The sequence below is a fragment of the Cupriavidus sp. 05N38 genome, from assembly GCF_056397345.1.
Genome location: NZ_JBFTNF010000039.1, coordinates 1 through 56,343 on the forward strand (window position 1 = coordinate 1; position 56,343 = coordinate 56,343).

Below are 56,343 nucleotides of genomic sequence, written 5' to 3' on the forward strand. Positions count from 1 at the left end.
CCACCGCGCCGGCGGCCGGCGCGCCCGCGGCCCCTGCCGCGGCGGCACCCAAGGCGCTGGTGATCGGGCATCGCGGCGCCAGTGCCCTGCGCCCCGAGCACACGCTGGCCTCCTACGCGCGCGCCATCGAGGATGGCGCCGACGTGGTCGAGCCCGACCTGGTGATGACGCGCGACGGCGTGCTGGTGGCCCGCCATGAGAACGAGATCGGCACCACCACCAATGTCGCCGCGCTGCCGCAGTTTGCCGCTCGCAAGCGCATCAAGGTCATCGACGGCGAGCGTCTCGACGGCTGGTTCACCGAAGACTTCACGCTGGCCGAACTCAAGACGCTGCGCGCGCGCGAGCGCATCCCCCAGCTGCGCCGCGCCAATACGCAGTACAACGACCAGTTCGAGATCCCGACGTTCGACGAGATCATCGAGCTGGTGGCCACTGCCTCGCAGCGTAGCGGGCGCGTGATCGGCCTGTATCCGGAAACCAAGCATCCGAGCTATTTCCGCGGCATCGGCCTGCCGCTGGAAGAAAAGCTGGTGGCCACGCTGCGCGCGCACGCCTATACGCGCAGCGCCCCGGTCTATGTGCAGTCGTTCGAGACCGGCAACCTGCGCGAGCTGCGCCAGCGCCTGGGCAGCGGCATGCCCAACGTGAAGCTGGTGCAATTGATGGGCAGCGCGAAGGGGCGCCCCGCCGACTGGCGCCTGGCCGGCGACACCCGCACCTACGCCGACATGATGACGCCGGTCGGACTGCGCGAGGTGGCCAGCTACGCCAACGGCATCGGGCCGGAGAAATCCAGCGTGGTGCCGCGCGACGCGAACGGCGACCTCGGCACGCCTTCGGCGCTGGTGCGCAACGCGCATGCCGCCGGGCTGCTGGTGCATCCCTACACCTTCCGCCCCGAGAACAGCTTCCTGCCGCGCAACCTGCGCACGGGCGGCGACGATGGCACCCGCAGCCCGGGTGGCATGGTGCGCGAGGTACAGGCTTTCCTGGCGGCAGGCGTGGACGGCTTCTTCACCGACGACCCGGCGCTGGGCCGCCAGGCCGTCGATACCCCGGGACGCTAGCCGGCGGCTCGGCTACACTGGCGCCCACTTTCGCTTCGCTGCAGACACCACACACCATGATCGGACGCATCGCCGGCACCCTCATCGAGAAGAATCCCCCGCATCTGCTGGTCGACTGCCACGGCGTCGGCTACGAGATCGACGTGCCGATGAGCACCTTCTACAACCTGCCCGCGGTGGGCCATCCGGTCACGCTCCTGACGCAGCAGATCGTGCGCGAGGACGCGCACCTGCTGTACGGCTTCGGCACCGCCACCGAACGCAATACCTTCCGCGAACTGATCAAGATCACCGGCATCGGCGCGCGCATGGCGCTGGCCGTGCTGTCGGGCATGTCGGTCACAGAACTGGCGCAGGCGATCACGCTGCAGGAGGCCGGGCGCCTGACACGCGTGCCGGGCATCGGCAAGAAGACCGCCGAGCGCCTGCTGCTCGAACTCAAGGGCAAGCTCGGCGCGGAACTCGGCCATGCGCCAGGCAGCACGCCGGTGCACGACAATGCCGTCGACATCCTCAACGCGCTGCTGGCGCTGGGCTACTCCGAGAAGGAAGCGGCGCTGGCGATCAAGCAGGTACCGGCCGGCACCGGCGTCTCGGACGGCATCAAGCTGGCGCTGAAGTCCCTCTCGAAGGGCTGAGCGGGGCCGCCCGAGCGCGGGTAGCCTGGCCCGGACGGGCTACAATCGAGCCACTTTGCCCGTAGCACATCCATGATCGAAACCGACAAGCTGGTCCCCGACCGCGGGGGCGACCGCGTGATCGCCCCCACCACCGCCTCTCCCAACGAGGAGGCCTTCGAGCGGGCGCTTCGCCCCAAGCTGCTCGACGAATACGTCGGCCAGGAGAAGGTGCGCGGCCAGCTCGACATCTTCATGCACGCCGCGCGCAACCGCCGCGAGGCACTCGATCACGTACTGCTGTTCGGGCCGCCGGGCCTGGGCAAGACCACGCTGGCGCACATCATCGCGCGCGAGATGGGCGTGAACCTGCGCCAGACTTCCGGCCCGGTGCTGGAGCGCCCCGGCGACCTGGCCGCGCTGCTGACCAACCTGGAAGCCAACGACGTCCTCTTCATCGACGAGATCCACCGCCTGTCTCCGGTGGTGGAGGAAATCCTGTACCCGGCGCTGGAGGACTACCAGATCGACATCATGATCGGCGAGGGGCCCGCCGCGCGCTCGGTCAAGCTGGACCTCCAGCCGTTCACGCTGGTGGGCGCCACCACGCGCGCCGGCATGCTGACCAACCCGCTGCGCGACCGCTTCGGCATCGTCGCGCGGCTGGAGTTCTACACCGCGGAGGAACTGGGACGCATCGTCACCCGCTCGGCACAGCTGCTGGGGGCGCGCATCGATCCGCTCGGCGCGCTGGAAATCGCCCGGCGCGCGCGCGGCACGCCGCGTATCGCCAACCGGCTGTTGCGGCGCGTGCGTGACTTTGCCGAGGTCAAAAGCGATGGCACCATCACACGCGCTACCGCCGACGCGGCGCTGGCCATGCTGGATGTGGATGTGGTCGGCTTCGACCTCATGGACCGCAAGCTGCTCGAAGCCATCCTGCACAAGTTCGGCGGCGGGCCGGTCGGCGTGGACAACCTGGCCGCGGCGATCGGCGAGGAGCGCGACACCATCGAGGACGTGCTGGAGCCCTACCTGATCCAGCAAGGCTACCTGCAGCGCACACCCCGCGGCCGCATGGCCACCGCCGCCGCCTACCTGCATTTCGGGCTGTCCGCGCCCGGCGGCGACGCCGAACCCGCTGCATAGCGGCAATTCCCCGCCGCGCGGCCGCCACCGGCGGCCATTTCCGGCCGCCCGGCGCCGGCGCCGGCCATGCTGCGGTGCCGCGCACCCCGCATTAAATACTTTCGTGCACCGCAGACAATTCTTTTGTCGCGCATTGCTGGCGGCTGCCTCCTTGTCCACAATGACTTAGTCCCGGCCGCCGCGGCATGGCGCCGGCCTATTTCTTCCCTGTCAGGAGAGAGCACATGAATCGACGCCARTTTGTCACCCGGATGGCGGGCTCGGGCCTGCTCGTGGCCACCGCCTTCACCGCGGGCTGCACCACCACCGGCACCAATGCGCCAACCGATGCGGCGGCCAAGAAACAGGAAATCGACGCAGGTGCGGACGGCGCGCTCAACCGCCTGTTCACCACCGCCGGCAGTGCGCGCGACCTGGCCTCGCGTGCGCAGGGGATCCTGATCTTCCCGCGCGTGTTGTCCGCAGGTCTCGTGATCGGGGGCGAGTACGGCGAAGGCGTGCTGCGCTCCCACGGCGCCGCGGTGGGCTACTACCGCACCACCTCGGCCTCGTTCGGACTCACCGCCGGCGGGCAATCCAAGTCCGTCATCATCATGTTCATGACGCCGGACGCCTACAGCAAGTTCGTCAACAGCAGCGGCTGGACTGTCGGCGCGGATGCCAGCGTGGCGGTCGCGAAGATTGGCGCCAACGGCTCGATCGATACCGTCACCGGGCAGCAACCGGTGATCGGCTTCGTGCAGACCAACGCCGGGCTGATGTTCGATATCTCGCTGGACGGCGCCAAGGTCGGCAAGCTGAACCTGTAGGGCTGTGGGGCTGTGGGGCCGTGGGCTTGCAGGCAGCTTGCGGGGGGGCTGAAGGCGGCGGGCGCGGCGGCGGCGTGGCTGGCATAATCGCCGCACTGCCGCCCCTCCGGAACCGCCATGACCATGTCGACCGCCACGCCCGGCTACACCGGGCGCGTCTACCGTTACTACGACCTTGTGATGGTGGCGTTCGTCACGGTCCTGCTGTGCTCCAACCTGATCGGCGCGGCCAAGGCCGCGCAGGTCACGCTGCCGCTGATCGGGCCGGTGACCTTCGGCGCCGGGGTGCTGTTCTTCCCGGTTTCCTATATCTTCGGCGACGTGCTGACCGAGGTCTATGGCTACGGGCGCGACCGCCGCGTGGTGTGGGCGGGCTTTGCCGCGCTCGCCTTCGCCACCTTCATGAGCCTGGTGGTACTGAAGATGCCGGTGGCGCCGTTCATGGGCGACTACCAGAAAAGCCTGGAAGACGTGTTCGGCAATACCTGGCGCATCGTGCTCGGCTCGCTGATCGCGTTCTGCTGCGGGAGTTTTGCCAACAGCTATGTGCTGGCCAAGATGAAGCTGTGGACCGAGGGCCGCTGGCTCTGGACGCGCACCATCGGCTCCACGCTGGCCGGAGAACTGGTCGACTCCTCCCTGTTCTACGTGATCGCCTTCTACGGCATCTGGCCGCTGGAAAAGGTGATCCAGGTGGCGATCGCCCAATACATCCTGAAGACAGCCTGGGAAGTCGTGATGACGCCGGTCACCTACAAGGTGGTGGGCTTCCTCAAGCGCGCCGAGCGCGAAGACTGGTACGACCGCAATACCGATTTCACGCCGTTCCGGCTGCGTGTGTGAGCGGCTGCCCGCTAGGGGACGCGGCGATCGACTTCGTCCAGCGCCAGCGCTTCGAGATGGCCCACGTCGGCCCACTGCATCACCGTCAGCCGCTGGCTGTCGCAGCGTAGCCGGTTGATGCTGGCGTTGAGCAGCTCGTGCTGGCGCGGCGCTTCCAGCGTCATGTCGTTGGCCTCGCGGTAGAGGCAGTCCAGCACGCCGCCATGCGCCACCAGCGCGATGCGCTCGCCGGGGTGGCGGCGCGCCAGCGCCAGCGCGGCTTCCACCGCGCGCTCATGGAAAGACAGCAAGGACTCGCCGCCGTCGGGCGCGTAGTCCGGCACGCGCGCCTGCCAGCGGGCGAAATCCTCGGGCGATTGCTCGGCCACCTCCGCGTAGGTCCTGCCCTCCAGCGTGCCATAGCAGCGTTCGCGCAGGCGCGCATCGGGCCGCACCGCCATGCCGAGGGCCTCGGCCAGCGGTGTCGCCGTCTGCATCGCCCGCGAGAGATCGCTGGCGTAGACCGCGTCGATCGGTTCGGCGGCCAGGGCCTGCGCCAGGGCGTCGGCCTGCGCCACGCCGGTGGCGTTGAGCGGAATGTCGAGCTGCCCCTGCAGGCGTCGCTCGCGATTCCACGCGGTCTCGCCATGGCGAATCAGGATCAGGTGGGTAAAGGCCAGCGAATGCGGCCCGGGCAATTGCGACATGCCGTTTCCTTTTCGTTTCCTTGCATTTCCTGCGCGCGCCGCCGGCCGGATTACTTCGCCGTGCCGCCGGCCAGCTTCGGATTGAGCGTGTAGGTGCCGGTGATCGACGCCTGTGCCAGCACATGGCCCTGGATCGCCTCGCGCACCTGCGCACCGGTGAAGGTGCCGTCGAGCGGCAGGCGGTCGAGATCGAGCGCATAGACCGTGAACACGTAGTGGTGCAGCAGGGTATCGTTCCACGGCGGGCAGGGACCGTCGTAGCCGTAGTAGTCGCCCTTCATGTCGGGGTCGTTGGCGAACCAGCCGGTGTAGTCGTTCAGGCCGTGGCGCAGGCCGCCCGCGGCCGCGGTGCCGCCGGTCGCCTCGGGGCCCGGCTTGCCGCGCGCGATCACGCCGTCGCTGTGGCTGCCGGCGGAGATCGAGCGCAGGCCGGGCGGGATGTCCACCAGCACCCAGTGGAAGAAATCCACGCGCGGCAGCGATGCCGGCACTTCGCGGCCTTCCTGGTTGACGTCGTCGCCGCGGCTCGGCACGTCCGCGTCATGGCAGATCAGCACGAAGGAACGTGTGCTGGCTGGCGCCTCGTCCCAGTGCAGGTCGGGATTGCGGTTGTTCGACAGCGCCACATGGGCGGCGGGATCCATCGCGCCGAAGGCGAACTCGACCGGAATGGGCCCGTTGTCGGCGAAAGCCTTGCTCCAGATTTTCATGCGTCTCTCCTTGCTGGTTTGCGCCGCGTGCGACGCGGCCATGTGGGTTCAGGCGGCTGCGCCCGCCGGCGGCACACGCAGCCAGAAGGTGACCGGCCCGTCGTTGACCAGGCTGACCTGCATCATGGCGCCGAATTCGCCGGTCTGGACCTCGCCGTGCGCGGCGCGGGCGCGCTCCACGAAGTGGTTGTACAGGCGTTCGCCCTCGGCTGGCGCGGCGGCCGGGGTAAAGCTCGGGCGCGCGCCGCTGTTGGTGTCGGCCGCCAGCGTGAATTGCGACACCACCAGCAGGCCGCCGCGCGTGCCACGGCCATCGATGTCCTGCACCGGCAGGTTCATCTTGCCGCCGGCATCGGAGAACACGCGGTAAGCCAGCAGCTTGGCGAGCAGGCGCTCGGCCTGGGTTTCGGTGTCGCCGCGCTCGGCGCACACCAGCGCCAGCAGGCCGGCACCGATCTCCCCGGTGGTGCGGCCTTCGACGGTGACGCGGGCCTGTGCGACCCGCTGGATCAGGGCGATCATGAACGTCTCCGGCGCAGGTTCACGCCAGGGTCACGCGCGCGAAGCGGCGCTTGCCGACCTGCACGACGTAGCTGCCGGCTTCGATCTTCACTGCCTTGTCGCTGATCACGGTGCCGTCGATCTTGACGCCGCCCTGCTCGATATTGCGGTTGGCCTCCGAGGTGGACGGCACCAGGTTGGCCTGCTTGAGCAGCTGCGCGATGCCCAGCGGCGCGCCGGACAGGCTGACCTCGGGGATGTCGTCGGGCACGCCGCCGCGCGCGCGATGGTTGAAGTCCTCCAGCGCGCGCTCGGCGTCGGCGGCGCTGTGGAAGCGCGTGACGATCTCCTGGCCGAGCATTACCTTGCAGTCGCGCGGGTTGCGGCCCAGTGCGATCTCCTGCTTCATCAGGTCGATCTCGCTCATCGGGCGGAACGACAGCAGCTCGAAGTAGCGCCACATCAGGTCATCGGAGATGCTCATCAGCTTGCCGAACATCTCGCTCGGGGCCTCGGTCACGCCGATGTAGTTGCCCTTGGACTTGGACATCTTCTCCACGCCGTCCAGGCCCACCAGCAGCGGCATGGTCAGGATGCACTGCTGCTCCTGGCCGTACTCCTTCTGCAGCTCGCGCCCGACCAGCAGGTTGAATTTCTGGTCGGTGCCGCCGAGCTCGAGGTCGGCCTTGAGCGCGACCGAATCGTAGCCCTGCATCAGCGGGTAGAGGAACTCATGGACCGAGATCGGAATCCCAGAGCGGAACCGTTTGGTGAAGTCGTCGCGCTCCATCATCCGCGCCACCGTGTACTTGGCCGCCAGCTCGATCATGCCGCGCGCGCCGAGCGGGTCGCTCCACTCGCTGTTGTAGCGGATCTCGGTGCGGGCGGGATCGAGCACCAGGCTGGCCTGGCGGTAGTAGGTCTGGGCGTTGGCCTCGATCTGCTCGCGCGTGAGCGGRGGRCGCGTGGCGTTGCGCCCGGACGGGTCGCCGATGGTGGAGGTGAAGTCGCCGATCAGGAAGATGACCTGGTGGCCGAGGTCCTGCAGCTGGCGCAGCTTGTTGAGCACCACGGTGTGGCCGATATGGATGTCCGGTGCGGTCGGGTCCAGGCCCAGCTTGATGCGCAGCGGCACGCCGGTGGCCTCGCTGCGCGCGAGCTTGGCCAGCCATTCGGATTCGACCAGCAGTTCGTCGCACCCGCGCTTGGACACCTCCAGGGCGTGCATCACGGTGGGCGTGAGGGGGTAGGAAGTGGCAGCGCCGGGGGAAACTTCAGTCATGACGTAAGTCTTTGAAAAACATGAGAATTCAGACGCGGACGAAAAACGGCCGGCGGCCGATTTTGGTATAATTCGCGCTCTTGTGCCGGCGGGACGCATCCCGCGGGCCAACCGCCATTCTACGGCGGCAAACCAATATGGCACGCACCGCACCTCGGGAGAGGAAGGCAAGACGAAGCAGATCGTCGCGGCAGCGCGGCCCGAACCAAAGAGTGAATTTTACGTGATGTGGTCCAGACTCCGCGAAGTTTTCGCGCGCGAGCTGGTGGTTCTCGTCGATCCCACCAACGCGCTGCACGCGCGCCGGCGCAAGCAATTGACAGCTGCGGTCGGCACGGTGTTCACGCTTGGCATGGCCGCCGCCATGGGCGTGGCGCCGCGCAATGCCTTCGACGACCCGCTCGCTCCGCGTGTCCGGGAGGCCATTCGCCTGCCCGACCTGCAATCCCAGCTCGAACAGCTGACCGAGACCGACGACACCTTTGTGCGCGAAGCGCGCATGCAGCGCGGTGACACCATCGCCACCCTGCTCAAGCGCCTCGGTATCGATGACCCCGACGCGCAAGCGTTTATCCGCCAGAATGCCACCGCGCGCGGCCTGTTTGCGCTCGAGCCCGGCCAGAACGTGCAGGCCGAGGCAGACCAGAACAACCTGCTGGTATCGCTGCAGGCCAACCTCGGCGGCGATGCGGAATCCTCGCGCGAGCTGGTGATCGAGCGCGCGGGCGAGCTCGCCGCCCCGGTCTACAAGGCGCGCGTGCAGTCGGTGAAGAACGACGTGCACTACGAAATGCTGTCCGGCGCGATCGCCGCGGGCGGCTTCTTCAAGGCCATGGACGCGGCCGACGTGCCCGACGACGTGGTCGAGCAGATGATCTCGATCTTCTCCGGCGTCATCGATTTCCACCACGACATCACCACCGGAGACCGCTTCCGCATCGTCTACGAGGCAGGCTACCGCGACGCCGCCTTCGTGCGCAACGGACGTGTGGTGGCGGTCGAGCTGATCAACCACAACCAGCTGCACCAGGCGCTCTGGTACGCACAGGAAGGCAGCAAGCAAGGCGCCTACTACACGTTCGACGGGCGCAGCATGAAGCGGCCGTTCCTGCGCTCGCCGGTGGAGTTCTCGCGTATCTCGTCCGGCTTCGGCGGGCGCGACCATCCGCTGCATCACAACTGGGCACAGCACAAGGGCGTGGACTTTGCCGCGCCCACGGGCACCAAGGTGCAGGCCACGGGTGACGGAGAAGTGGAGTTCGTGGGCCAGCAGAACGGCTACGGCAATATCGTCATCCTCAAGCACCATAGCGGCTACTCGACCTACTACGCCCACCTGTCGGGCTTCGCCGGCATGCGGCGCGGCCAGCATGTGACGCAGGGACAGGTGATCGGCTACGTGGGCCAGACCGGCTGGGCCACCGGCCCGCATCTGCACTATGAGTTCCGCGTCAACGACGTGCCGCTCAACCCGCTGGCCATCGCCGCGCTGGATACCCCGGCCCTGTCGGGCGCCGCGCGCCAGCAGTTCCTGAACTACACCAGCGGGCTGCTCAGCCGCATCAACGCGCTGCGCACCTACAACGTCGCCAGCAACAACAACTAGCCCGCATGCAAAGCCCGTCGCCCGCCTCTACCGACCGTTTCATCGGCATCATGTCCGGCACCAGCATGGACGGCGCGGATGGCGTGCTGGTCGATTTCTCCGGCCCGCGGCCGGCGGTGCTGGCCGCGGCCCACCAGCCGTTCCCGGYGGCGTTGCGCGAGGCGTTCGCCGGACTGCAGCAGCCCGGCGACGACGAGATCCATCGCGAGGCGCTGGCCGCCAACGGGCTGGCGCGCGTGTACGCCGGCTGCGTGGCCGCGCTGCTGCGCGAGTCGGGACTGGCGGCTGCGGCCATCGCGGCGGTCGGCGCCCACGGGCAGACCGTGCGCCACCGTCCTGGCCAGTACGATGGCACCGGCTATACGCGCCAGAGCCAGCAGCCAGCCTTGCTGGCCGAACTGTGCGGCATCGACGTGGTGGCGGATTTCCGCAGCCGCGACGTGGCCGCGGGCGGCCAGGGCGCTCCGCTGGTGCCGGCGCTGCACCAGGCCCTGTTCGGCGACGCCGGCGAGACGCGGGTGGCCTGCAATATCGGCGGGATCTCGAATATCAGCGTGCTGCCGGCAGCGGGCGCGGGCAAGGACAGCGCGCCGGTGACCGGCTTCGATTGCGGTCCTGGCAACGTGCTGCTCGACTACTGGATCGAGCGCCACCACGGCCGGGCTTTCGACGCTGACGGCGCCTGGGGCGCCAGCGGCAGGATCAACGACACGCTGCTGGCGCGCTTGCTGGCCGAGCCGTATTTCGGCGTGGCCCCGCCCAAGAGCACCGGCCGCGACCTCTTCCACCCTGCCTGGCTCGAACAGCACCTGGCCGGGCCCGGCACGGCGCTGCCGCCCGCCGACGTGCAGGCCACGCTGGCCGCGCTCACCGCCGAGGCCATCGCCCGCGACGTGCGCGCGCATGCCCGGGGCGCCGCGCGCCTGATCGTCTGCGGGGGCGGCGCGCGCAACGGCTTCGTGATGCGCCTGCTGGCGCAGGCGCTGCCGGGGGTAACGGTGCAAAGCTCCGACGACTTCGGCGTGCCGGTTTCGCAGGTCGAAGGCATCGCCTTTGCCTGGCTGGCGCGCCAGATGCTACTGCGCTCGCCCGGCAACGTCCCCACCGTCACCGGCGCGGCAGGCCCGCGCGTGCTCGGCGCGCTGTATCCGCGCTAGCAGGGCGCCGGGCCGCCCTTCAAGCCGGCTCGGCGTGCCCGGCCTCGCGCGCCCAGCGGATAAACGCCTCGGCAACGGGTGACGGCCGCATCGCGGGCGATTGCGCCAGCACCACGCGCTGGGGCGCCACGGCCTCGCGCAACGGCAGGCAATGGGCTCGCCATCGTAGCTGTGATCGCCAGCCGGCCGCGTGCACGACAGCGCCACGCCATAGCCATGCGCCACCAACCCGCGTTGCATCTCGAAGGTCTGTGTGTACTGGTACAGGCGCGGGCGCAAGCCATGCGCCCAGAACAGCGAGAGGAAATACTCGCGGGTCTGCGCAATGTCTTCCAGGATCAGCGGCTCACCCGCCAGCTCGGCCAGGCTGACGCTCGGCTGCGACGCCAGCGCGTGGGTCGCCGGCAGCAGCGCGTACGGTGCCAGCCGCGCCACCACCCAGCGCGCGATGCGCTGGTCGAAGCCGAGGTCATAGGTCAGAGCGAGCTCCGCCTTGCCCGCGCTCAACGTACGGTGCACGGCGGCCAGGTCGGCCTCGAACAGCGTTACCGAGACATGTGGGTACTGCCGGCGGAATCCGGCCAGCAGGCGCGGGGCATAGTAAGCACCGAGATCCTGGAAGCAGGTCAGCGATAGCTGCCCGCTCAGGCCGCGCCCGCTCGCACCCTCCCCACCCTTCACCGCGAGACCCGTCGCCAGCGCCAGGATGTCGCGCGCGCGGCCAAGCAATTGCTGGCCGGCCGGCGTCAGCTCCAGCCCGCGGCTGACCTGGCGGCGGAACAGGGTCTCGCCGAGCACGCCTTCGAGTTGCGCGATCGCCAGCGAAACCGACGGCTGCGATACATGCCGGGCCCGCGCCGCGGCACTGATGCTGCCGTGCTCGGCGGCGGCAACGAAGTATTCGAGCTGGCGGAAGGAGAAACCAATCATGATTTCCTATACTACAGCATAGGAAATATATAGTTTTCCTATTGCCCGGCCGCCACGATACTTGGTCATCAGCCCAGCCCCCACAGGAACATCGTGACCCTATCCCCCACCGATATCGAGAACTACCAGCGCGACGGCGCGCTGGTGCTGCGCGGCGCCTTTACCGAGTGGGTGACCACCTTGCGCGCAGGCTTCGAGCAGAATCTCGCCAGCCCGGGGCCTTTTGCCATCGAGAACGTCGGCGACGGCGAGCGCGGCCGCTTCTTCGAGGACTACTGCAACTGGCAGCGCATTGCGCCGTTCTCCGAATTCATCCGGCACTCGCCGGCCGCGGGCATTGCCGGGCAGCTGATGCAGGCCGCTGCCGTGCAGGTGTTCCACGAGCACATCCTGGTCAAGGAGCCGGGCACGGCGAAGCCCACGCCCTGGCACCAGGACCTGCCTTACTACTGCGTGGACGGGCTGCAGACCGCGAGCTACTGGATACCGCTGGACCCGGTCACCACGGCCAACACGCTGCGCGTAGTGCTGGGTTCGCACCGCTGGCCCCGGCTGGTACGGCCCAAGCGCTGGGCCAGCAATGAGAATTTCTACGCGGGCGAGGACAAGTTCATGGAAATGCCCGACGTGGAAGACGGCAGCCATGCGCTCCTGGCGCCGGAACTGCAGCCTGGCGATGCGGTGGTGTTCGACTTCCGCACCGTGCACGGCGCGGCGGGCAACACCGGGACGGGGCGGCGCCGCGCCTTCTCGGCGCGCTTCCTCGGCGATGACGTGCGTTACCTGGGACGCCCGGGACGGACCTCGCCGCCGTTTCCCGGCATCGGGCTGGCCGATGGAGAGCGGATGCGCGAAGACTGGTTTCCCGTGGTCTGGCGCCGTGCGCCGTAGGCCAGCTCCGGCCTGGGCAGGGAGCAAAAGGCGGAAAAACAAAAAAGCGCACCGAAGTGCGCTTTTTTCTTTGCCGCCGGTACGTCAGACCGAGAACGAAGAGCCGCAACCGCAGGTCGTGCTGGCGTTGGGGTTCTTGATCACGAATTGCGCGCCGTTGATGTCTTCCTTGTAGTCGATCTCGGCGCCCACCAGATACTGGTAGCTCATCGAGTCGATCAGCAGCGTGACGCCGTTCTTGTTGAGGGTGGTGTCGTCCTCGTTCACTTCTTCATCGAAGGTGAAGCCGTACTGGAAGCCGGAACAGCCGCCGCCCTGCACAAAGACGCGCAGTTTCAGGTCGGCATTGCCCTCTTCCTCGATCAACTGCTTGACCTTGTCGGCAGCGCTGTCGGTAAAGACGAACGGGGCCGGCATGTCCTCGGTTACGGGTGCCTCTGCGACTGCGTTCATGGGGTTCTCCTATTTAGATACGCCTGTATTTTAAGCGCTCCGGGAAGATCGTGCCGAAACCCCGCAACTTCAAGGGCTTCTGCCTTCCCTGCACGCAGCAGGTGCGCCATCAGGCGGTTTTCTGCGATTCCTCGGCCGCTTCCGGCAAGCCTTGCGCGGTGCTCGCCAGCGACAGGTTGGGCAGCGCCTTCGGTTCGCTGACGCCCAGCGGCACCAGCCGCCCTTCCACCAGCGCGCCCTGGTGCATTTCCAGCGCGGCGTAATGGACTTCGCCGTGCACGCGCGCGTGCGGCTGCAGCTCCAGCAGCTCCGATGCATGCACGGGACCGGTCACGGTTCCGTTGAGGATCAGGTGCCCGACGCGGACCTCGCCCTCGACCACGCCCTTTTCGCTGATGACCAGCATGCTTGCCTGGTCAGCCGATGCCGTCACGTTGCCGCGCACGCGCCCGTCTAGGCGCAGGCCGCCCGAGAACGTGAGGTCGCCCTGGATCACGCTGTGCTGGCCGATCAGGGTATCGATGGCCAAACCCTTTTTCTTGGAAAACAACATAGGTCCTTTCGCCCCTCTGGAGTGGCCGGCCCCGCGCGGCCCTACGGCATGGCCGTCTGGGTCGCGCGCAACTGACCGTTTTGCAAAATTCTTACCGTCACTGCCCGCACGGCGGCGCCCGCGGGCAAGGGGAACGTTCCCTCGATGCGCTGGTAGTGCGTCAGGCGCAGGTCCGGCAAGGAGCCGGCCTGGTCTTCGTCCAGGTTCAGGGTGACGGGCTTGCCGTCCCGCATCAGCGAGACCACCAACTGTAACTCACCGCGAAATTCCGGCATCGAGGAAAACGCCTTCGATCCGCCCTGCATCACCAGCAATCGGTAGTGCATCTTCAGTGTGTCGGCTTCATCCAGGCTGACACGGAAACTCCGCACATGAATGCCCGAGGTATTGCCGCCTGCCGGCAGCAAGCTCTCGAAGAACGCCAGGTCTTCCTTGAGCAGGGCGACCTCGCCTTCGGCCGCCTTCAGCTGCTGGACCAGGCCTTCCTGGGCACCGCGCGCCATCTGCAGCTGCGACTCGGCGGTATTGGCCACGGCCTGCAGGCGCTCCCGCTGCGCCGACATCGAGGCGAGCTGCTCGCGCAGCGCCCGGTTCTCCACCTTCATGTCCGCACCCGCGCCGGCGAGCCCCCGGCCGGCGTGATATGCCCATCCCGCCGCCGCCGCGAGCAGGATCGCCATCAGCACCGCGCCCAGCACGCGCACCGGCCAGGACCGGTGCGAGCGTACGGCCAGCGGCCGCGACAGCGCGCCACGGCGCGGACGCAGCAGACGATATCTCATGCGCCGCGCATGACCCGCGCGGGCGACACCGGCATCGGAGCGCAATACGGCCTTGCTGGCGGTCGAGTCATCTGCAGGTCTCCTGGCGGGAAGTGCCGGGATTGTATCCGGGAAGAGGCATGGAAATTGTAAAGCGCGCGTAAAACCTGCCGCGTCGCAGACAACGGCCAGGACGGCGGCAAAAAAAAACCGCACGGCGAACCGTGCGGTTTTTTCCGTCTCGACAGAATCCGGTGACCCGGACCCGTCGGACACACATCAGCGCTTCGAGAATTGCTTCCGACGACGCGCCTTGTGGAAACCAACCTTCTTACGTTCCACTTCACGCGCATCGCGCGTGACGAAGCCAGCCTTCGACAGCGTGGGCTTCAGTGCAGCGTCGTAGTCGATCAGCGCACGGGTGATGCCGTGGCGCACTGCGCCGGCCTGACCCGTTTCGCCGCCGCCGGTCACGTTGACCTTGATGTCGAAGGTCTGTGCGTTGGCGGTCAGTTCGAGCGGCTGGCGCACGATCATCAGCGAGGTTTCGCGAGCGAAATACTCATTGATGGGCTTGCCGTTGACGATGATATCGCCCTTGCCCGACTTGATGAAGACACGAGCCACGGCGCTCTTGCGGCGGCCAGTACCGTAATTCCAATTTCCGATCATGGATGGCCCCCTTAGATTTCCAGCGCCTTGGGCTGCTGTGCTTCATGCGGATGATCGGCTTCGGCGTAAACCTTCAGCTTTTTGATCATCGCATAGCCCAGCGGGCCCTTCGGCAGCATGCCTTTCACAGCTTTTTCCAGGGCGCGGCCCGGGAAACGCTGCTGCATCTTGCCGAACGTCGTTTCGTAAATGCCGCCCGGGTAGCCCGAGTGACGATAATACTTCTTGTCGGTTTCTTTGGTACCCGTCACACGCAGCTTGGCTGCGTTGACGATGATGATGTAATCRCCMGTGTCGACGTGCGGAGTGAATTCCGGCTTGTGYTTGCCGCGCAGTCGGCGTGCCACTTCGCTGGCAACACGGCCGAGGACYTTGTCCGTCGCGTCAATCACGTACCAGTCGCGCTTTACCTCTGCAGGCTTGGCGGAAAAGGTCTTCATGATTTTTCCTGAGACTTGTAGAACCTGCCCGTTACGTGACGCGCACCGATCACATGATCGATGACTAGCGTCGTCGGCCGGTCCTTGGGACCTGGCCTTCCCTGCTTGTATGTGCAGGCTCTCCCTGAATTCTTCTTCCGCGGGCATGACGGAAAAGCCGACGATTATACTGTGGTTTTTGACAGGGGCACAAGCAAACTCTCGGGCCTGCGTCAAGATGGGGGCGTCATGCGACGTCCGGGGTATGTTCCCGGACCACCGCGCGGGGCCGGTCTGCGCCGGCGCGGCATAAAAAAAACCCAAGCTATCGAGCTTGGGTTTGAATCCACCAAAGGAGGAGGGTGGAGGAGACACTTGGAGATCGACGGGGCCCGGCTGACGGTGCGGCCGGCACAACCGCCGGGAATTCCCTGGCGATTCGCTTTCGCACTCTGGCTTGCCTTGCATGCCGTCGTTCAATGATTCAAATTATACATGAGCGCTCCCGCGGTGCAAGAAAATTTGCAGTGCGGAATGCCATTTTGCATTGTAAAAAATTGATGCAGCTTGCCGATATCGGCATTTATCCAGAAAAATCAATAGCTTGCGTCAGATTTCATGTGTCACAAAACTGTCATCTTAGAGGAAACCCTCGGTTTTTGGAGGGATCCGACCCGCTCCGACCACGCGAGGGCAGGTGGCATATACTCAAAAGGCAAGTTTCGAAATCGCGTGTTCGTGATCGAATACGCACTCACTAAAGCGCAGGATCGAACAAAATGGAATGCAAAGTAACTTGGATGGGCGTCGACGGCATGACCTTCGTGGCCGAGACTGGCAGCGGGCACGTGGTTGCGATGGATGGCGCGCGGGAAGGCGGCGGCCATGATCTGGCTCCGCGGCCCATGGAGATGGTGTTGCTGGGTACCGGCGGCTGCACGGCCTATGACGTGGTGCTGATCCTGAAGAAGAGCCGGCAGGACGTGCGCGGCTGCAGCGTGAAGCTGGAAGCGGAACGCGCGAGCGAGGACCCGAAGGTCTTCACGCGCATCAACTTCCATTTCACGGTGACCGGCCGCAACCTCAACCCCGGCACGGTCGAGCGCGCCATCCACCTGTCGCATGACAAATACTGCTCGGCCTCGATCATGCTGGCCAAGACGGCGGAGATCACCCATACGCTCGAAATCGTGGAAGCGTAAGGGGCCCTGAAGGCGCGGAAAGCGGGTGCGGCAGGCGCGGAAAGCGTGGAAAGGATGCGCCGGCCGGGACACCGGCCGCGCGACGCCCGGGCCGCGAACGCGGCAAGGCGGAAGAATCGAGAAGCAAAGCAGGCCGATAAGCCGGATTCTGTGCGCGCTGCCAGCCTTGCGGCCAGCGGCACGTGACAATCATTCCTCTAGGCCGACCGTTACCGGCCGGCTCCAGCTCCCTACCCGCAGGCTCAGCGGGCCGCCTCAATGCCTGCCTATTTGGGATTGCTCCAGGTGGAGGTTACCGCGTTTCACCCTTCCCGCCGGGAGAACCCGGCGGCAAGACTCGTCTCTGTGGCCCTATTCCGCACGTTGCCGTGGATGGCTGTTAGCCAACACCCTGCCCTGTGGAGTCCGGACTTTCCTCCCCTTGCACCTTGCGGTGCAAGCAGCGATTGTCTGGCCTGCTTTGCGGCCCGCAGTCTAACACCGTTTGGCCTCGCGCCGGTCACCCCGGCGCCGCGCCCGGGTCATGCCGCCGCCGCGCGCCGGCCGGGGCGGAACACGCCGGTGTCGGCATAAAAGGCGGGATCGCGATTGGCATCGCACCAGCCGGGAATCCCCATCACCGGCAGCGGCGCGAAACGCCCGCCATGCAGCCCGGCGGATTCGAGCGAAGCGGCGACAGCCGCATCCAGCGATGCGGGCAGCCCACCGTCCGCCGAAGGCGGAACGGCCATCGGCCAGCCGTGCGCGGTCAACGCCTTGTAGGGCTGCGCCAGTTTTTCCAGCAACGCGTGCCCGAACGGCACCACGCCACAACGGGCCGCGCCCTCCCCGCTGCCGCCCCAGGCAAGCCGGCGCGCCACGAACAGTTCCTGCCAGGCAAAGCCGCGCAGCGCGCCCGCCAGGCTGCCGTCGACACTCAGGAACAGGATGGCGTTCTCGTCGAACAAGGTGGCGGCATCGCGCAGGACGCCGCGGCGTTCCTGCACGCCGGCCTCGGCAATCGCCTCTGCCTGCAGCCGGTTCAGCACACGCTTGGCGCCCGGGAAATGCAGCCAGACCAGCGCATTGAAGAAGTCATGCAGGTTGTCGCGCGTGGGCACCGCGCCGCTGGCATGGATATGCGATTCGTAGGCCGTGCCGGCGGGTAGTTCGGCCTGGGGCACGAAGCGCAACGGCAAACCCCGCGCATTGCACAGGCCAAGCCGCGCGCTGATTTCGCTGAGCACGGCGCGCAGGTCGGCGCCGTCCTGCAGCGCGCCGGACAGCGCCGTGCCGGATTGCGCAAACGGCCGGTACCAGGGCTGGGTCCAGTCGATCCGCGCCACGGCGCCGGCCAGCGCCAGCGTGACGCTCTCCGGCTTGCTCACCGGGCTTGCGCGGCTCAGCTGGCCTTCCAGCGCAGCGTTTCCCCGCCGCGCAGCGGCACCAGCGTGGTGTCGCCGAAGGGCAGTTCGGCCGGCAGCTCCCATTGCTCGCGCGTCAGCGTGAGCGTGCCGCCGTTGCGCGGCAGGCCGTAGAAGGCCGGGCCGTTGAAGCTGGCGAATGCCTCGAGCTTGTCCAGCGCGCCGGCATCCTCGAACGCCTCGGCATACAGCTCCATTGCGTGCAGGCCGGTATAGCAGCCGGCGCAGCCACAGGCATGTTCCTTCAGGCCGCGCGCGTGCGGCGCGCTGTCGGTGCCGAGGAAGAAACGCGGGCTGCCCGACACCGCCGCGGCCACCAGGGCTTCGCGGTGGATCTCGCGCTTGAGCACCGGCAGGCAGTAGTAGTGCGGGCGGATGCCGCCGGTGAAGATGGCGTTGCGGTTGTACAGCAGGTGATGCGCGGTGATGGTGGCGCCCACCGGGCCTTCGGCGTCGCGCACGTACTCGGCGGCATCCTTGGTGGTGATGTGCTCGAAAACCACCTTGAGGCCGGGGAAATCGCGGCGCAGCGGGGTCATCACGCGGTCGATGAAGACGGCTTCGCGGTCGAAGATGTCGATCTCGGAATCGGTTACCTCGCCGTGCACCAGCAGCGGCAGGCCCGCGCGCTCCATCGCTTCGAGCGCGGGCGCGCAGCGGTGCAGGTCGGTCACGCCGGCGTCGCTGTTGGTGGTGGCGCCGGCCGGGTACAGCTTCACGCCGTGCACGAAGCCGCTGGCCTTGGCCGCGACGATTTCCTCGGCCGGGGTGTTGTCGGTCAGGTACAGCGTCATCAGCGGCTCGAATGCCATGCCGGCGGGCAGCGCGGCCAGGATGCGGTCGCGGTAGGCCGCCGCCTGCGCCACCGTGGTCACGGGCGGCTTCAGGTTGGGCATGATGATGGCGCGCGCGAACTGGCGGGCAGTGTCGGGCAGCACGGCAGCCAGTGCCGCGCCGTCGCGCAGGTGCAGGTGCCAGTCGTCCGGGCGGGTGATGGTGAGGGTCTGGGTCATGGCTTGGATGGCCGGCCGTCGTTGGCGGCCGGCGCTTTCTCGGGGGATTACAGAATCAGGATGGCGCGGTAGTCGTTCACATTGGTGCGCGTGGGGCCGGTCACCACCAGGTCGCCGGCGGCATCGAAGAAGCCCCAGGCGTCGTGCGCGTCGAGCCGGGCGCGCGCCGGAGCGCCGGCGGCCTGCGCGCGCGCCGGCGTCGAAGGGTCGAGCAACGCGCCAGCATTATCCTCCGAGCCGTCGATGCCGTCCGTATCGGCCGCGATGGCGTACACGTCGCCCGCGCCATCGAGCTCCAGCGCAAGCGACAGCAGGAACTCGGAGCAACGCCCGCCGCGCGGCCTGGCGCCGCCCGCGGCACCGCCCTGGGGCAGCGTCACAGTGCATTCGCCGCCGGAAATCAATGCCACCGGCGCGGCGAACGGCGCATTGTACGTGCGAATCTCGCGCACCAGCGCGGCGTAGACGCGCGCCACTTCCTGCGCCTCGCCGGTCACGGTGTCGCCCAGCACCACCGGCTGGATGCCCTGGGCGCGGAAGCGCTCCGCCGCGGCCTCCAGGCTTCCATGCGCCGTTGCGATCACACGATTGTCGACGCGGGCGAACAGCGGATCGCCCGGCTTTGGCGTTTCCGCCACTTCGCCGCGCGCGCCGCGTTCCAGGTGCTGGCGCACCACGGGCGGCACGCTGGCCCCATAGCGGCGCAGGATGTCCAGCGCGTCGCCATAGGTGCTCGGGTCCGCCACGGTGGGGCCCGAGGCGATCGCGCTCGGATCGTCGCCGGCCACGTCCGAGACAATCAGCGTGGTGACCGGCGCGCGGCTGGCCTGGGCGAGCCGGCCGCCCTGGATGCGCGAGAGATGCTTGCGCACGATGTTCATCTCGGTGATCGGCGCGCCGCAGCGCAGCAACTCCTGCGTGGTGGCCTTGAGGTCAGCCATGGCGATGCCGTCGGCCGGCAGCGACAGCAGGCTGGAGCCCCCGCCCGAAACCAGCACGACCAGCCGGTCGTCGGGCCCGAGCGCGCCCACGCGGGCCAGGATCTCGGCCGCGGCGCGCTCGCCCGCTTCATCAGGCACCGGATGGCCGGCCTCGATCACGCGCACGTGGTCGGTCGGCAGGCCATGGGCGTAGCGCGTGACCACCAGTCCTTCGATGACATGGGTCGGATCCAGGCGCGCATAGGCCTGCTCCACCGCCAGCGCCATCGAGGCGGCGGCCTTGCCGGCGCCCACCACCAGCGTGCGGCCGCCCGGCCGGGGCGGTGGCAGGTGGTCGGCCACGATGCGCAGCGGATCGGCCGCCCCTACCGCTGCCTGGAATGTCTCCAGCAGCAGCGCGCGCGCGTCGGCCGCCTTCACAGCGCACCTGCGATGGCCTGGCCCAGGTCCGCCGTGCCGGCCTTGCCGCCGATGTCGCGGGTCAGCGGGGCATGCTCCGGGCCGGCCGCCAGCACCTTTTCGATGGCGCCGAGCACGGCTGCGCCGGCGTCGGCGTGGCCCAGGTGTTCCAGCATCATGGCGCCGCACCAGATCTGGCCGATCGGGTTGGCCACGCCACGCCCGGCGATGTCCGGCGCGGAACCGTGCACCGGCTCGAACAGGCTGGGGAAGGTGCGGTCCGGGTTGATATTGCCCGACGGCGCGATGCCGATGGTGCCGGTGCAGGCCGGGCCCAGGTCGGAGAGGATGTCGCCGAACAGGTTGCTGGCCACCACCACGTCGAACCAGTCTGGATGCTGGACGAAGTGCGCGGTGAGGATGTCGATGTGGTACTTGTCGACCTTCACGCCGGGATAGTTCGCCGCCATCGCTTGGACCCGCTCGTCCCAGTACGGCATGGTGATGGAGATGCCGTTGGACTTGGTGGCCGAGGTCAGATGCTTGCCGGGGCGCTTCTGCGCCAGCTCGAAAGCGAACTTGAGGATGCGGTCCACGCCGGTGCGCGTCATCACCGTTTCCTGGATCACCACTTCGCGGTCGGTGCCGGGGAACATGCGCCCGCCGATGCTGGAATACTCGCCCTCGGTGTTCTCGCGCACCACGTAGAAATCGATGTCGCCGGGCTTGCGCGGGTTGCCGTCGCGGTCCACCAGCGGGCTGCGGATCCCGGGCATGAGCCGCACCGGCCGCAGGTTCACGTATTGGTCGAACGAGCGGCGGAACTGCAGCAGCGAGCCCCACAGCGAGACATGGTCGGGCACGGCATCGGGCCAGCCGACCGCGCCGAAATAGATCGCGTCGTACTTGACCAGGGTGTCGAACCAGTCGTCCGGCAGCATCTTGCCGTGCCGCGCATAGTAGTCGCAGCTGGAGAAGTCGAAATGGTCGAACTGCATGTCCAGGCCGAACCGGCGCGCGGCGGCGTCCAYCACCCGCAGCCCCTCGGGCATCACTTCGGTACCAATGCCGTCGCCGGGGATGACTGCGATCTTGTATTTGCTCATGTCTCGAATGGCCCGCAAAAGAGATACAGATACGAAAGAGGTCGGGGGATGCCGGGATAGGCCGGGGTAGGCCGGGGTAACCCGGGAAAACGATGCGCTTGGCAGATAACCCGGGCTGGCCGGATAATGGAACATTCTATTGCAATCCGGCAGCCCGCTGCCGGTCCGGTGCCCCGCCATGTGCCAGCTGCTCGGCATGAACTGCGCCACGCCGACCGACGTGACGTTCTCCTTTACCGGCTTCGCCGCCCGCGGCGGCGTCACGGACCACCATGCCGACGGTTTCGGCGTGGCGTTCTTCGAGGACAAGGCCTGCCGCCTGTTCATCGACAACCAGTCCGCCGGCACCTCGCCCGTGGCCGACCTGATCAAGCGCTACCCGATCAAGTCCAAGAACGTCATCTCGCATATCCGCAAGGCGACCCAGGGCACCGTGCTGCTGGAGAACTGCCACCCCTTCATGCGCGAACTGTGGGGCCGGCACTGGATCTTCGCCCACAACGGCGACCTGAAGAACTTCTCGCCGTTCCTGTCCGGCGTCTACCAGCCGGTCGGCGATACCGACAGCGAGCTCGCCTTCTGCACGCTGATGCAGGGTCTGCGCAAGCGCTTTCCCGGCTCGCAGCCGCCGCTCAACGAACTCTGCCACGCGCTGGCCGACATCACGCGCGAGATCACCCTGCACGGCGTGTTCAACTACCTGCTGTCCAACGGCCAGGCCCTGTTCGCGCATTGCTCCACCCGCCTCTATTACATCGTGCGCCAGTGGCCGTTCTCCACGGCGCACCTGATCGATGCAGACCTCTCGATCGATTTCGCCCAGGTCACCACGCCGGACGACCGGGTGGCGGTCATCGCCACCGCCCCGCTGACCGACAACGAGACCTGGACCGCCTTCGCGCCGGGCGAGCTGATGATGTTCGAGGAAGGCCGCTCGGTGATGACGCTGACGGTGCCGATTCCGGCCGACGTGCAGGCCAGGAACGCGGCCAACAGCGCCTGTACCTGAGGGGCGCGGGCGGCAACGAAAAAGGGACGCCGCGGCGTCCCTTTTCCATGGCGAGCCGCCGTGGCGGCGACCTGCCGTCTCAGTGATGCAGGATCTTCGACAGGAACTGGCGTGCCCGGTCCGAGCGCGCCTCGATATTGCCGAAGAACTCTTCCTTGTCGGCGTCCTCGACGATCTTGCCCTGGTCCATGAAGATCACGCGGTTGGCGACCTTGCGCGCGAAGCCCATTTCGTGGGTCACGCACATCATGGTCATGCCTTCCTGCGCCAGCTGCACCATCACGTCCAGCACTTCGTTGACCATTTCCGGGTCCAGCGCCGAGGTGGGTTCGTCGAACAGCATGCAGATCGGGTCCATCGACAGCGCGCGGGCGATCGCCACGCGCTGCTGCTGGCCGCCCGACAGCTGGCCCGGGAACTTGGCCGCCTGCGCCTTCAGGCCCACGCGGTCCAGGTACTTCAGGCCCTTCGCGGTCGCCTCTTCCTTCGAGCGGCCGAGCACCTTCATCTGGGCGATGGTCAGGTTCTCGGTGATCGACAGGTGCGGGAACAGCTCGAAGTTCTGGAACACCATGCCCACGCGCGAGCGCAGCTTGGGCAGGTTGGTCTTGGGCGAGCCCACCGAGGTGCCGTCCACGGTGATGTCGCCCTTCTGGAACGGTTCCAGCGCGTTGACGGTCTTGATCAGGGTCGACTTGCCGGAGCCAGACGGACCGCACACCACCACCACCTCGCCCTTGGCGACCTTGGTGGTGCAATCGGTCAGCACCTGGAAGGCGCCGTACCACTTGGAGACGTTGTTGATTTCAATCATACGGCCACCTTTTTCTGGTAACGCTTGACCAGCAGCGATGCGGAGAAACAGATTATGAAGTACACCAGGCCGGCAAACAGCAGCATCTCCACGATGCGGCCGTCGCGTTCGCCGATGCCGTAGGCCTGGCCGAAGAAGTCGGCCAGCGCGCTCACGTAGACCAGCGACGTATCCTGGAACAGGATGATGCCCTGGGTCAGCAGCAGCGGCACCATGTTGCGGAACGCCTGCGGCAGGATCACCAGCCGCATGGACTGCCCGTAGGTCATGCCCATGGCCTGGGCGGCGAACATCTGCCCGCGCGACACGCTCTGGATGCCGGCGCGGATGATCTCGGAATAGTAAGCCGCCTCGAACAGCGCGAACGCCACCAGCGCCGAGGTCATGCGCAGGTCCGACGCCTGCGACAGGTTGAACACCTTCTGCAGCACCTGCGGGATGATCAGGAAGAACCACAGCAACACCATCACCAGCGGGATGGAGCGGAAGATGGTCACGTATCCCTGCGCGAACCAGTTCAGCGGCTTGACCGAGGACAGGCGCATCATCGCCAGGATGGTGCCCCAGACGATACCGACCACCACCGCGGTGACGGTGATCTTGAGCGAGACCAGCATGCCCTCGCCCAGCACTTCCAGCGTGGTCGCGTTGATCGAGCTGAAATCGAATGTATATGCCATGACGTGTCCTCTTACTTGCCGCCGATGAAGCCGGGCACGCGCGTGCGGCCTTCGACCCAGCGCATCAGCAGCATCACGACGATGTTGATCAGCGCGTACATGAGGGTCACCGCGATGAAGGACTCATACGGGCGCGCCGTGTAGTCCACCAGTTGCCGGCCTTGCGCCGCCAGTTCCAGCAGGCCGATCGTCGACGCGACCGCGGAATTCTTGAAGATGTTCAGGAACTCGGAAGTCAGCGGCGGCACGATGACGCGGAACGACATCGGCAGCAGCACGAAGCGGTAGGTCTGCGCCAGCGTGAAGCCCATCGCCAGGCCCGCGTTGCGCTGGCCGGGCGGCAGCGAGTTGATGCCGGAGCGGACCTGTTCGCAGACACGGGCCGCGGTGAAGGTGCCCAGGCAGAGCATGGCTGCCAGGAACTGCTGCGCGAACGGGTTCATCTGCTTGAACATTTCGCCGCCGGGCAACAGCTCGGGCATGACGAAGTACCAGATGAACAGCTGCACCAGCAGCGGAATATTGCGGAAGATCTCGACGTAGGTCGCGGCAAGGCCGGACAGCCACTTGTTGGGCACCGTGCGCAGCACGCCGAGCACCGAGCCAATGACGAGGGCGATCACCCACGACGAGAGCCCGAGCGCCAGCGTGACCTTGAGCCCGGAAATCATCCAGTCAAGATAGGTCTCGTTCTGGGCGGCTTGTTCGAGGAATACACCCCAATGCCAGCTGTAATTCATGATGAGTCCTCAAAAAGAAACGGAAGGACATGCCTTCCGTTTCGCACAACCGGAATCCCAGGATCAGTCGAGCGCCTTGTCATTCGGCGTCTTGAACAACGCCTTCATGTCTTCGGACAGCGGGAAGTCCAGGTTCAGGCCCTTCGGCGGCACCGGCTGCTGGAACCACTTGGTGTAGAGGGTGTTGATCGAACCGTCCTTCATCATGCCGGTGATCACGGTGTCCGACAGCTTCTTGAACGGTGCGTCGTCCTTGCGGATCATGCAGCCGTAGGACTCGCGCGATTGCGGCTTGCCCACCACGATCCAGTCGTTCGGGTTCTTGGCCTTGGCGCGTTCGCCGTACAGCAGCGCGTCGTCCATCATGAAGGCGACCGCGCGGCCCGATTCCAGCGTCAGGAACGACTGGCCGTGGTCCTTGGTGCTGATGATGTTCATGCCCAGCTTCTGGTCATCGTTCATCTTGCGCAGCAGGCGCTCCGACGTAGTGCCGGCGGTGGTCACCACGTTCTTGCCCTTGAGGTCGGCCCAGTCCTTGATGCCGCCATCCTTCTTCACCATGATGCGGGTGCCGATGATGAAGATGCTGGTGGTGAACGATGCTTGCTTCTGGCGCTCGAGGTTGTTCGTGGTCGAGCCGCACTCGATGTCGATGGTGCCGTTCTGCAGCAGGGTGATACGGTTCTGCGAGGTGATCGGGATTTCCTTGACCTGCAGGTTCGGCAGCTTCAGGTGGTCCTTGATGGCTTCCACGATCTTGACGTTGATATCGTAGGAATAGCCGACCTGGCGCACGCCGCCGAGGTTGTAGTTGAACGGAATCGACGATTCACGAACGCCAAGCGTAATCACACCGGTGTCTTTGATCTTCTGCAGCGTGCCCGTCAATTGCTCGGCTGCTTGCGCGGTACCGCAAAGCACGCCGGCTGCAATCATCAGGGAAGCCAACTTGGCAACATTCATAACATCTCCTTGACCATGAAGAGAGAAAGGCGGGACTCTAACAAAAAACCACCCGCCGACGAAATAGTATTGCGCAGGCAGACACCCAAGACAACGGGTTTTTCCCCTAACAAAGCCAATACAGGCATGGTTTGCGGGGGAGTCGGGCCATGCCTCGCCCCCACCCCGCGCATGCCGCGCCAAACCGCTTTTTCCCATTTCCGCAACACCGGACGCCGCCCGGAGCCGGCAGGCAGGAAGCCGTCGCCGGCCCGTTATCCGGCCGCCCGGCGCCAGCGCCGCGAGGCAGGAAACATACGACAACGCGGCTGCCGGGAAGCCCGACAGCCGCGTTACCAAAAGTCCGGCCCGGTTGCTGCGACGCAGCATCACCAATTGGCGATGCCGCAACGGCAACCGGCGTTGAGGATCAGGGGTAGAGACCGCGCATTTCGCGCGCCTGCAGAATCCGCGTGCACGCCACGATGAACGCGGCCGTGCGCAGGGTCACCTTGTTTTCCTGGGCGACCTGCCAGATCGCACGGAATGCCTCTTGCATGATTCGTACCAGGCGCTGGTTAATTTCCTCTTCGGTCCAGAAAAAGCTGGAAAAGTCCTGCACCCACTCAAAATACGAAACCGTGACGCCGCCGGCATTGGCGATGACGTCCGGCGCCACCAGGATGTTGCGCTCGCGCAGGATGTCGTCGGCCTCGGGCGTGGTCGGGCCGTTCGCACCTTCAATGACCATGCGTGCCTTGATGTGGGGCGCGTTCTTGGCGGTGATCTGCCCTTCCAGTGCGGCCGGGATCAGGATTTCGCAATCGACCTGCCAGAACTGCTCGGCGGAGATGGTCTCGCCCTGGAAGCCTTCGATGGTGCCGCTATGCGAGGCGTATTCCATCATGGCGGGCACGTCCAGGCCGGCCGGGTTGTACAGCGCGGTGCGGTGATCCTGCACGGCCACCACCTTGGCGCCGGCTTCGTGGAACAGCTTGGCCGCCACGGCGCCGACATTGCCGAAGCCCTGCACCGCCACGCGGGCGCCCTTGATATCCAGGCCAATGTTGCGTGCCGCCTCGGATCCGACCACGAACACGCCGCGGCCGGTCGCCTCGTGGCGGCCCAGCGAGCCGCCCAGCGAGATCGGCTTGCCGGTCACCACGCCGGTCGCGGTGCTGCCCGAATTCATSGAGTAGGTATCCATCATCCAGGCCATCACCTGCGCGTTGGTGTTGACGTCGGGCGCCGGGATGTCCTTGTTGGGCCCGATGATGATGTTGATCTCGCTGGTGTAGCGGCGCGTGATCCGTTCCAGTTCGCCCTGCGAGAGCGTGCGCGGGTCGACGCGGATGCCGCCCTTGGCGCCGCCGTAGGGCACGTTGACCGCTGCGTTCTTGACCGACATCCAGGCCGACAGCGCCATCACTTCCGACAGCGTCACGTCCTGGTGGAAGCGCACGCCGCCCTTGCCGGGGCCGCGCGACAGGTTGTGCTGCACGCGGTAGCCCTCGAAGTGGGCGATGGTGCCGTTGTCCATCTCGATGGGCACGTCAACGACCAGGGCGCGCTTGGGGCGCTTGAGGGTCTCGACCCAGCGTGCGAGCGAGCCCAGGTAGGGCGTGACACGATCGACCTGCTGCAGGTAGATGCCCCAGGGGCCGAGCGCCTCGGGATTGAGGTAGGACGGCAGCGTGTGAGTCATGACGGCAGGATTGGACGGCGCGGCGGAAGACATCGTTTGGTCTCGGTGTGAAAGTGCGGCCAGCTTAGAGGAGGCCGCCCCGCCGAAGCCAATGCCGTTTGATTATCCCGTTATGCACCGATTGCATAACCTTGCGGCGACATCCGTGCGCCTATGCGCCCGGCGGCGCGGACATGGGCAGGCTGCGCGCCGCCAGCGAGTTCCACACGCGATCCACCAGCTGGCGCTTGTTGCGCAGCTGCGCGCTGCGCCGCTCGCTGGCCTGCTCGCCGGGTTTTTCACGGTAAAGCCGGATCTCCATGTCGATCGACAGCGGCGCGCCGCGCGCCGGCTCGGCACGCACCAGCCGGTGCCGGGCCAGGTCCTCGCGCACCGCGCTCTCGGGCAGGAAGGCCATGCCATGCCCCGCCAGCGCCATCACCTTGAGCGCCTCGGCCATATCCGTCTCGTAGCACTTGTCGAGCTTGAGGGCGTCGGGGGTCTCGTCGAGCAGCATGTCCACCATGCGGCCGAGGAAGGCGTTCGGCGTGTAGCTCAGGAAGGGCACCGGCTTCTTGTCCGTGCCCGGCAGGCGGTACAGCGGCTTGCCCGCGGCGTCCGGCACGCTGTACGGCGACAGCCGCTCGATGCCCAGCACCATCATGTCGTAGTGCGCCGGATCGAGCTGGATGGCCTGGCGCGCGTGGTGGTAGACCATGACCAGGTCGCAGCCGCCGTCGACCAGCGCCAGCACGGCGTCGTGGACGTTGAGCGCGCGCAGCCGGCACGGCAGGGTGCCGATCTCGCGCTCCACCGCCTTGAGCCACTCCGGGAAGAAGGTCAGCGACAGCGTATGCGGCACCGCGAATTCCAGCACCTGGGCATTGGCCGAACGCTGCCCCCGCATCAGCGCGCGCGTCTCGCTGACCTGCGCCAGCATCGCCAGCGCCTGCTCGTAGAACACCTTGCCCGCCGGCGTCAGGCTGGTGGGATAGCTGGAGCGGTCGATCAGCTCCGTGCCCACCCAGGACTCCAGCGACTGGATCCGGCGCGAGAACGCGGGCTGTGTCACATGACGCTGCTCGGCCGAGCGCGAGAAGCTGTGCGTCTCGGCCAGGCTGACGAAGTCTTCAAGCCATTTGATTTCCATGAGGCGGCATTATCCACCGGCTTCCCCCGTCCGGCGCGCACTCAGGAACAAAATTCTACTATCTTGAGTTTTTGTGGAATCAGATTACACTGCAACCTAGATTTGCACGACAAGACGCACGCGTTTGCTACGGACCGGGCGCTATGATGGGCGCATACCAACAAGGAGCCCGTCATGGCCACCCAGCAAGCCGGCACGCCCGGCCCCGTCGCCCACCCCGCGCCCGGCGCCCCGCCCGGCGCCCTCTTCGCCCCGCTGTCCGACGGCATGTCTTCGGCCTTCGCGGCGAGCGCGCGCATGGTGGCCGAGGGCATCGAAGCCGGCCTGCCCGACGCCGCGGCCCTGCTGGCACTGCTGCCCGAATCGCTGCGCGAAGGCTCGCCCCACGGCTATGTGCGCCACCTCGTCCACGCCGATCCGCTGGCACGCTTCTCGGCCATGCTGATCGTGTGGCGGCCCGGCCAGCACAGCCCGGTGCACGGCCACCAGACCTGGTGCGCCTACCGCGTGTTGCGCGGCACGCTGCACGAGCGCCACTACCGCTGGGATGCGCAGGCGCGGCGCGCGCGGCAGTGCGGCGAAATGCCGCGCACGGCGGGCGACACCTTCAGCGTGCCGGCCGGCCTGCGCCATATCCACGCGCTCGGCAACGACAGCGATGAAGTGGCCGTGTCGCTGCACATCTATGGGGTGGACCAGGAGCACATCTGCAGCGGTGTGAACCTGCTGGTGGACGCTGCCTGATCCGCGGGCGTGCGTGCGGCCGGACACCGACCGATGCTGCACGACAGGAACCCGACAGGAACCACGCCATGGACCGCTACGACCGCCAGATACTCGCCGCCCTGCAGGAGGACGCCACCTTGCCCGTGGCCGAACTCGGCGAGCGCGTCGGCCTCACCTCCACGCCTTGCTGGCGGCGTGTGCAGAAGCTGGAGGAAAGCGGCGTCATCCGCAAGCGCGTGGCGCTGCTGGACCCGGCCCTGCTGAATGTGGGCGTAACCGTATTCGTCTCGGTCCGCACCAACCAGCACAACGCCAAGTGGCTCAAGACCTTCCACGACCTGGTCGCCTCGATTCCCGAAGTCACCGAGTTCTACCGCATGGCGGGCGATACCGACTACCTGCTGCGCGTGGTGGTGCCGGATATCGCCGCCTACGATCGCGTCTACAAGAAGCTGATCCAGGGGGCCGAGCTGGCCGATGTCAGCTCCAGCTTTGCCATGGAGCAGATCAAGTACACCACGGCGCTGCCCCTTGACTATGCGTAGGCGAGGCTGGCGAGACTAGCGAGGCTGGCCGCACAAGCCAGACCGGCACACACCCGCCCTCACCCGCGGCTGGCCCAGCCCGTCATGCGCCGCTCCACCACCGCGAAGAACTCATACATCACCATCGCCATCACCGCGATCACCACCAGTCAAAGGCGCGTGCCATGATCTGGCGCACCCGCGCCTGTCCGATGCGGACCGTCGCGCCTCAGGCGTCCTGCGTGGCGTCGCCCGCTTCGATGGCCAGCGTCGCGTCTTCCACCGGTGTGGCGTTCTGCGCGGCGCTGCGCGCCTGGATGCGCCACATCTCGGCGTAGCGGCCATCCATGCGCATCAGGTCGGCGTGCGTGCCGCGTTCGATCACGCGGCCGTGGTCCATCACCAGGATCTGGTCGGCATGCACCACGGTCGAGAGCCGGTGCGCGATCAGCAGCGTGGTGCGGTTCTGCGCCAGCCGGATCAGCTCGGCCTGGATGGCCTGCTCGGTGCGCGAATCCAGCGCCGAGGTGGCTTCATCGAAGACCAGGATGGGCGGGTTTTTCAGCAGCGTGCGCGCGATCGCCACGCGCTGCTTCTCGCCGCCGGAGAGCTTGAGGCCGCGCTCGCCCACCGGCGTGTCGTACCCCTGCGGCAGCTCGCGGATGAAGGTGTCGATCTGCGCCGCGCGCGCCGCCGCGATGACTTCATCGTGGCTGGCCTCGGGGCGGCCGTAGGCGATGTTGTAGTAGATGCTGTCGTTGAACAGCACCGTGTCCTGCGGCACGATGCCGATGGCGCCGCGCAGGCTGTCCTGGGTGACCGCGCGGATATCCTGCCCGTCGATCTCGATGGCGCCGCTGCCGACGTCGTAGAAGCGGAACAGCAACCGCGCCAGCGTGGACTTGCCCGAGCCGCTGTGCCCGACCACCGCGGTGGTGGTGCCCGCCGCGATGGTGAAATCCACGCCATCCAGGATCGTGCGGTTGCTCTCGTAGCCGAAGCCGACATGGGCGAAACGCACCGCGGCGCCCCGCACCCGCAGCGGCTGGGCGCCCGGCGCATCGGCGACTTCGCGGTTGGTGCCCAGCAGCACGAACATGCGGTCCATGTCGGTGGTGGCCTGCTTGATCTCGCGATAGATCACGCCGAGGAAATTCAGCGGGATGTACAGCTGGATCATCAGCGTATTGACCAGCACCAGGTCGCCCAGCGTGAGCTTGCCKGCTGCCACGCCCACCGTGGCGCGCCACAGGATCAGGATCAGGCCGGTGGCGATGATCGCCTGCTGGCCAAAGTTGAGCAAAGACAGCGAGTTCTGCGAACGGATTGCCGCGGAGCGGTAGGTGAGCAGGTTCTCGTCATAGCGGCGGGCTTCATACTCCTCGTTGCCGAAGTACTTCACGGTCTCGAAGTTGAGCAGCGAATCGATCGCCTTCTGGTTGGCGCGCGAATCCAGCTCGTTCATCTTGCGCCGGAAGTGCGTGCGCCACTCGGTCACCACGATCGTGAACACGATGTAGCTCACCAGCGCGCAGCCGGTGATGGCGGCGAACCAGATGTCGTAGTGCAGGATGAAGAAGCCCATCACCAGGCCCATCTCGACCAGGGTCGGCAGGATGCTGTAGAGCGAATAGGAAATCAGCGACTGGATGCCGCGCGTGCCGCGCTCGATGTCGCGGCTCATGCCGCCGGTCTGCCGCTCGAGGTGAAAGCGCAGCGACAGCGCGTGCAGGTGGCGGAACACCTGCAGCGCAATCTCGCGCACCGCGCTCTGCGTGACCTTGGCGAACAGGATCTCGCGTAGTTCGGTAAACAGCGTGCCGGACAGCCGCAGTACGCCATACGCCAGGATCAGCCCCACCGGCACCACCAGCAGCGCGGTGGCGCTGCCGGCAGGCACRTTCATGTTGTCCACCAGCTTCTTCATCAGCACCGGCACGCCGAGGTTGGCCACCTTGGCCGCGACCAGGCACACCAGCGCCAGGATCACGCGCCATTTGTAGTGCCAGACGTAGGGCAGCAGGTTGCGCACGGTCTGCCAGTCRCTGCGGGGAGCGCCTGGCTTGCCGAACAGGGAAGCGGGCTGGGCGGGGGACGGCTCGGCCGACGAGGAATAGCGTCGCATACGTTAGAATTTGGGCGAATATGCGATTGTGGCAGAGATCGGCTGGCTCAGCCGGCACCACCCTGGCATCCGTCTTTGTCGCGGCTGTGTTCCGGCCATGCCACCATGCCGGCGCCGTGCGGCGGCCAGCTCACTCCGTCCACTCCGGCAAGCATCGCCATACCGTAGCGGCATCGCGCCGCGATCCCGGCGCCCCGCCCCAACCCTGTTTTCCTGCCTCAAGCCATCATGAATCAAGCCACCGTCCTACCCTGCCTGCCGCCCGGCAAGAATCCCGCACTGCGTGTGGTCCCCATGCCTGCCGACGCCAATGTGCACGGCGACGTGTTCGGCGGCTGGATCATGGCGCAGGTCGACCTGGCCGGCTCGATCCCCGCGGTGGAGCGCGCGCAGGGCCGCGTGGCCACGGTGGCGGTGAACTCCTTCCTGTTCAAGCACCCGGTCTTCGTCGGCGACCTGGTCAGCTTCTACGCCGATATCGAGAAAACCGGCCGCACCTCGATCACTGTGTCGGTGGAGGTCTACGCGCAACGCATGCGCCACAGCAACGAAATCGTCAAGGTGACGGAAGCCACGCTGACGTATGTGGCGACCGATGACACGCGACAGCCGCGGGTGCTGCCGAAGCTCTGAGTTGCCGGCCCGCCGGCGCGGCCCTTGCGCGGCATCCTGAACCAGGCTGAACCAGGCTGGCTCGGGAGCCCACCCTCCCCGCGACCCGCCTGCGGTCCTCCCTGAAGCGTCCCGCGCACATCGCGGGGCGCAATCTCCCCGCCCCGCCCCTCCCGTCCGCCCGGAAGAAAGCAGAAATTTCTGCCTGCGCGTTCAGACATTTCCAATTCCTTCACCTCGCTCCACGCACTTAAATGCAAATGATTCTCAAATGCACTTAGGAGCATGGAATGAGCCGATACATAAGATCCGCCGCGCTGCCGCCGCGTCGCCCCCTGGCCTGCGCCGTCCTGGCAATGGCGACCTGCGCCGCGCCAGTGCTGGCGGACGACCGCGAACGGCAGGGCAGGCCTGTCGAGCTGGAGCCTGTCACCGTACGGGGAACGCCGCTGCCCGGCGCCAAGGTCGATGTCTCCGGCTCGGCCAAGTACGCCGCGCCGCTGCTCGACACCCCGCAGACCATCTCGGTGGTGCCGCAGCATGTGATGGAAGAACAGAACGCCCTGAGCCTGCGGCAGGCGCTGTACAACGTCTCCGGCATCACCTTCAACGCGGGCGAGGGCGGCGCCGGTTCGGGCGACAGCATCAATATCCGCGGCTTCAGCGCCAACGCGAACATGCAGGTCGACGGGCTTCGCGACAGCGGGCAGAACAACCGGACCGACCTCTTCAACGTCGAGGCGGTCGAAGTGATCAAGGGGCCGAACTCGGTCTTCGGCGGCGCCGGCACCACCGGCGGCAGCATCAACATGATCAGCAAGCAGCCCGGGGCGGAGCGGTTCACGCATGCCGGCGCCGGCCTCGGGACCGACAATTTCCGCCGGCTGACCCTCGATACCAACCAGCCGCTGCCGTGGGGCGGGGGGTCCTCCGCGGTGCGCCTGAACCTGATGGCGCACGAGAACGACGTGCCGGGGCGCGGCCCCGTCGACCGTCGCCGCTGGGGCATCGCGCCGTCGATCGTATTCGGCCTGCAATCGCCGACGCGCCTGACGCTGAGCTACTTCCACCAGCGCGACGACAACCTGCCCGACTACGGCGTGCCGGCGCTGCATGGCAACCCGCTCGCGGGCGTCGGCCGCCACAGCTACTTCGGCTGGCGCAACCTGGACAAGGAGGACATCACCACCGATGCCGTCACCGCCAGGTTCGAGCATGAGTTCAACGGCAGCCTCAAGCTGCAGAGCCTGACCCGCTACTCGCGTCTTCACCGCGACACGGTGATCTCCGCCTCGCACGTGGACCTGTCGGGCCTGCCGCCCGGCCGCTACAAGCCGGCCGGCCCGCAAGGCTATGGCCGCGACTCGACCAGCGGCATGTGGATCAACCAGACCAACCTGACCAGCCACTTCGGCACGTTCGGGCTGGGGCACACGCTGGTCACCGGCTTCGAGATCTCCCGCGAAACCTACGACCGCTCCACCTATTCCTACAATCTCGCCAGGTACTATCCCGCAAACGGCTTCGACCTCCGGAATCCGCCTGGCTTCTGGAGCGGCCCGATCGCCAGGCAGGACAGCGCGAGCAACAAGACCTGGCTGGATGTCAAGGCGCTGTACGCCCTCGACACCATTGCCCTGGGCAAGCACTGGGACCTGAATCTGGGCCTGCGCTACGACTGGATCGACGGCACCTCGGAGAGCACCCCGACAGGCAAGGCGACGGAGCGTGCGGACAGCTCGGACCGGCAGCTCAGCACCCGGGCGGGGCTGGTGTTCAAACCCGCGGATAACGGCAGGATCTACGTTGCCTACGGCACCGCCTTCAACCCGTCCGCGGAATATCTGGTCACCACCGGCTCAGGCGTGGACAAGGCCACCGGCTCGCTCGCGCCGGAGAAGAACAAGACGTATGAGGTGGGCAGCAAATGGGAGTTCATGGCGCGGCGCCTGGGACTGAACGCAGCGCTGTTCCAGGTCGAGAAGAGCAATGCACGCGAACGCCTGGCCGACGGCAGCTACGCCCTGGCGGGCAAGCAGCGCGTGCGCGGCGCAGAGCTGGGCGTGGCCGGCAAGCTGACACCGCAATGGGAGATCCTGGCCAACTACACCTACCTGAACAGCAGCACGCTCCGGTCGCGGGCCACGCCCGAGCGCGAGGGCAAGGCAATGGCCAACACGCCGCCCCATACGCTCAGCCTGTGGACCACCTACCAGCTCCCGTCCCGCTGAACGCTGGGCTATGGCGCGCGCTATGTCGGCAAGCGCAACGTCACTTCCGCGGGTGACGGCAAGCTCGGCGGCTACTGGCTGCACAACGCCATGCTCGGCTATGCGCCGAACCGGCACCTGCGGTTCCAGCTGAACATCGACAACCTGTTCAACAAGGCCTATGTGGACCGCGTGCGCCAGGTGCTGGGCAACGCATCGCGCTCGTCGGCGATCGAGTACGGCGATGGCCGCTCGGCCGTGCTGAGCGCCGTCTATTCTTTCTGATCCGCCTGCCTGCCGAGCGCAGGATTCCAAGCCGTGGCCCCGCCCGAGGCGGGGCCCGCGAGCCCGAGGTCTAAGCGATGATGGTGCATATCCCCGGCGTGCTGACGCCGGAACAGGTACGGGAAAGCGTACGCCTGCTGATGGAGGCCGACTGGGTCGACGGCAAGGGGACCGCGGGATTCCAGTCCGCGCTTGCCAAGGACAACCTGCAGTTGCCGCACGACTCCCGCCAGGGCGCGCATATCGCCGCGATGATCGAGCAGGCGCTGCGCCGCCATCCGCTGTTCCTTTCGGCGGCGCTGCCTGCCAGGATCTATCCCAAGCTGTTCAACGCCTACCAGGGCGGGCAATCGTTCGGCACCCATGTCGACAATGCCATCCGCTATCTTCCGGACAGTTCGGGCAGCATCCGCACCGATCTCTCCGCCACGCTGTTCCTGCGCGGGCCCGACGACTACGACGGCGGCGAGCTGATCGTCGAAGACACCTACGGCACGCACGCGGTCAAGCTGCCCGCTGGCGACATGATCCTGTACCCGGCCTCGAGCCTGCATCGCGTCAGCCCGGTGACCCGCGGCACGCGGCTCTGCTCGTTCTTCTGGATCCAGAGCCTGGTGAGGAACGATGCCCGGCGCGCCCTCCTCTTCGACCTGGATACCGCCGTCCAGGAAACCGCGCAGGCGCTCGGCCATGGGCACGCCACCACGGTGCGGCTCACCGGCGTGTACCACAACCTGCTGCGCGAATGGGCGACGCCCTGATGCCCTGATGCCCTTTCACGCCCCCCGGCGCCGGCGCGGCTCAGTTGAAGCGGGAGAAATCCGGGCGGCGCTTCTCGAAGAAAGCGGTGAAGGCTTCCTTGGCCTCAGGCGCCTGCAGCATGCGCCGGAACGACTCGCCCTCCTCCGCCATCCTGGCCTGCACCGCGTCCTTGTCGCCGCCCTTCATCAGCCGCTTGGTCTCGCGCAGCGACGACGCCGGCAGCGCAGCCAGCTTGCGCGCCTGCTGCAGCACGAAGTCGTGCAGCTCGGCCACCGGCAGCACGCGCGTGACCAGGCCGATCTGCTGCGCTTCCTGCGCACCGAAGGGCTCGCCCAGCAGCAACTTCTCCGCGGCGCGCTGGTAGCCCAGCAGGCGCGGCAGCAGCATGCTCGAGGCGGCTTCCGGGCACAGCCCGAGCTGCGCGAACGGCAGCGACAGCCTGGCCGTCTCGGAGGCATAGACCAGGTCGCAATGCAGCAGCATGGTGGTGCCCACGCCAACCGCTGGCCCGCTCACCGCCGCCACCAGCGGCTTGCCGGCCTGGCTGATCTGCTGCAGGAACTGGAACACCGGCGCCGGCTGGTCGCCTTCGACCGAGGTGGGCGGGCGCTGCATGAAGTCCTCSAGRTCGTTGCCSGCCGTGAAGAYYTCCGGCTTGCCKYSSAKCACGATCACGCGCACGGCGGKRTCGGTCTCGGCGGCGCGCAGSGCGTCGGCCAKSGTCTGGTACATGGCCGCGGTGATCGCGTTCTTCTTGTCCAGACGATCGAACTCGATGGTCAGGACGCCTTGCTCGATGTTGGTCAGGATGCTCATGGAATCGTCTTCTCCTTACTGCCTGGTTGACTTGTGTATCGCCGCAGCCTATTCCAGCGGCGGCGGATCCTCGCAAAGATAGCTCATCCCGAACGCATTCGCGCCGACGTTGAGCGCGACCGTCAGGCTCATCGGCGCGAGCATCAGCTCCACCTCGTGCCGTTGCGCGGTGCGCGCCAGCGACTGGAAGGCGGCGGTGGCGCGGATCGCCTCGGGCGGTCCCGCATAGCTGAGGGAAACTGCCGGGCTGAGCAGGCGGCCGCCGCGGATGCACCGTTCGGCATGGGCCATCACGCGGCGCATGCCTTCGTCAGCGCCGCGCACCTTGGCCACCGCCTCGGTCTGCCCGCGGTGCATATGCACGACGGGACGGATATTGAAGGCGCTGCCCAGCATGTAGCGGCCCCAGGTGATGCTGTTCTCGCCCTTGTGCCGCGCCCGCGTGTACATATAGAGCAGCTCGTCCGGCACCAGGAACATGTGCGCCGCGTCGCGCAGGCGCGCCTCCACGGCCTCCACGACGGACTGCGCGCTGGCGCCGCCGGCCAGCATGCGGGCGGCCTCGCGCACGATCAGCGCCTGCCCCGGGCCGATCGCGCCGGTGTCGATCACGGTCAGGTCGAACAGGCCGCTGCGCCCCGCATCCTTGCGTGCCTTGAAGCTCTTGGCCACGGTCCCGACCACCGCGCCGGACGCGTGCGCGTACAGCTTGCTGCGCGTGCTGGCGATGGTAAGCAGGAGCGCGCGGTCGCAAGTGGTCACCACATGCTTGAGCAGGTGGTCCTCGATCTCCCGCTCCAGCAAGGGAATCGATTCGGCGTAGTGATCCTGCTTGCCGACCAGGTATTGCGCGTAAAGCGTGGGCAAGGCCGGCTCGTCGCGCACATCGGCCACGAAGCGATCCCCTGCGCGAATGCGGAACGGCAGCGTCTGTACCCCGAGTTGGGCCATCAGCGCGCGCGGCATGTCGCACGCGGCGTCGGCCACGATGACTGTCTCCTGCATCTTGTTGTTTCCTCCCTGTCCGGTGAGCCGCATCGTGGCGGCAGCTGTCTCCTTGTCATGGCACTGCTTTCTTCACCTGATCGAGAGAGTGGCGAAATGGGCCGCGGGGCTGCGGGGCCACGGGGCCACGGCGCGAAACCGTGTCCCCGTGGCCCCATTTCGCCGGCGGCGCGTTCAGACGCGCTCGAAGATCCCTGCCGCGCCCATCCCCGTGCCGACGCACATGGTCACCATGCCGTACTTGAGGTTGTGGCGGCGCAGGGCGTGCACCACGGTGGCGGAGCGGATCGCGCCGGTGGCGCCGAGCGGGTGGCCCAGGGCGATGGCGCCGCCCATGCGGTTGACCTTGGCGGGGTCCAGTGCCAGGTCGCGCGTCACGGCCAGCGCCTGCGCGGCGAAGGCTTCGTTGAGCTCGATCCAGTCGATCTGGTCCTGCGTCAGGCCGGCCGCCTTCAGCGCCGCGGGAATCGCTTCCTTGGGGCCGATGCCCATGATCTCGGGCGGCACGCCGCGCACCGCGAACGAGACGAAGCGCGCCAGCGGCACCAGGTTGAATTGCTTGAGGATCTTTTCCGAGACCAGGATCAGCGCACCGGCACCGTCCGAGGTCTGCGAGCTGTTGCCGGCGGTGACGCTGCCCTTGTTGGCGAACACCGGGCGCAGCTTGGCCAGGCCTTCAAGCGAGGTCTCCGGGCGCGGGCCTTCGTCGAGCGAGATGGTGCGCGTCTTGATGCGGACTTCGCCGGTGGCCAGGTCGGGAAATCGCTCGACGATCTCCACCGGCGTGATCTCGTCGTTGAACTCGCCGGCCTGCTGGGCGCGGATGGCCTTCTGGTGCGACGCCAGCGAAAAGGCATCCTGGTCTTCGCGGCTGACCTTCCATTTCTGCGCCACCTTCTCGGCGGTCAGGCCCATGCCGTAGGCGATGCCGATGTTCTCGTCGCGCTCGAAGATCGACGGCGACATCGACGGCGAGTTGCCCATCATCGGCACCATGCTCATCGATTCCACGCCGGCGGCGATCATCACGTCGGACTCCCCCACGCGGATGCGGTCGGCCGCCATCGCTACCGCCGACACGCCCGAGGCGCAGAAACGGTTGACGGTGATGCCGCCCACGCTGACCGGCAGGCCCGACAGCAGCGCGCCGATGCGCGCCACGTTCAGGCCCTGCTGCGCCTCGGGAATCGCGCAGCCGACGATGGCGTCCTCGATCAGCGCCGGATCGAGGTCAGGCACCTGCGCCACGGCCGCGCGCAGGATGGTGGCCAGCAGGTCGTCCGGGCGGGTGTTCTTGTACGCGCCCTTGGGCGCCTTGCCGATCGGCGTGCGGGTCGCGGCAACGATGTATGCGTCTTGCAGTTGTTTCATGATGTCGGTTCCTCGCTTGCCTTAGTTGCGCACCGGCTTGCCGGTCTGCAGCATGCCCATGATGCGTTCCTGGGTCTTGCCCGTGCCGAGCAGCTCGACAAAGGCACGGCGTTCCAGCGCCAGCAGCCATTCCTCGCTGACCAGCGAGCCGGCTTCCACGTCGCCGCCGCAGACGGCTTCGGCGATGCGGCTGGCGATCACGAAATCGTGCGCGGAGATAAAGCCGCCATCGCGCATGTTCGCCAGCGACGCCTTGATGGTGGCGATGCCCGAGCGGCCGGCCACCGGCACCAGCGTGCCCGGCACCGGCGCGCGGTAGCCGGCGCTGGCCAGCGCGCGCACTTCGTTCTGCGCGACGTACAGCAGCTCATGCACGTTGAACACGATGGTGTCCGACGGCTGCAGGTAGCCCATCGCGCGCGCCTCCAGCGCCGAGGCCGAGACCCGGGCCATGGCCGCGTTCTGGAAGCGGCTGGTGACGAACTGCAGGTAGTTGGTGCTGCCGGCCGCCTGCGCCGCGCGTGCCGCGGCCAGCGCGGCTTCCTTCAGGCCGCCGCCCGCCGGCACCAGGCCCACGCCCACTTCCACCAGGCCGACATAGGTCTCCAGCGCGGCCACGCGCCTGGCCGAATGCAGCATCAGCTCGCAGCCGCCGCCCAGCGCGATGCCGGACGCCGCCGCCACCACCGGCACCGCGCTGTACTTCACGCGCATCATGCCGTCCTGGAATTTCTTGACGAAGGGTTCGATCCCCTTGGCGCCGCCCATCATGAAGGCCGGCATCGCGGCTTCCAGGTTGGCGCCCGCGGAGAACGGGCCGCCCGGCGCGCCGAGCTGCAGCGAGGTGGGCTGCCACACCACCAAGCCCTTGTACCCGGCTTCCGCCAGGTCGATCGCGCGCGTGAGGCCGTCGATCACGTCCGGCCCGATGGTGTTCATCTTGCTCTTGAACGAGACCACCAGCACGTCGTCCTGGCCATCGCTGACCCAGATGCGCACCGCATCGTTCTCTTCCACGGTGCGGCCCGCCTTGCGGGGATCGGCCGCGGCCGATCCCTTGAGCGCGGCGCGGAACACCTGGCGCTCATAGACCGGCAGCGCGTTGCGCTGCACGAAGGCCTGCGCGGCCGGCGACCACGAACCCTGCGCGGCATGCACGCCCTGGTTGTCGGCCACCGGGCCGGAGAACACCCATGCCGGCAGCGCGGCGCTGGACAGGCCCTTGCCCGCGTCGACATCTTCCTTCACCCACTCGGCGACCTGCGTCCATCCGGCCGACTGCCAGTCCTCGAAGGGACCGGAGTTCCAGCCGAAGCCCCAGCGGATCGCCAGGTCGATGTCGGCGGCCGAGCCGGCGATCTGCTCGAGGTAGACGCCGATGTAGTGGAACACGTCGCGGAACACCGCCCACAGGAACTGCGCCTGCGGGTTGGTGGATTCGCGCAGCAGCCTGATGCGCTCGGCCGGCTCCTTCTTCAGCATGCGCACCACGATCTCGTCGGCCTTCTTGCCCGAGTCGACGTACTGGCCGGTCTTGGGGTCCAGTACCTTGATGGCCTTGCCTTCCTTCTTGTAGAAGCCGGCGCCGGTCTTCTGGCCCAGCGCGCCCGCGTCGACCAGGCCCTTGAGCACGGCCGGCGTCTTGTACACCGGCGCGAACGGATCGTCCTGCAGGGTGTCCTGCATGGTCTTGATGACGTGGGCCATGGTGTCCAGGCCCACCACGTCGGCGGTGCGGAAGGTGGCGGACTTGGCGCGGCCCAGCTTGGCGCCGGTCAGGTCGTCCACCACGTCGAACGGGATGCCGTACTTCTCGGCCTCGGCGAACACGGCCAGGATCGAGAAGATGCCGACGCGGTTGGCGATGAAATTGGGCGTGTCCCTGGCACGCACCACGCCCTTGCCGAGCGTGGAGGTGAGGAAGGTCTCCAGGCGGTCCAGGATGGCGGGCTGCGTGGTGGCGGTCGGGATCAGCTCGACCAGGTGCATGTAGCGCGGCGGGTTGAAGAAGTGCACGCCGCAGAAGCGCGACTTCAGGTCCGCGTCGAAGCCTTCGGACAGCGCGGTGATCGACAGGCCCGAGGTATTGGTGGCGAAGATGGCATGCGATGCCAGGTGCGGGGCGACCTTCTTGTACAGGTCATGCTTCCAGTCCATGCGCTCGGCGATCGCCTCGATCACCACGTCGCATTCCTTGAGCAGGGCGAGGTTGTCCTCGTAGTTGGCAACCTGGATCAGCGCGGCTTCGTCCTTGATGGCGAGCGGCGCGGGCGAGAGCTTCCTGAGGTTGTCGATGGCCTTGAGCGAAATGCCGTTCTTGGGGCCTTCCTTGGCCGGAAGATCGAACAGCACCACCGGCACGCGGGCATTGACGAGATGCGCCGCGATCTGCGCTCCCATGACGCCGGCACCCAGCACGGCGACCTTCTTGACGATGAAATTGGACATGCGCGCTCCTAGGGAAGTGAGCGTTGAGAAGAGGCAGGGAGTAAGCAGGCGTCGGCCGCGCCGGGTAGTCTCCCCTCGCCCATTCATGGGCAAGGGCCGGGGGAGAGGGCAGGCGCGCGCGGGCGTTGCCGCATCGCAAACCCCTGCCCTCTCCCCCGCCCGTCTCCCGCAAGCGGGAGACGGGGCAAACCGATCGCGGCCGAAACGCCCTCAGTACATCAGAACAGGTCGGCGTCCAGCGCCATCAGCGTGGCCGAACCGGCACGCGCCTTGCGGATCTCGGCGGCCGTTTCGGGCAGCAGCTTGGCGAAGTAGAAGCGTGCGGTGGCCAGCTTGCTGGTGTAGAACTTGTCGCCGGCGGCTTCCTTCTCCAGCGCGATCTTGGCCATGCGGGCCCAGAAGTACGAGAACACCAGGTGGCCCACCACGCGCAGGTAAGGCACCGCGGCAGCGCCGACTTCGTCGGGGTTGCCCATCGCCTTCATGCCGATTTCCATGGTGAGCTTCTGCACCTTGTCGCCCAGGTCGGCCAGCGGGTTGACGAATTCCTGCATGGCTTCGTTGGTGCCCTCGGCTTCGACGAATTCCTGCACGATCTTGCCGAAGGCCTTCATCTTGGCGCCCATGTCGCCGAGGATCTTGCGGCCCAGCAGGTCCAGCGCCTGGATGGTATTGGTGCCTTCGTAGATCATGTTGATGCGTGCATCTCGCACGTACTGCTCCATGCCCCACTCGGCGATGTAGCCGTGGCCGCCGAACACCTGCATGCCTTCGTTGGTGGCGGTGAAAGCGTTGTCGGTCAGGAAGGCCTTGATCACCGGCGTAAGCAGTGCGACCAGGTCACCGGCCTCCTTGCGCACGGCTTCGTCCGGGTGCGACAGCTCGCGGTCGATCTGCAGCGCGGTCCAGTAGCTGAAGGCGCGGCCGCCTTCGGCGAAGGCCTTCTGCGTCAGCAGCATGCGGCGCACGTCGGGGTGCACGATGATCGGATCGGCGGGCTTGTCCGGCGCCTTGGGACCGGTCAGCGCGCGCATCTGCAGGCGGTCCTTGGCGTAGGCCAGCGAGTTCTGGTAGGCCACTTCGGTCAGGCCCAGGCCTTGCATGCCCACGCCCAGGCGCGCCGCGTTCATCATCACGAACATGGCGTTGAGGCCCTTGTTGGGCTCGCCCACCATCCAGCCGCGCGCGCCGTCCAGGTTCATCACGCAGGTGGCGTTGCCATGGATGCCCATCTTGTGCTCGATCGAGCCGCACTTGATGCCGTTGCGCTCGCCCGGGTTGCCGCTGGCGTCGGGGACGAACTTCGGCACCACGAACAGCGAGATGCCCTTGGTGCCCTGCGGGGCGTCCGGCAGGCGCGCAAGCACCAGGTGGATGATGTTGGCGGAGAGGTCGTGCTCGCCGGCGGAGATGAAGATCTTGGTGCCGGTGATGCTGTAGGAGCCGTCGGCCTGCGGCTCGGCCTTGCTGCGCAGGATGCCGAGGTCGGTGCCGCAATGCGGCTCGGTCAGGCACATGGTGCCGGTCCATTCGCCGGACACCAGCTTGGGCAGGTAGGTCTTCTGCAGCTCGGGCGTGCCGTGCGCGTGCAGCGCTTCGTACGCGCCGTGCGACAGGCCGGGATACATGGTCCACGCCTGGTTGGCCGAGTTCAGCATCTCGAACAGCGCGTTGTTGACCAGGATGGGCAGGCCCTGGCCGCCGTACTGCGGATCGCATCCCAGCGCGGGCCAGCCGGCTTCCACGTACTGGTGATAGGCTTCCTTGAAGCCCTTCGGCGCGGTGACCACGCCGTCGCCGACGTAGGTGCAGCCTTCGCGGTCGCCGCTCTGGTTGAGCGGGAAGACCACCTCGGCGCAGAACTTGCCAGCTTCCTCGAGCACCTGGTTGATGGTTTCCGCGTCGATGTCGGCGTGCTGGGGCAGCGCCTTGAGTTCGGCTTCCACGCCGAGCAATTCATGGAGCACGAACTGCATGTCGCGCAACGGTGCGGTGTACTGGCCCATCAAAGACTCCTTGGAGGTATTGGTGATGCCGCTACGCCGCCCGTGCACGATCTGGCGCGGGACGCCGCGGCGGCGTCAGGTACGGTAAGACTGGATCAACTTGTTGAGCGCGACCATGGCGAGCTCGGCGCTGGCGGGCAGGCGCAGGAAGCGGGCGTCATGATGCAAGCCTAGTTCAAGGCTGTACATCTCGAACAGCATCAGGCGCGGATCGCAGTCCGCGCGCAGGTGCCCCTCTTCCCTGGCCTGGTCGATGGCGCGCGTGAGCGCGGCGCGCCAGATGGTGACGCTCTTGACGAGCTCGTCACGCACCGGGCTTTCCGCGCGGTCGTCGTACTCCACCGCCCCGCTGATATAGATGCAGCCCGTGGTGACTTCCTGGATACGTTTTTCCATCCAGCGCCGCACCATGGATTGCAGCCGGGGCAGCCCGCGCGGTTCGTGCAGCGAGGGATAGAACACCTCCTGCTCGAAACGCCGGTGATACTCGCGCACCACTTCCACCTGCAGGTCCTCGCGCGAACCAAAATGCGCGAACACGCCGCTCTTGCTCATCTGCATGCGTTCCGCCAACAGGCCGATGGTCAAGCCTTCGAGCCCGTCGCGGGACGACAATTCCAGCGCGGCATCCAGAATCGCCACGCGCGTCATCTCCCCCTTGCGCATGGGCGCGGGGGACGCGGAAGTGGCGGATTCGAGACGAGCAGACTGGTGTCGCATGATTTTTTCTCCATTCTCTTCGCGGCGCGATCCCTATCGCTGCCGCGGATGACCCTGACGTAATGCTTTTTTTCGCTGCCTGGCTGCCTGATGACGCCGCCCGGCAGACGCGAATGCACGCAGTCTAAGGCAAAAAAGAACGGTCGTTCAGATTATTGTGACGACGCCCTTCGGCGGCAAGCATTTAATTAGACCGGCGTTTCTAAACGCAGCGCCTGCGTTCGATGCGCCGCAACAAGCTGCGACACGGCGACGCAGCGGCATGCCACGACCGAGAGTGCCGCACCTGCCGCAAAGCAGCAAACGCTTAAAAGCGCTTCAGTAGCGCCCTGTCACGCCGGCGATCACCACGCCTACGCGCAACACCATATAGGCGGCCCAGCTGCCCATGCGGTGCAGCGCCGAGCGGCGCGCGTGGGTGGCGGCCTTGACCTCGGTGCTGCGCGTGGCGATGGCCTGCTCCAGCTCCTGGCGCAACTCGGCGCAGAAGCTGGCATCGTAGACCGCCACATTGGCCTCGCGCGCAAGCAGCAGGCTGAACGGGTCCATATTGCTCGACCCCACCGTGGCCCAGGCATCGTCGACGACCGCCACCTTTGCGTGCAGGAAGCTGTCGGCATATTCGTGGATTTCCACGCCGGCGCCGAGCAAGGTGTCATAGAGCGCATGCGTGGCGTAGTGCTGCAAGCGGTACTCCACCATCCCCTGCAGCAGCAGGCGCACGCGCACGCCGCGCCGGCGACAGGCCAGCAGTGCGCGGCGCATCTTGTGGCCGGGCAGGAAATAGGCGTTGGCGATGATGACCTCGCGGCGCGCGCCGCCGAGAGCCTGCAGGTACTGGCGCTCGATGGCACGGCGGTTGCGCAGATTGTCGCGCAACAGCAGCGCGGCGCGCATGCCGCCGGCAAGATCCTGGCGCGGCAGCGGCAAATCGGTGATCAGGGGAAATTCAGCCGCCACGCCCGCCAGGCCCACGCTGCGCATCTCGCCGCGCAGCGAAAGCTGCCACCACAGGCGCTCCGCGGTCAGCGCGATCTGGCCCACCAGCGGACCGCGCACCTCCACCGCGAAATCATAGCGCGGGCCCAGCCCCTCGCTCTCGAAAGGGCCGTGGTTATGGTCGTCGATGATATTGATGCCGCCGACGAAGCCGACCTGCTGGTCGATCACCGCCAGCTTGCGGTGCAGCCGCCGCAGGTTGCGGCGAGCCAGGCTGAAGCCGCGCAGCGGACGGAACACCTTGAGCCGCACGCCGCCTTCGCGCAGGCGCGTTGCCAGCGCGGCGGGCATGTCGCCCGCGCCGAATCCGTCCACGACCAGCCGCACATCCACGCCGCGGCCGGCGGCGCGGATCAGGGCATCGGTCACGGCCGCGCCGACGTCGTCGTCGGCGTAGATATACGTTTCGAGGGAGACCGAGAGCACCGCGCGGTCGAGGGCGGCGATCAGCGCCGGGAAAAAATCCCGGCCGCAGTGCAGCAGCCGCACGGCGTTGCCGCCAAGCGGCTTGCCGCGGCGCCACTCGGAGCGCAGCGGCCCGGCGCGGCGCGGCGCGCGCGGCGACGCCGGCGCATCGGCATCGTCTCGCAAGGCGGCGGCTGGCGGCGCGTATGGCAGGCGGGTGAGCGGTATCGAAGACATGAGGCACATTATCAGCCACGCCGAAGTCATGTGCGAGCGCGGGGCAACACGCGCAACACTGCGAGCCCGGCCGCGCCGCCCGCGCCGTTCTCTGCTATCTTCAGCGCTTTATCCCGTCTTCCACCCTATCGTGAAGGTTTTCGGCATCTCCGGCTCGTCGGGCAGCGGCAAGACCACGCTGCTGGACCAGTTGATCCCGCGCTTCGTCGCCGCAGGCCTGCGCGTGGCCGGGATCAAGCACACTCACCACGGCTTCGATCCCGATACGCCGGGCAAGGATTCCTGGCGCATGCGCCAGGGGGGCTGCGCCAACGTGGTCCTGGTCGGCGCGCGCCACCTGACGCTGATGCGCAACTATGCGGAGTCGGAGCCCTCGCCCGAGCTGGCCGAAGCGCTCGGCGTGCTGCCTGCCGACACCGACCTGGTGCTGGTCGAAGGCTACAAGCGCAGCGATTTTCCCAAGCTGGAAGTGTTCCGCCCCGCGCTGGGCTTGCCACCGCTGTGGCCTGAGGTGCCCGGCGTGGTCGCCGTGGCCAGCGACCAGCCCGGGAAGGTGGCGGCGATGACCACGCTGCCGGTGCTCGACCTGGCCGACGTGGACGCCATCGTCGCACTGGTGCGCGCGCACACCGGCTAGGCGGCCGCGACGACCCTCCCTGCCGGCATTGCCGGAATTGCCTGCTTACCAGACCCGGTAGATCTCGCCGTTGCCCGGGCCTTCCACGCTGCGCTGGTAGGCCAGCGCCACGCGCGCCGCCGGCACCGCCTCGAAGCCCGGGAAGAACGGGCCGTACGCGCCCCACGATTCCTGCACCACGGTCGGGCTGACCACATTGATGCGCAGGCCCCGGCCCAGTTCCACCGCGGCGGCGCGCACGAAGCCGTCCAGCGCGGCGTTGACGCTGGAGGCATTTGCGCCGGCGTGGATGGGCTGGTCGCTGAGGATGCCGCTGGTCAGCGTGATCGAGCCGCCGTCGTTCAGGTAGTGCTGGCCGACCAGCGCCAGCCGCACCTGGCCCAGCAACTTGTCGTTCAGGCCGATGGCGAAATCCTCGGCACGCATCTGCGGCACCGGGCCGAAGAACACCTGCCCCGTGGCGCAGACGATGCCGTCGACCTTGCCGAGCCGCTCGAACAGCGCCTGCACCGACTCCGGCACCGTGATGTCCACCTGCAGCGCCCCGCTGGTCTTGCCGACCTCGACCACTTCATGGCGGGCCGAGAGATTCGCCACCACCGCCTTGCCCAGGGTGCCGCTCGCACCGATCACGACGATCTTCTTCATTGTTGTTCCTTCAGGATGATGGGGAGGGATGCGGCCGAAATGGCCGAAATGGCCGAAGCGGCGGAATCGGCCGAGGCGCCAATTCCTTCCTTCCGCCAATGGAATTCATTCTGATACGCGGCGGGAACACGATAAATGGGCTAGGATTTCGAGCATTCCTAACCATGGATTCGGAATCGATGGACAAGCTGCGCAGCATGGAGATCTTCGCCGCCGCCGCGGAGGCCGGCAGCTTCACGGCCTGCGCCGCGGCACTGGGCCTGTCGGCGGTGATGGTAGGCAAGCATGTCGGGCAACTCGAACAGCGCCTCGGCGTGCGCCTGCTCCAGCGCAGCACGCGCCGCCAGCGCCTGACCGAAGCCGGCCGCCTCTACCTGGACGAATGCCGGCGCATCCTGGCGCAGGTGCGTGCCGCCGACACCGTGGCCGAGCGCCTGCACAGCGAGCCGCGCGGCCTGCTGCGCGTCGGCGCGCCCGTGACGCTGGGCGAGACCGCGGTGGCCGAGGCGGTGGCGGCGTTCTTGCTGCGTCACCCCGAGGTCAAGGTAGAACTGGTGCTCGATGACGCCTACGCGGACCTGATCGCAGATGGCTTCGACGCCCTGGTCCGCATCGGCACCCTCGCCGGTTCGGATCAACTGGTGGCGCGCCCGCTGCGGCCCTACCGCATGTGCATCTGCGCGGCACCGGCCTACCTGGCGCATGCCGGCGTGCCGCGCACGCCGGCCGAACTGGCCGGCCACCGTTGCCTGAACCATCTGTTGTGGCGCCATGGCATGGGCTGGCCAGAACTGCCGGACGGCGGCGCGGCGGCGGATGGCGCCCCGCTCGGCAGCAACAACGGGCAAGTATTGCGCCGCGCCGCGCTGGCCGGCTGCGGCATCGTGATGCAGCCCGAAGTGCTGCTGGCCGCCGACCTGGCCGCGGGCCTGCTGGTGCCGTTGCTGGAAGACGCCCTGCCGCCGCCGCGCCCGGTGCACCTGCTCTATCCGCGCGACCCGCGCCCGCTGCCCAAGCGGGTACGCTTCGTCGAGGGGATGCTCGAGAAAATGGGGATCTGAGGAAAGGCAAGGCGCGGAAGGTGCGGAGGATGGTGCGGAGGATGGTGCGGAGAAAGGTGCGGCAAGCTGCCGAAGACGCGACGCGCCGGCGCGCACCGGGGGTGGAAGGATGCCCCCCCGGCTTCAGGAGCGGACCTTGGCCTTCAGTGGCCGCTCCGGCACCGCGATGCGGGCCAGCTCCGCCATCAGCGGCACATGGTCCGAACGTTGCGCCCAGTCGCGTCCGGTCAGCGCGCTGGCGCTCTCGATCTCGAAGCCGCGCACATAGATGCGGTCGAGCTGCCACCACGGCATGTGGCTGGGAAAGGTGTGCAGGCGCGAGCCGCCGGCATGCGAGACTTCCGTGGTGCCCAGGGTCGAGCAGATCAGGTCGTCGAGCCGGTGGTTCCAGTCATTGAAATCGCCGGCGATCAGCAGTGGCGCCTCGGCCGGCACCACATCGCACACGCGCTTGACCAGGGCTTCGGCCTGGCGCGCGCGGCTGCGCGCGAACAGCCCGAAATGCACGCAGATCAGGTGGGCTTCGGTGCCGTTCATGTCCGCCACCGCGTGCAGCAGGCCGCGCTGCTCGAAGCGGTGATCGGAGATGTCGAGGTTTTCCGACATCAGGATCGGATGCCGCGACAGGATGGCGTTGCCATGGTGGCCGTGGTCGTACACCGCGTTGCGCCCGTACACCGAATGCGGATAGGCGTCGGTGGCCAGGTAGTTGAGCTGGGTGTAGTCGGGATCGAACAGCGCGGCGGCCACCAGGCGATCGTTGCGGTCCTGCACTTCCTGCAGGAAGACGATGTCGGCATCGACCGTCTGCAAGCCCAGGCGCACGTTCTGGATCCGCGGCTTGCGCGCGATGCCGGTCACACCCTTGTGGATGTTGTAGGTGACGACGCGCAGTCTCATGAAGCGGCTCCGCAGGGAGCGCGCCGTCCCTGCACTCGCCAGTCCAGTTGCAGCACGGCCTGCGCATTGCTGCTCGAGAAACAGCGTGCCGCCGCTTCACGCCACGGCAGCCATTGCCATTGCAGGTGCTCGCGCGGCGCCAGCGTCACCGGCACCGGCCGCGCCACGCGCAGGCCGAACCAGTGCTCGGTATTGCACGTCACGCCCGGCGCGTAGCGGTGGCGCCACTGCGGGTAGATCTCGTAGTCGAGGGTGTGCTGCCAGTCTTCGAGCCGGTGCTCGGCGGCGATAAGCCCGGTCTCCTCGGCCACCTCGCGCGCGGCCGTCACGGCCAGCGGCTCGTCGGGCGCATCCAGGCTCCCGGTGACCGATTGCCAGTATCCCGGCCGGTCGGCACGCTCCAGCAACAGCACTTGCAGGTCTGGCGTATGTATCACGACCAGCACGGATCGGGGAATCTTGTAGGACATGGGATGGAGGCGGACAACGTTCCCAAGCTTACCCCAGATGGGCGGAGCCGCGACGGGAAAACGCCGCGGCTCCGCGATTTCGCGCATGGTGGAACCGGCAGGCATGGGATGGGCCGCGAGCGGCCCTGCGGGCGATCTTTGCGGGCGACTTTTGCGGGCGCCCGCCGGCACTCAGGCAGCGTGTGCGTTCGACGGAGCCGGCGCCTCGCGCAGCCAGGTCTCGAACACGCCAGGCGAATCGCCGTGGCCCCACGCCGCGCGCAGCTRCTGCATGAGCGGCGTGAGCGCCTGCGTGTAGTCGCGCGAAGCGGCGCTGGCATGCGCCGCCAGGCGGTCGGCGGCCAGCTGGGCCTGTGTCTGAAGCTGCGCGCGCTCCTGCGCGATCTCCTTCTCGCGCACGCCCAGCGCGTTGTACTTCTGGATCAGGAAACGCTGGTAGTCGCCGGGTTCCACGCCATGTGCCGCCTGCGCGTTGGCCTGCTCGAAACGCATCACGATGCTCGCGGTCTCCTGCTCGACATGCGCGGCCTCCGCCGCCAGCGCCTGCAGCCCGTCTTGCAGGCGCATCGCCTCGCGGCGCTCGTCACGCAATTGCGCAGCGTACTCGTCGAAGCTGCGCTGTGCCGCCAGGTAAGCCTGCACCACCTGCTGTGGCGCCACCACCAGCAGCGGGTCGGCGCCGCCGGCGCGGCTGCCCTGCAACAGCGCCTCCTCGGCCACGCGCAGGTTGCCCAGGTCCTCCAGCCAGCGCCCGCGTGCCATCACGGTGCCGACGGTGTCGAGCGCAACCCGGCGCAGCGCGTCGGCGCGCTGCATCTCGACCGGCTCTAGCATCGGCACGGCGGCGGCGGCACCGCCGCTCTGCGCGGCATGCGCGATATCGGGCACGCAGGCGGCCACCGTGGTGGCAACCGACTCCGACATGGCGATCGCCGAACGGCGCACCGCGCGCCGCAACTCGAAACGCGCCAGCAACATCATCGCCAGCCCGGCCACCAGCCAGGTCACGATGGTTTCGGCATGGGCCAGCAAAAACTGGCGGATCGGTTCTACATCCAGGGACACGACAGATTCCTCCCGCGCGGCCGGCGTGCCTTCGAAATGGGCTTGCGGCTTGGCGCCATAAAGGAAGAAGACTTGGGCCGGGGGGCTTCGTTCCGCGATGTAACAATTGGAAACCAGCCCGCATGCCGGACACGGCACAGACGCACGGAAATCAAAAAGGGCCCTGGCGGCGCCAACCAGCGTTGGCGCCACACAAGGCCCTTCCATTCAGGCGCAAGCGCCAGGAACTCAGGCGGTCTTCGGCTCGGCCGCGCGCAGGCGGATATGCAGTTCGCGCAGTTGCTTCTCATCGACCGAGCTCGGCGCCTGCGTCAGCAGATCTTGCGCGCGCTGGGTCTTGGGGAAGGCGATCACGTCGCGGATCGAATCGGCACCGGCCATCATCGTGACGATGCGGTCCAGGCCGAAGGCCAGGCCGCCGTGCGGGGGCGCGCCGTATTGCAGCGCGTCCAGCAGGTAGCCGAACTTGGCACGGGCTTCTTCCTCGCCGATATTGAGCGCGCGGAACACCTTGCTCTGCACGTCCTCGCGGAAGATCCGCACCGAGCCGCCGCCCATTTCCCAGCCGTTCAGGACCATGTCGTAGGCCTTGGCGATGCACTTGCCCGGATCGGTCTCCAGGTACTGCAGGTGCTCGTCCTTCGGGCTGGTGAACGGGTGGTGCATGGCAACCCAGCGCGCGTCTTCCTCGTCGTACTCGAACATCGGGAAGTCGATCACCCACAGCGGCTTCCACACGTCTTCGAACAGGCCGGTGGTCTTGCCGAACTCCGAATGGCCGATCTTCAGGCGCAGGCCGCCGATGGCATCGTTGACCACCTTGGCCTTGTCGGCGCCGAAGAAGATGATGTCGCCGTCCTGGGCGCCGGTGCGCTTGAGGATCTCGGCGATGGCGGCGTCGTGCAGGTTCTTGACGATCGGCGATTGCAGGCCGTCGCGGCCCTTGGCCACTTCATTGACCTTGATCCAGGCCAGGCCCTTGGCGCCGTAGATGCCGACGAACTGGGTGTAGGCATCGATCTCGCCGCGCGAGATGGCGCTGCCGCCCGGCACGCGCAGGCCGACCACGCGGCCGTTGTCGCTGTTGGCCGGGCCCGAGAACACCTTGAAGTCGACGTCCTTCATCACGTCGGTCAGTTCGGTGAATTCGAGCTTGACGCGCAGGTCAGGCTTGTCCGAGCCGAAGCGGGCCATGGCTTCGCGGAACTCCATCACCGGGAACTTGGCGTCCAGGTCCACGTCGATGGCGTTCTTGAACACCGTGCGCATCATGTCCTCGAACAGGTCGCGGATCTCCTGCTCGGTCAGGAACGAGGTCTCGCAGTCGATCTGCGTGAACTCGGGCTGGCGGTCGGCGCGCAGGTCTTCGTCGCGGAAGCACTTGGTGATCTGGTAGTAGCGGTCGAAGCCCGACACCATCAGCATCTGCTTGAAGATCTGCGGCGACTGCGGCAGCGCGAAGAAATGGCCGGGGTTGGTACGCGACGGCACCAGGTAGTCGCGCGCGCCTTCCGGCGTGCTCTTGCCGAGCATCGGGGTCTCGATGTCGATGAAGCCCTGTGCGTCCAGGAACTTGCGCACCTCCATGGCCACCTTGTAGCGCAGGCGCAGGTTGTACTGCATCTGCGGGCGGCGCAGGTCCAGCACGCGGTGCGTGAGGCGGGTGGTCTCGGACAGGTTGTCGTCGTCGAGCTGGAACGGAGGCGTGACCGACGGGTTCAGCACGGTCAGCTCGTGGCACAGCACTTCGATCTTGCCCGAGGTCAGGTTGGCGTTCTCGGTGCCCGCCGGACGCGCACGCACCTTGCCGGTGACGCGGATGCAGAACTCGTTGCGGATCTCTTCGGCCGCCTTGAACATCTCGGGACGGTCGGGATCGCACACCACCTGCACCAGGCCTTCGCGGTCGCGCAGGTCGATGAAGATCACGCCGCCATGGTCGCGGCGGCGCTGCACCCAGCCGGTCAGGGCCACTTCCTGGCCCGTCAGTTGTTCGGTCACGAGACCGCAATAGTGAGTACGCATGGAGGACATAAGAGAATTCCCGGAATAACGCGGCCGCTGGTGCGGCCGGCGATCAATTTGAAGGCGTTGTGTCGGCGGATTCGGCGAGGGCTTCGGCCTGCGCCTCGTCGGTGCGCACCGTGCCGCTCTTGCGCGGCAGCTCGGACGGCGCCACCACGCCCATCGAGACGATGTACTTCAACGCGGCGTCGACGGTCATGTCGAGTTCGATGGTATCGGCCTTGGGCATCATCAGGAAGAAGCCCGAGGTCGGATTGGGCGTGGTCGGCACGTAGACGCTGACGTACTCGCCCTGGAGATGATTCTGCACGTCGCCGCCGGGACGCCCGGTCAGGAAGGCGATGGTCCACGAGCCTTCGCGCGGATACTGCACCAGCAGCGCCTTGCGGAAGGCGTTGCCGGAGGAGGACAGCAGCGTGTCGGAAACCTGCTTGACGCTGGTGTAGATCGGGCCGACCACCGGGATGTGGCCGAGCAGCGCTTCCCACCAGCGCACCAGCCGCTGGCCGATGAAGTTGTGGGCCAGCATCCCGACGACCAGGATGCACAGCAGGGTCAGGATCGCGCCCAGCCCCGTCACGCGCTTGCCGAACATCAGGCGGTCCGGCCGCCAGGCTTCGGGCAGCAGCGCCAGGCTCTGGTCCATGGTGCCRATGACCAGGCTGAGCACCCATAGCGTGATGCCCAGCGGCACGAGCACCAGAAGCCCGGTCAGGAACCAGGTCTTGAGGGCGGAGGTTTTCTTCGCCGGCACGGTGCGTTCTGCTTTCAATGGGCGCAAGCGCTGCCGCAACCGCCGGCCGTGCTTGTCGATGCGGTGGTGGTGGAGGCGGCGCTGGTGCCCGCCGCCGCCGTGTCGCCGCCCGATGCGGGCGCCGCGCCGGCGCTGTCGCCACCGCTGGCGGGGGCCGTGGCCGGCGCGGCGGCGGCACTGTTGCCGCCACCGCGGAAGTCGGTGACATACCAGCCCGAGCCCTTGAGCTGGAAGCCGGCCGCGGTCAGTTGTTTCTTGAAGGTGCCCGCCGCGCCGCAGGATGTGCAGTCGGTGAGCGGGGCATCGCTCATTTTCTGCAGCACATCGCGCCCGTGGCCGCAGGCGTCGCAACGGTAGGCATAGATCGGCATAGTGGCTCTCCGCGAGGATTCTGGAACGGAAATTGGATGGAACCGCGCCGCCGCGCTGGCCGGGAGATTGCCGTTCCCGTGCGTCACATGGCGGTGCAAAGCCTTGAATTATAAACCGTTCTGCGTATGCCGGGCCGCAGGAAAAGGGGCAGAAAATGCCTCAGAACGCACGCCTGGCGCATCCCGGGCCGGCTTCGCTCAGGCGAGGTGCACTTCCTTGACCCGCGGATGGTCGCCGATCCACTGCGGCAGCAACGATCCGAACACCATGCCGCCGAGCGAGAACATCAGGCCGACCATCTGCGGCGGCACCGCCGCGTCGGCAAAGGCGATCTCGCAGCACAGCCACGACGCCAGCCCCAGCAGGATGGCGGCCAGGCCGCCCTGGCGCGTGGCCGGCTTCCAGAACATGCCGAACGCGAGCGGCACGAAGGACGATACCAATGTGACCTTGTAGGCGTTTTCCACCATATGGAAGATCGACAGGTGCGAGTTCAGCGCGAACAGGGTCACCAGCACGGCGAACGACAGCACCACGGCCTGCATCACGCGCAGGAAGCGGCGGTCGTCGAGGTGGCGGAAGTACGGCCGCAGGATGTTCTCGGCGAAGGTCACGGACGGCGCCAGCAGGGTGGCCGAGGCGCAGCTCTTGATGGCCGACAGCAGCGCGCCGAAGAACATGACCTGGGCAAACATCGGCGCATGGGTGAGGATCAGCTTGGGCAGGATCAGCTGCGAGTCCGTGTTGATGTACTTCTGCACCATCTCGGGATCGATCATGGTGGCTGAATACGCCAGGAACATCGGGATGAARGCGAARMAGAARTACAGCACGCCGCCSAGCACCGAGGCGCGSCCGGCRATCTKCTCSGTGCGYGACGAGGTGACGCGCTGGAACACGTCCTGCTGSGGRATCGAGCCCAGCATCATSGTGAACAGCGCAGCCGCGAAGCCGATGATCTGCACCAGGTCCAGCGAGGGCAGGAACTCGAACTTGCCCGCCGCCGCCGCGTGCGACACCACCGCCACCACGCCGCCGGCCTGGCCGCTGACCTCAAAGCCGATATACAGCATGCCGATCACGATGATGATCATCTGGATGAAGTCGGTCACCGCCACCGCCCACATGCCGCCGAACAGGGTGTAGACCAGCACGCTGGCGGCCCCGATCATCATGCCGGCGTCCTGCGACAGAGCGCCGTCCGAAACGGTGAAGAACACCAGCCCGAGGGCCTTGATCTGCGCGGCGACCCAGCCCAGGTAGGACATCACGATGCACACCGTGGTCAGCACCTCGGCCAGCCGCCCATAGCGGTTGTGATAGTAGTCGCCGATGGTCAGCAGGTTCATGCGGTACAGCGGACGCGCGAAGAACAGCCCGACCAGGATCAGGCACAGCGAGGAACCGAAGGGATCGGACACCACCCCGGACAGGCCCTCCTTGAGGAAGACCGCGGGGATGCCCAGCACCGTCTCCGAGCCGAACCACGTGGCGAACACGGTGGCGGTGACGACGTAGAACGGCAGGCTGCGGCCGGCGACCGCGAAGTCCGCGGTGTTGCGCACGCGCAGCGCGGCCCACAGGCCAATGCCGACGGAGATTACCCAGTAGATGACGACGAACCAGATCAGCATGCTGCTGCCCTATCCCAGATATGCCCTTGCGGCGAGAAACCGGTTGCCGGGCGGGCGGGATGCGCTGGTCTGCCCCTCTGCCCCGTCCCGGGTCCAATTCATCGGTCGGGGCCGCATGGGTGGCTGATCTAAGCCTGCGGTCGTAGCCGAATCAAAACGCGGATTATAGCCACGCAGACAGCTGCGAGCGAAGAAAATTCCCGGCCGCGCGGAAATTGCCGTGCCGATGCTGCGCAGGCGCCACAGGTGGCCGGGGCACCCGACCGCCGCGCCACGGGCGTCGCCGGCCATGCGGCTTACGCCCGGTTACACAGCTTACAAAGCTGCCGTCAGCGTCACCCGTGCCTTGCGCATTAAAGCAGGCAAGGCAGCGCCACCGAGCCGCCCGCCGGCACCCCGCCGGCGCGCCGCGCTGCCGCCCACGACCTCAAGAGGAAAAGGAGAACACCATGGCCAACCGCAACCGTCAGACCCAGATGCTCAAGACCCTGCTGCTCGCCGCCGGCTTGCTCGGCGCAGGACTGGCCGGCGCGCAGACCGCCGCGGTCTCGCAGGACGTGCAGCGCAACGTGAACCAGGAACAGCGCATCGAGAACGGCCTGCAGTCCGGCAGCCTGAACACGCGCGAGGCGGCCAGCCTGCAAAAGCAGACCGCCCGGGTCGACCGCATGGAATCGCACGCGCTCGCCAACGGCTCGGTCTCGCCGCGCGAACAGGCGGCCATCCAGCGCGCCGAAAACAACGTCAGCCGCGATATCTCCCGCGACACCCACAACGGCGTCACCGGCAATCCGGCCAGCGCCTCGTCGCAACGCATGCAGGCTGACGTGCAGCGCAATATCAACCAGGAGCAGCGCATCGAGAACGGCGTGGGCAATGGCTCGCTGACCAACCGCGAGGCCGGCAAGCTCGAGCGTGGCCAGGCCCGGGTGGACCGCCGCGAGGCGCGCGCCGGTGCCAACGGTCACGTCGGGGCAGGTGAACAGCGCGGCATCCAGCGCGCCGAGAACCATGACAGCCGGGCGATCTATCGCGACAAGCACAATGGCCGCGTACGCGGCTGACGAGGTGAGCGGGCGCTTACGAGCGCCTGCCTGACAAGCGCCTGCGCCAGATCGGCAGGCAGGCCGGTCCGGGCGCGCCCGCGCCCTTGCCGGTCCGGGTCAAGCCCTGCCGCCTTGTTGCCTTGCCGGCGCTACAGGTAGCCGCCCAGCGACAGCATCTCGGTCAGCACGATGCCGGCGAGGAAGCCGCCGGCCAGCAGCAAGGCGGTGACGATCAGGCGGTTGGTGCGACGCTGCTCGGAGATCAGCGCGCCCAGCAGCTTTTCCTGG

At 67.1% G+C, this 56,343-nt stretch carries 53 protein-coding genes, 1 other RNA gene and 3 pseudogenes (1 of these 57 only partly in view); 18 read left to right on the forward strand and 39 right to left on the reverse strand.

All coding sequences use genetic code 11. The annotated features are described in order from the left end of the window. From AC1DK4_RS25520 to AC1DK4_RS25540, 5 genes are all read left to right on the forward strand, one after another. A partial coding sequence (locus tag AC1DK4_RS25520) for a glycerophosphodiester phosphodiesterase (protein WP_477131856.1) occupies window positions 1-1,070 on the forward strand: 1,070 nt, incomplete at its 5' end. Between the two features lie 56 nt (window positions 1,071-1,126). Beyond that, a complete protein-coding gene (gene ruvA, locus AC1DK4_RS25525) occupies window positions 1,127-1,708 on the forward strand; it encodes a Holliday junction branch migration protein RuvA (RefSeq protein WP_441613581.1) in 582 nt (193 codons plus the stop codon). A 72-nt stretch (window positions 1,709-1,780) separates the two neighbouring features. After that, window positions 1,781-2,836: a Holliday junction branch migration DNA helicase RuvB gene (gene ruvB, locus AC1DK4_RS25530; RefSeq protein WP_441613582.1), complete on the forward strand. Its 1,056-nt coding sequence runs from the start codon at window positions 1,781-1,783 to the stop codon at window positions 2,834-2,836. A 224-nt stretch (window positions 2,837-3,060) separates the two neighbouring features. Next, entirely contained in the window at window positions 3,061-3,645 is a 585-nt protein-coding gene (locus AC1DK4_RS25535; protein WP_441613583.1) for a BPSL1445 family SYLF domain-containing lipoprotein, read from the forward strand. A gap of 117 nt (window positions 3,646-3,762) precedes the next feature. Then, window positions 3,763-4,488: a queuosine precursor transporter gene (locus AC1DK4_RS25540; protein WP_441613584.1), complete on the forward strand. Its 726-nt coding sequence runs from the start codon at window positions 3,763-3,765 to the stop codon at window positions 4,486-4,488. An 11-nt stretch (window positions 4,489-4,499) separates the two neighbouring features. Here AC1DK4_RS25540 and AC1DK4_RS25545 read toward each other — a convergent pair whose 3' ends face one another. Genes AC1DK4_RS25545 through tyrS form a run of 4 tightly spaced genes read right to left on the reverse strand, consistent with a single transcriptional unit; the run spans window position 4,500 to window position 7,667 of the window. Continuing rightward, the gene (locus tag AC1DK4_RS25545; protein WP_441613585.1) at window positions 4,500-5,174 is read right to left on the reverse strand and encodes a histidine phosphatase family protein; all 675 of its coding nucleotides are present in this window, start codon (window positions 5,172-5,174) and stop codon (window positions 4,500-4,502) included. A gap of 50 nt (window positions 5,175-5,224) precedes the next feature. After that, window positions 5,225-5,884: a YbhB/YbcL family Raf kinase inhibitor-like protein gene (locus AC1DK4_RS25550; protein ID WP_441613586.1), complete on the reverse strand. Its 660-nt coding sequence runs from the start codon at window positions 5,882-5,884 to the stop codon at window positions 5,225-5,227. Window positions 5,885-5,932: 48 nt separating this feature from the next. After that, complete coding sequence (gene dtd / locus AC1DK4_RS25555; protein WP_441613587.1) at window positions 5,933-6,406, reverse strand: D-aminoacyl-tRNA deacylase; 474 nt, start codon at window positions 6,404-6,406, stop codon at window positions 5,933-5,935. Between the two features lie 19 nt (window positions 6,407-6,425). Further along, complete coding sequence (tyrS, locus tag AC1DK4_RS25560; protein WP_441613588.1) at window positions 6,426-7,667, reverse strand: tyrosine--tRNA ligase; 1,242 nt, start codon at window positions 7,665-7,667, stop codon at window positions 6,426-6,428. Between the two features lie 226 nt (window positions 7,668-7,893). Here tyrS and AC1DK4_RS25565 point away from each other — a divergent pair, with 226 nt between their 5' ends. Together AC1DK4_RS25565 and AC1DK4_RS25570 are read left to right on the forward strand one after the other, a co-directional pair. Then, window positions 7,894-9,273: a M23 family metallopeptidase gene (locus AC1DK4_RS25565; protein ID WP_441613589.1), complete on the forward strand. Its 1,380-nt coding sequence runs from the start codon at window positions 7,894-7,896 to the stop codon at window positions 9,271-9,273. A gap of 5 nt (window positions 9,274-9,278) precedes the next feature. Continuing rightward, window positions 9,279-10,430 carry an anhydro-N-acetylmuramic acid kinase gene (locus tag AC1DK4_RS25570; RefSeq protein ID WP_477131857.1) on the forward strand — a complete coding sequence of 384 codons (1,152 nt, stop codon included), beginning with the start codon at window positions 9,279-9,281 and terminating at the stop codon, window positions 10,428-10,430. A 19-nt stretch (window positions 10,431-10,449) separates the two neighbouring features. Here AC1DK4_RS25570 and AC1DK4_RS25575 read toward each other — a convergent pair. Then, window positions 10,450-11,360 (reverse strand): annotated as a pseudogene (locus AC1DK4_RS25575) (LysR substrate-binding domain-containing protein). 93 nt (window positions 11,361-11,453) lie between these two features. On the opposite strand from AC1DK4_RS25575, the gene AC1DK4_RS25580 reads away from it, so the two are divergent. After that, entirely contained in the window at window positions 11,454-12,251 is a 798-nt protein-coding gene (locus AC1DK4_RS25580) for a phytanoyl-CoA dioxygenase family protein (protein WP_441613591.1), read from the forward strand. A gap of 84 nt (window positions 12,252-12,335) precedes the next feature. On the opposite strand, the gene erpA is transcribed toward AC1DK4_RS25580, so the two are convergent. The 5 genes from erpA to rplM form a co-directional block, all read right to left on the reverse strand. Then, on the reverse strand, window positions 12,336-12,704 hold the full coding sequence (gene erpA / locus AC1DK4_RS25585) for an iron-sulfur cluster insertion protein ErpA (protein ID WP_441613592.1): 369 nt from the start codon (window positions 12,702-12,704) through the stop codon (window positions 12,336-12,338). A 109-nt stretch (window positions 12,705-12,813) separates the two neighbouring features. After that, a complete protein-coding gene (locus AC1DK4_RS25590; RefSeq protein ID WP_441613593.1) occupies window positions 12,814-13,257 on the reverse strand; it encodes a bactofilin family protein in 444 nt (147 codons plus the stop codon). 41 nt (window positions 13,258-13,298) lie between these two features. Then, window positions 13,299-14,294: a DUF6776 family protein gene (locus tag AC1DK4_RS25595; RefSeq protein ID WP_441613594.1), complete on the reverse strand. Its 996-nt coding sequence runs from the start codon at window positions 14,292-14,294 to the stop codon at window positions 13,299-13,301. Window positions 14,295-14,297: 3 nt separating this feature from the next. Further along, on the reverse strand, window positions 14,298-14,690 hold the full coding sequence (gene rpsI, locus AC1DK4_RS25600) for a 30S ribosomal protein S9 (protein ID WP_441613595.1): 393 nt from the start codon (window positions 14,688-14,690) through the stop codon (window positions 14,298-14,300). A gap of 11 nt (window positions 14,691-14,701) precedes the next feature. Then, on the reverse strand, window positions 14,702-15,130 hold the full coding sequence (gene rplM / locus AC1DK4_RS25605) for a 50S ribosomal protein L13 (protein ID WP_017226025.1): 429 nt from the start codon (window positions 15,128-15,130) through the stop codon (window positions 14,702-14,704). Window positions 15,131-15,888: 758 nt separating this feature from the next. Between rplM and AC1DK4_RS25610 the strand changes: the two genes are divergently transcribed. Next, window positions 15,889-16,311: an OsmC family protein gene (locus AC1DK4_RS25610; RefSeq protein ID WP_441613596.1), complete on the forward strand. Its 423-nt coding sequence runs from the start codon at window positions 15,889-15,891 to the stop codon at window positions 16,309-16,311. Between the two features lie 121 nt (window positions 16,312-16,432). Here the strand turns inward: AC1DK4_RS25610 and rnpB are convergent. The 5 genes from rnpB to AC1DK4_RS25635 form a co-directional block, all read right to left on the reverse strand. Then, an RNA gene (rnpB, locus tag AC1DK4_RS25615) (RNase P RNA component class A) lies at window positions 16,433-16,773 on the reverse strand. A gap of 59 nt (window positions 16,774-16,832) precedes the next feature. Continuing rightward, complete coding sequence (locus tag AC1DK4_RS25620; protein ID WP_441613597.1) at window positions 16,833-17,678, reverse strand: DUF3025 domain-containing protein; 846 nt, start codon at window positions 17,676-17,678, stop codon at window positions 16,833-16,835. A 14-nt stretch (window positions 17,679-17,692) separates the two neighbouring features. Continuing rightward, a complete protein-coding gene (pyrC, locus tag AC1DK4_RS25625) occupies window positions 17,693-18,727 on the reverse strand; it encodes a dihydroorotase (RefSeq protein ID WP_441613598.1) in 1,035 nt (344 codons plus the stop codon). A gap of 47 nt (window positions 18,728-18,774) precedes the next feature. Then, on the reverse strand, window positions 18,775-20,088 hold the full coding sequence (locus tag AC1DK4_RS25630) for a glycerate kinase type-2 family protein (RefSeq protein ID WP_441613599.1): 1,314 nt from the start codon (window positions 20,086-20,088) through the stop codon (window positions 18,775-18,777). Beyond that, entirely contained in the window at window positions 20,085-21,173 is a 1,089-nt protein-coding gene (locus AC1DK4_RS25635) for a tartrate dehydrogenase (protein WP_477131858.1), read from the reverse strand. The genes AC1DK4_RS25630 and AC1DK4_RS25635 overlap by 4 nt, the downstream gene beginning before the upstream one ends. Before the next feature lie 178 nt (window positions 21,174-21,351). Here AC1DK4_RS25635 and AC1DK4_RS25640 point away from each other — a divergent pair, with 178 nt between their 5' ends. Beyond that, window positions 21,352-22,182, forward strand: coding sequence for a class II glutamine amidotransferase (locus AC1DK4_RS25640; protein ID WP_441613601.1), 831 nt, complete (start codon window positions 21,352-21,354; stop codon window positions 22,180-22,182). A gap of 79 nt (window positions 22,183-22,261) precedes the next feature. Here AC1DK4_RS25640 and AC1DK4_RS25645 read toward each other — a convergent pair whose 3' ends face one another. The 6 genes from AC1DK4_RS25645 to AC1DK4_RS25670 form a co-directional block, all read right to left on the reverse strand. Beyond that, window positions 22,262-22,996, reverse strand: coding sequence for an amino acid ABC transporter ATP-binding protein (locus tag AC1DK4_RS25645; protein ID WP_441613602.1), 735 nt, complete (start codon window positions 22,994-22,996; stop codon window positions 22,262-22,264). Continuing rightward, window positions 22,993-23,676: a glutamate/aspartate ABC transporter permease GltK gene (gene gltK / locus AC1DK4_RS25650; RefSeq protein ID WP_441613603.1), complete on the reverse strand. Its 684-nt coding sequence runs from the start codon at window positions 23,674-23,676 to the stop codon at window positions 22,993-22,995. The genes AC1DK4_RS25645 and gltK overlap by 4 nt, the downstream gene beginning before the upstream one ends. An 11-nt stretch (window positions 23,677-23,687) precedes the next feature. Next, window positions 23,688-24,416, reverse strand: coding sequence for an amino acid ABC transporter permease (locus tag AC1DK4_RS25655; protein WP_441613604.1), 729 nt, complete (start codon window positions 24,414-24,416; stop codon window positions 23,688-23,690). Between the two features lie 63 nt (window positions 24,417-24,479). After that, window positions 24,480-25,379 carry a glutamate/aspartate ABC transporter substrate-binding protein gene (locus tag AC1DK4_RS25660; protein ID WP_441613605.1) on the reverse strand — a complete coding sequence of 300 codons (900 nt, stop codon included), beginning with the start codon at window positions 25,377-25,379 and terminating at the stop codon, window positions 24,480-24,482. A gap of 409 nt (window positions 25,380-25,788) precedes the next feature. Continuing rightward, a complete protein-coding gene (locus tag AC1DK4_RS25665) occupies window positions 25,789-27,096 on the reverse strand; it encodes a Glu/Leu/Phe/Val family dehydrogenase (RefSeq protein ID WP_441643555.1) in 1,308 nt (435 codons plus the stop codon). A gap of 118 nt (window positions 27,097-27,214) precedes the next feature. Further along, complete coding sequence (locus AC1DK4_RS25670; RefSeq protein ID WP_441613607.1) at window positions 27,215-28,192, reverse strand: LysR family transcriptional regulator; 978 nt, start codon at window positions 28,190-28,192, stop codon at window positions 27,215-27,217. Between the two features lie 174 nt (window positions 28,193-28,366). Between AC1DK4_RS25670 and AC1DK4_RS25675 the strand changes: the two genes are divergently transcribed. Beyond that, entirely contained in the window at window positions 28,367-28,936 is a 570-nt protein-coding gene (locus AC1DK4_RS25675) for a cysteine dioxygenase family protein (RefSeq protein ID WP_441613608.1), read from the forward strand. Window positions 28,937-29,004: 68 nt separating this feature from the next. Then, window positions 29,005-29,463 (forward strand): Lrp/AsnC family transcriptional regulator, encoded by a 459-nt coding sequence (locus AC1DK4_RS25680; RefSeq protein ID WP_441613609.1) that lies wholly within the window; start codon window positions 29,005-29,007, stop codon window positions 29,461-29,463. 59 nt (window positions 29,464-29,522) lie between these two features. Here the strand turns inward: AC1DK4_RS25680 and AC1DK4_RS25685 are convergent. Both AC1DK4_RS25685 and AC1DK4_RS25690 read right to left on the reverse strand, forming a co-directional pair. After that, window positions 29,523-29,612, reverse strand: a pseudogene (locus tag AC1DK4_RS25685) (ABC transporter permease); the annotation flags it as partial. Between the two features lie 59 nt (window positions 29,613-29,671). After that, the gene (locus tag AC1DK4_RS25690; RefSeq protein WP_441613610.1) at window positions 29,672-31,567 is read right to left on the reverse strand and encodes an ABCB family ABC transporter ATP-binding protein/permease; all 1,896 of its coding nucleotides are present in this window, start codon (window positions 31,565-31,567) and stop codon (window positions 29,672-29,674) included. A 228-nt stretch (window positions 31,568-31,795) separates the two neighbouring features. Here AC1DK4_RS25690 and AC1DK4_RS25695 point away from each other — a divergent pair, with 228 nt between their 5' ends. From AC1DK4_RS25695 to AC1DK4_RS25705, 3 genes and pseudogenes are all read left to right on the forward strand, one after another. Continuing rightward, window positions 31,796-32,200 (forward strand): acyl-CoA thioesterase, encoded by a 405-nt coding sequence (locus AC1DK4_RS25695; protein WP_441613611.1) that lies wholly within the window; start codon window positions 31,796-31,798, stop codon window positions 32,198-32,200. A 269-nt stretch (window positions 32,201-32,469) separates the two neighbouring features. Continuing rightward, a pseudogene (locus tag AC1DK4_RS25700) lies at window positions 32,470-34,674 on the forward strand (TonB-dependent receptor). A 77-nt stretch (window positions 34,675-34,751) separates the two neighbouring features. Continuing rightward, window positions 34,752-35,435, forward strand: coding sequence for a Fe2+-dependent dioxygenase (locus AC1DK4_RS25705; RefSeq protein WP_441613612.1), 684 nt, complete (start codon window positions 34,752-34,754; stop codon window positions 35,433-35,435). Window positions 35,436-35,475: 40 nt separating this feature from the next. On the opposite strand, the gene AC1DK4_RS25710 is transcribed toward AC1DK4_RS25705, so the two are convergent. The 7 genes from AC1DK4_RS25710 to clsB all read right to left on the reverse strand — a co-directional run bounded on the left by AC1DK4_RS25710 (window position 35,476) and on the right by clsB (window position 45,443). Further along, complete coding sequence (locus tag AC1DK4_RS25710; protein ID WP_477131859.1) at window positions 35,476-36,252, reverse strand: enoyl-CoA hydratase; 777 nt, start codon at window positions 36,250-36,252, stop codon at window positions 35,476-35,478. 48 nt (window positions 36,253-36,300) lie between these two features. Continuing rightward, window positions 36,301-37,257, reverse strand: coding sequence for a DegV family protein (locus tag AC1DK4_RS25715; protein ID WP_441613614.1), 957 nt, complete (start codon window positions 37,255-37,257; stop codon window positions 36,301-36,303). A gap of 174 nt (window positions 37,258-37,431) precedes the next feature. After that, on the reverse strand, window positions 37,432-38,631 hold the full coding sequence (locus AC1DK4_RS25720) for an acetyl-CoA C-acyltransferase (protein WP_441613819.1): 1,200 nt from the start codon (window positions 38,629-38,631) through the stop codon (window positions 37,432-37,434). Between the two features lie 18 nt (window positions 38,632-38,649). Further along, window positions 38,650-41,076 (reverse strand): 3-hydroxyacyl-CoA dehydrogenase/enoyl-CoA hydratase family protein, encoded by a 2,427-nt coding sequence (locus tag AC1DK4_RS25725; protein WP_441613615.1) that lies wholly within the window; start codon window positions 41,074-41,076, stop codon window positions 38,650-38,652. 218 nt (window positions 41,077-41,294) lie between these two features. Continuing rightward, complete coding sequence (locus AC1DK4_RS25730) at window positions 41,295-43,082, reverse strand: acyl-CoA dehydrogenase C-terminal domain-containing protein (protein WP_441613616.1); 1,788 nt, start codon at window positions 43,080-43,082, stop codon at window positions 41,295-41,297. Between the two features lie 75 nt (window positions 43,083-43,157). Next, window positions 43,158-43,748 (reverse strand): TetR/AcrR family transcriptional regulator, encoded by a 591-nt coding sequence (locus tag AC1DK4_RS25735; protein WP_043343612.1) that lies wholly within the window; start codon window positions 43,746-43,748, stop codon window positions 43,158-43,160. 372 nt (window positions 43,749-44,120) lie between these two features. Further along, a complete protein-coding gene (gene clsB, locus AC1DK4_RS25740; protein ID WP_441613617.1) occupies window positions 44,121-45,443 on the reverse strand; it encodes a cardiolipin synthase ClsB in 1,323 nt (440 codons plus the stop codon). A gap of 130 nt (window positions 45,444-45,573) precedes the next feature. Between clsB and mobB the strand changes: the two genes are divergently transcribed. Beyond that, entirely contained in the window at window positions 45,574-46,080 is a 507-nt protein-coding gene (gene mobB / locus AC1DK4_RS25745) for a molybdopterin-guanine dinucleotide biosynthesis protein B (protein ID WP_441613618.1), read from the forward strand. Between the two features lie 45 nt (window positions 46,081-46,125). On the opposite strand, the gene AC1DK4_RS25750 is transcribed toward mobB, so the two are convergent. Continuing rightward, complete coding sequence (locus tag AC1DK4_RS25750; protein WP_441613619.1) at window positions 46,126-46,827, reverse strand: short chain dehydrogenase; 702 nt, start codon at window positions 46,825-46,827, stop codon at window positions 46,126-46,128. A gap of 65 nt (window positions 46,828-46,892) precedes the next feature. Here AC1DK4_RS25750 and AC1DK4_RS25755 point away from each other — a divergent pair, with 65 nt between their 5' ends. Next, window positions 46,893-47,789 (forward strand): LysR family transcriptional regulator, encoded by an 897-nt coding sequence (locus AC1DK4_RS25755; RefSeq protein WP_441613620.1) that lies wholly within the window; start codon window positions 46,893-46,895, stop codon window positions 47,787-47,789. 123 nt (window positions 47,790-47,912) lie between these two features. Here AC1DK4_RS25755 and AC1DK4_RS25760 read toward each other — a convergent pair whose 3' ends face one another. From AC1DK4_RS25760 to AC1DK4_RS25790, 7 genes are all read right to left on the reverse strand, one after another. Beyond that, a complete protein-coding gene (locus tag AC1DK4_RS25760) occupies window positions 47,913-48,689 on the reverse strand; it encodes an endonuclease/exonuclease/phosphatase family protein (RefSeq protein WP_441613621.1) in 777 nt (258 codons plus the stop codon). Continuing rightward, on the reverse strand, window positions 48,686-49,159 hold the full coding sequence (gene nudB, locus AC1DK4_RS25765; RefSeq protein ID WP_441613622.1) for a dihydroneopterin triphosphate diphosphatase: 474 nt from the start codon (window positions 49,157-49,159) through the stop codon (window positions 48,686-48,688). Before nudB ends, AC1DK4_RS25760 begins: the two co-directional genes overlap by 4 nt. A gap of 171 nt (window positions 49,160-49,330) precedes the next feature. Further along, window positions 49,331-50,224, reverse strand: coding sequence for a hypothetical protein (locus AC1DK4_RS25770; protein WP_477131860.1), 894 nt, complete (start codon window positions 50,222-50,224; stop codon window positions 49,331-49,333). A gap of 228 nt (window positions 50,225-50,452) precedes the next feature. Then, on the reverse strand, window positions 50,453-52,258 hold the full coding sequence (gene aspS / locus AC1DK4_RS25775) for an aspartate--tRNA ligase (protein WP_441613624.1): 1,806 nt from the start codon (window positions 52,256-52,258) through the stop codon (window positions 50,453-50,455). A 43-nt stretch (window positions 52,259-52,301) separates the two neighbouring features. After that, on the reverse strand, window positions 52,302-53,003 hold the full coding sequence (locus AC1DK4_RS25780) for a DUF502 domain-containing protein (protein ID WP_441613625.1): 702 nt from the start codon (window positions 53,001-53,003) through the stop codon (window positions 52,302-52,304). 14 nt (window positions 53,004-53,017) lie between these two features. Next, a complete protein-coding gene (locus tag AC1DK4_RS25785) occupies window positions 53,018-53,374 on the reverse strand; it encodes an FmdB family zinc ribbon protein (protein ID WP_441613626.1) in 357 nt (118 codons plus the stop codon). Window positions 53,375-53,572: 198 nt separating this feature from the next. Beyond that, window positions 53,573-55,009 (reverse strand): high affinity choline transporter 1, encoded by a 1,437-nt coding sequence (locus tag AC1DK4_RS25790; protein WP_477131861.1) that lies wholly within the window; start codon window positions 55,007-55,009, stop codon window positions 53,573-53,575. Window positions 55,010-55,458: 449 nt separating this feature from the next. On the opposite strand from AC1DK4_RS25790, the gene AC1DK4_RS25795 reads away from it, so the two are divergent. Next, a complete protein-coding gene (locus tag AC1DK4_RS25795; protein ID WP_441613628.1) occupies window positions 55,459-56,073 on the forward strand; it encodes a hypothetical protein in 615 nt (204 codons plus the stop codon). Between the two features lie 131 nt (window positions 56,074-56,204). On the opposite strand, the gene ubiB is transcribed toward AC1DK4_RS25795, so the two are convergent. After that, a protein-coding gene (ubiB, locus tag AC1DK4_RS25800) for a ubiquinone biosynthesis regulatory protein kinase UbiB (RefSeq protein WP_441613629.1) crosses the window boundary here: on the reverse strand, window positions 56,205-56,343 show its final stretch. Its footprint extends 1,439 nt past the window's final position; only the last 139 of its 1,578 coding nucleotides appear in the window; its start codon lies beyond the right edge, outside the window; it ends in the stop codon at window positions 56,205-56,207.

What these genes read in the sequence shown, in the direction of transcription:
- ruvA (WP_441613581.1), top strand. Translation starts at nt 1,127, where the DNA reads ATGATCGGACGCATCGCCGGCACCCTCATCGAGAAGAATCCCCCGCAT.
- ruvB (WP_441613582.1), top strand. Translation starts at nt 1,781, where the DNA reads ATGATCGAAACCGACAAGCTGGTCCCCGACCGCGGGGGCGACCGCGTG.
- AC1DK4_RS25540 (WP_441613584.1), top strand. Translation starts at nt 3,763, where the DNA reads ATGACCATGTCGACCGCCACGCCCGGCTACACCGGGCGCGTCTACCGT.
- AC1DK4_RS25545 (WP_441613585.1), bottom strand. Translation starts at nt 5,174, where the DNA reads ATGTCGCAATTGCCCGGGCCGCATTCGCTGGCCTTTACCCACCTGATC.
- AC1DK4_RS25550 (WP_441613586.1), bottom strand. Translation starts at nt 5,884, where the DNA reads ATGAAAATCTGGAGCAAGGCTTTCGCCGACAACGGGCCCATTCCGGTC.
- dtd (WP_441613587.1), bottom strand. Translation starts at nt 6,406, where the DNA reads ATGATCGCCCTGATCCAGCGGGTCGCACAGGCCCGCGTCACCGTCGAA.
- AC1DK4_RS25565 (WP_441613589.1), top strand. Translation starts at nt 7,894, where the DNA reads ATGTGGTCCAGACTCCGCGAAGTTTTCGCGCGCGAGCTGGTGGTTCTC.
- erpA (WP_441613592.1), bottom strand. Translation starts at nt 12,704, where the DNA reads ATGAACGCAGTCGCAGAGGCACCCGTAACCGAGGACATGCCGGCCCCG.
- AC1DK4_RS25590 (WP_441613593.1), bottom strand. Translation starts at nt 13,257, where the DNA reads ATGTTGTTTTCCAAGAAAAAGGGTTTGGCCATCGATACCCTGATCGGC.
- rpsI (WP_441613595.1), bottom strand. Translation starts at nt 14,690, where the DNA reads ATGATCGGAAATTGGAATTACGGTACTGGCCGCCGCAAGAGCGCCGTG.
- AC1DK4_RS25610 (WP_441613596.1), top strand. Translation starts at nt 15,889, where the DNA reads ATGGAATGCAAAGTAACTTGGATGGGCGTCGACGGCATGACCTTCGTG.
- pyrC (WP_441613598.1), bottom strand. Translation starts at nt 18,727, where the DNA reads ATGACCCAGACCCTCACCATCACCCGCCCGGACGACTGGCACCTGCAC.
- AC1DK4_RS25640 (WP_441613601.1), top strand. Translation starts at nt 21,352, where the DNA reads ATGTGCCAGCTGCTCGGCATGAACTGCGCCACGCCGACCGACGTGACG.
- AC1DK4_RS25645 (WP_441613602.1), bottom strand. Translation starts at nt 22,996, where the DNA reads ATGATTGAAATCAACAACGTCTCCAAGTGGTACGGCGCCTTCCAGGTG.
- gltK (WP_441613603.1), bottom strand. Translation starts at nt 23,676, where the DNA reads ATGGCATATACATTCGATTTCAGCTCGATCAACGCGACCACGCTGGAA.
- AC1DK4_RS25655 (WP_441613604.1), bottom strand. Translation starts at nt 24,416, where the DNA reads ATGAATTACAGCTGGCATTGGGGTGTATTCCTCGAACAAGCCGCCCAG.
- AC1DK4_RS25660 (WP_441613605.1), bottom strand. Translation starts at nt 25,379, where the DNA reads ATGAATGTTGCCAAGTTGGCTTCCCTGATGATTGCAGCCGGCGTGCTT.
- AC1DK4_RS25670 (WP_441613607.1), bottom strand. Translation starts at nt 28,192, where the DNA reads ATGGAAATCAAATGGCTTGAAGACTTCGTCAGCCTGGCCGAGACGCAC.
- AC1DK4_RS25675 (WP_441613608.1), top strand. Translation starts at nt 28,367, where the DNA reads ATGGCCACCCAGCAAGCCGGCACGCCCGGCCCCGTCGCCCACCCCGCG.
- AC1DK4_RS25680 (WP_441613609.1), top strand. Translation starts at nt 29,005, where the DNA reads ATGGACCGCTACGACCGCCAGATACTCGCCGCCCTGCAGGAGGACGCC.
- AC1DK4_RS25695 (WP_441613611.1), top strand. Translation starts at nt 31,796, where the DNA reads ATGAATCAAGCCACCGTCCTACCCTGCCTGCCGCCCGGCAAGAATCCC.
- AC1DK4_RS25705 (WP_441613612.1), top strand. Translation starts at nt 34,752, where the DNA reads ATGATGGTGCATATCCCCGGCGTGCTGACGCCGGAACAGGTACGGGAA.
- AC1DK4_RS25715 (WP_441613614.1), bottom strand. Translation starts at nt 37,257, where the DNA reads ATGCAGGAGACAGTCATCGTGGCCGACGCCGCGTGCGACATGCCGCGC.
- AC1DK4_RS25725 (WP_441613615.1), bottom strand. Translation starts at nt 41,076, where the DNA reads ATGTCCAATTTCATCGTCAAGAAGGTCGCCGTGCTGGGTGCCGGCGTC.
- AC1DK4_RS25730 (WP_441613616.1), bottom strand. Translation starts at nt 43,082, where the DNA reads ATGGGCCAGTACACCGCACCGTTGCGCGACATGCAGTTCGTGCTCCAT.
- AC1DK4_RS25735 (WP_043343612.1), bottom strand. Translation starts at nt 43,748, where the DNA reads ATGCGCAAGGGGGAGATGACGCGCGTGGCGATTCTGGATGCCGCGCTG.
- clsB (WP_441613617.1), bottom strand. Translation starts at nt 45,443, where the DNA reads ATGTCTTCGATACCGCTCACCCGCCTGCCATACGCGCCGCCAGCCGCC.
- AC1DK4_RS25755 (WP_441613620.1), top strand. Translation starts at nt 46,893, where the DNA reads ATGGATTCGGAATCGATGGACAAGCTGCGCAGCATGGAGATCTTCGCC.
- AC1DK4_RS25760 (WP_441613621.1), bottom strand. Translation starts at nt 48,689, where the DNA reads ATGAGACTGCGCGTCGTCACCTACAACATCCACAAGGGTGTGACCGGC.
- nudB (WP_441613622.1), bottom strand. Translation starts at nt 49,159, where the DNA reads ATGTCCTACAAGATTCCCCGATCCGTGCTGGTCGTGATACATACGCCA.
- aspS (WP_441613624.1), bottom strand. Translation starts at nt 52,258, where the DNA reads ATGTCCTCCATGCGTACTCACTATTGCGGTCTCGTGACCGAACAACTG.
- AC1DK4_RS25785 (WP_441613626.1), bottom strand. Translation starts at nt 53,374, where the DNA reads ATGCCGATCTATGCCTACCGTTGCGACGCCTGCGGCCACGGGCGCGAT.
- AC1DK4_RS25795 (WP_441613628.1), top strand. Translation starts at nt 55,459, where the DNA reads ATGGCCAACCGCAACCGTCAGACCCAGATGCTCAAGACCCTGCTGCTC.